44 protein-coding genes (1 of these 44 running past the window's edge) are annotated in these 57,671 nt (G+C 58.8%); 19 read left to right on the forward strand and 25 right to left on the reverse strand.

Annotated features, from left to right (window positions below; translation table 11 throughout):
* Positions 1 to 328 precede the first annotated feature (328 nt).
* Both dnaB and bamA read left to right on the forward strand, forming a co-directional pair.
* Positions 329 to 1,813 (forward strand): replicative DNA helicase, encoded by a 1,485-nt coding sequence (gene dnaB / locus M2447_RS11275; RefSeq protein WP_277558689.1) that lies wholly within the window; start codon positions 329 to 331, stop codon positions 1,811 to 1,813.
* A complete protein-coding gene (gene bamA / locus M2447_RS11280) occupies positions 1,782 to 4,184 on the forward strand; it encodes an outer membrane protein assembly factor BamA (RefSeq protein ID WP_277558690.1) in 2,403 nt (800 codons plus the stop codon). Before dnaB ends, bamA begins: the two co-directional genes overlap by 32 nt.
* Before the next feature lie 176 nt (positions 4,185 to 4,360).
* On the opposite strand, the gene M2447_RS11285 is transcribed toward bamA, so the two are convergent.
* The 5 genes from M2447_RS11285 to M2447_RS11305 all read right to left on the reverse strand — a co-directional run bounded on the left by M2447_RS11285 (position 4,361) and on the right by M2447_RS11305 (position 8,499).
* Positions 4,361 to 5,200, reverse strand: a complete 840-nt coding sequence (locus M2447_RS11285) for a histidine phosphatase family protein (protein ID WP_277558691.1) — start codon at positions 5,198 to 5,200, stop codon at positions 4,361 to 4,363.
* Positions 5,201 to 5,442: 242 nt separating this feature from the next.
* Complete coding sequence (locus tag M2447_RS11290; RefSeq protein WP_277508712.1) at positions 5,443 to 6,714, reverse strand: metallophosphoesterase; 1,272 nt, start codon at positions 6,712 to 6,714, stop codon at positions 5,443 to 5,445.
* An 89-nt stretch (positions 6,715 to 6,803) separates the two neighbouring features.
* Complete coding sequence (locus M2447_RS11295) at positions 6,804 to 7,223, reverse strand: phosphoribosyltransferase family protein (protein WP_277558693.1); 420 nt, start codon at positions 7,221 to 7,223, stop codon at positions 6,804 to 6,806.
* A 59-nt stretch (positions 7,224 to 7,282) separates the two neighbouring features.
* Positions 7,283 to 7,894 (reverse strand): hypothetical protein, encoded by a 612-nt coding sequence (locus M2447_RS11300; protein WP_277508710.1) that lies wholly within the window; start codon positions 7,892 to 7,894, stop codon positions 7,283 to 7,285.
* Positions 7,895 to 7,974: 80 nt separating this feature from the next.
* Positions 7,975 to 8,499 carry a hypothetical protein gene (locus tag M2447_RS11305; RefSeq protein ID WP_277558694.1) on the reverse strand — a complete coding sequence of 175 codons (525 nt, stop codon included), beginning with the start codon at positions 8,497 to 8,499 and terminating at the stop codon, positions 7,975 to 7,977.
* A gap of 129 nt (positions 8,500 to 8,628) precedes the next feature.
* Between M2447_RS11305 and M2447_RS11310 the strand changes: the two genes are divergently transcribed.
* The 3 genes from M2447_RS11310 to dprA all read left to right on the forward strand — a co-directional run bounded on the left by M2447_RS11310 (position 8,629) and on the right by dprA (position 13,847).
* Positions 8,629 to 11,115 (forward strand): penicillin acylase family protein, encoded by a 2,487-nt coding sequence (locus M2447_RS11310; RefSeq protein WP_277558696.1) that lies wholly within the window; start codon positions 8,629 to 8,631, stop codon positions 11,113 to 11,115.
* An 81-nt stretch (positions 11,116 to 11,196) separates the two neighbouring features.
* The gene (locus M2447_RS11315; protein ID WP_277558697.1) at positions 11,197 to 12,705 is read left to right on the forward strand and encodes an NAD(P)H-hydrate dehydratase; all 1,509 of its coding nucleotides are present in this window, start codon (positions 11,197 to 11,199) and stop codon (positions 12,703 to 12,705) included.
* Positions 12,702 to 13,847 carry a DNA-processing protein DprA gene (gene dprA / locus M2447_RS11320; protein ID WP_277558698.1) on the forward strand — a complete coding sequence of 382 codons (1,146 nt, stop codon included), beginning with the start codon at positions 12,702 to 12,704 and terminating at the stop codon, positions 13,845 to 13,847. Before M2447_RS11315 ends, dprA begins: the two co-directional genes overlap by 4 nt.
* Positions 13,848 to 13,977: 130 nt before the next feature.
* Here the strand turns inward: dprA and M2447_RS11325 are convergent, their stop codons facing one another.
* From M2447_RS11325 to M2447_RS11400, 16 genes are all read right to left on the reverse strand, one after another.
* Entirely contained in the window at positions 13,978 to 14,358 is a 381-nt protein-coding gene (locus M2447_RS11325) for a PLD nuclease N-terminal domain-containing protein (RefSeq protein WP_277508704.1), read from the reverse strand.
* A gap of 262 nt (positions 14,359 to 14,620) precedes the next feature.
* Positions 14,621 to 15,112 carry a hypothetical protein gene (locus tag M2447_RS11330; RefSeq protein ID WP_277508703.1) on the reverse strand — a complete coding sequence of 164 codons (492 nt, stop codon included), beginning with the start codon at positions 15,110 to 15,112 and terminating at the stop codon, positions 14,621 to 14,623.
* Positions 15,113 to 15,380: 268 nt separating this feature from the next.
* Positions 15,381 to 17,609, reverse strand: a complete 2,229-nt coding sequence (locus M2447_RS11335) for a sodium-translocating pyrophosphatase (protein ID WP_277508702.1) — start codon at positions 17,607 to 17,609, stop codon at positions 15,381 to 15,383.
* 172 nt (positions 17,610 to 17,781) lie between these two features.
* Positions 17,782 to 18,561 carry a hypothetical protein gene (locus tag M2447_RS11340; protein WP_277508700.1) on the reverse strand — a complete coding sequence of 260 codons (780 nt, stop codon included), beginning with the start codon at positions 18,559 to 18,561 and terminating at the stop codon, positions 17,782 to 17,784.
* A 196-nt stretch (positions 18,562 to 18,757) separates the two neighbouring features.
* A complete protein-coding gene (locus tag M2447_RS11345; RefSeq protein ID WP_277558699.1) occupies positions 18,758 to 19,570 on the reverse strand; it encodes a SprT family zinc-dependent metalloprotease in 813 nt (270 codons plus the stop codon).
* An 18-nt stretch (positions 19,571 to 19,588) separates the two neighbouring features.
* Positions 19,589 to 20,383 carry an RluA family pseudouridine synthase gene (locus tag M2447_RS11350; RefSeq protein WP_277508698.1) on the reverse strand — a complete coding sequence of 265 codons (795 nt, stop codon included), beginning with the start codon at positions 20,381 to 20,383 and terminating at the stop codon, positions 19,589 to 19,591.
* A gap of 113 nt (positions 20,384 to 20,496) precedes the next feature.
* A complete protein-coding gene (locus M2447_RS11355; RefSeq protein WP_277508697.1) occupies positions 20,497 to 21,288 on the reverse strand; it encodes an HAD family hydrolase in 792 nt (263 codons plus the stop codon).
* Between the two features lie 186 nt (positions 21,289 to 21,474).
* Entirely contained in the window at positions 21,475 to 22,773 is a 1,299-nt protein-coding gene (locus tag M2447_RS11360; RefSeq protein ID WP_277558700.1) for an NAD(P)/FAD-dependent oxidoreductase, read from the reverse strand.
* 84 nt (positions 22,774 to 22,857) lie between these two features.
* Positions 22,858 to 24,057: a KamA family radical SAM protein gene (locus M2447_RS11365; protein WP_277558701.1), complete on the reverse strand. Its 1,200-nt coding sequence runs from the start codon at positions 24,055 to 24,057 to the stop codon at positions 22,858 to 22,860.
* A 75-nt stretch (positions 24,058 to 24,132) separates the two neighbouring features.
* Complete coding sequence (locus M2447_RS11370; RefSeq protein WP_277508694.1) at positions 24,133 to 24,891, reverse strand: hypothetical protein; 759 nt, start codon at positions 24,889 to 24,891, stop codon at positions 24,133 to 24,135.
* A gap of 118 nt (positions 24,892 to 25,009) precedes the next feature.
* Complete coding sequence (locus M2447_RS11375) at positions 25,010 to 26,104, reverse strand: DegT/DnrJ/EryC1/StrS family aminotransferase (protein ID WP_277558702.1); 1,095 nt, start codon at positions 26,102 to 26,104, stop codon at positions 25,010 to 25,012.
* Positions 26,105 to 26,200: 96 nt separating this feature from the next.
* On the reverse strand, positions 26,201 to 27,580 hold the full coding sequence (locus M2447_RS11380) for a Do family serine endopeptidase (protein WP_277508692.1): 1,380 nt from the start codon (positions 27,578 to 27,580) through the stop codon (positions 26,201 to 26,203).
* Positions 27,581 to 27,675: 95 nt separating this feature from the next.
* On the reverse strand, positions 27,676 to 28,896 hold the full coding sequence (locus tag M2447_RS11385) for a DUF1570 domain-containing protein (RefSeq protein WP_161554706.1): 1,221 nt from the start codon (positions 28,894 to 28,896) through the stop codon (positions 27,676 to 27,678).
* Between the two features lie 205 nt (positions 28,897 to 29,101).
* Positions 29,102 to 30,448, reverse strand: coding sequence for a glycosyltransferase (locus M2447_RS11390; RefSeq protein ID WP_277558703.1), 1,347 nt, complete (start codon positions 30,446 to 30,448; stop codon positions 29,102 to 29,104).
* Positions 30,449 to 30,551: 103 nt separating this feature from the next.
* Positions 30,552 to 31,688 carry a tRNA guanosine(34) transglycosylase Tgt gene (gene tgt / locus M2447_RS11395; protein ID WP_277508686.1) on the reverse strand — a complete coding sequence of 379 codons (1,137 nt, stop codon included), beginning with the start codon at positions 31,686 to 31,688 and terminating at the stop codon, positions 30,552 to 30,554.
* A gap of 43 nt (positions 31,689 to 31,731) precedes the next feature.
* On the reverse strand, positions 31,732 to 32,199 hold the full coding sequence (locus tag M2447_RS11400; protein WP_277558704.1) for a hypothetical protein: 468 nt from the start codon (positions 32,197 to 32,199) through the stop codon (positions 31,732 to 31,734).
* 166 nt (positions 32,200 to 32,365) lie between these two features.
* Between M2447_RS11400 and M2447_RS11405 the strand changes: the two genes are divergently transcribed.
* Complete coding sequence (locus M2447_RS11405; protein ID WP_277508683.1) at positions 32,366 to 32,713, forward strand: histidine triad nucleotide-binding protein; 348 nt, start codon at positions 32,366 to 32,368, stop codon at positions 32,711 to 32,713.
* A 109-nt stretch (positions 32,714 to 32,822) separates the two neighbouring features.
* Here the strand turns inward: M2447_RS11405 and prmB are convergent, their stop codons facing one another.
* The 3 genes from prmB to M2447_RS11420 all read right to left on the reverse strand — a co-directional run bounded on the left by prmB (position 32,823) and on the right by M2447_RS11420 (position 37,270).
* Positions 32,823 to 33,791 (reverse strand): 50S ribosomal protein L3 N(5)-glutamine methyltransferase, encoded by a 969-nt coding sequence (gene prmB / locus M2447_RS11410; protein WP_277558705.1) that lies wholly within the window; start codon positions 33,789 to 33,791, stop codon positions 32,823 to 32,825.
* A gap of 3 nt (positions 33,792 to 33,794) precedes the next feature.
* Positions 33,795 to 34,622: a hypothetical protein gene (locus tag M2447_RS11415; RefSeq protein ID WP_277558706.1), complete on the reverse strand. Its 828-nt coding sequence runs from the start codon at positions 34,620 to 34,622 to the stop codon at positions 33,795 to 33,797.
* 113 nt (positions 34,623 to 34,735) lie between these two features.
* Positions 34,736 to 37,270, reverse strand: a complete 2,535-nt coding sequence (locus tag M2447_RS11420) for an ATP cone domain-containing protein (RefSeq protein ID WP_277508680.1) — start codon at positions 37,268 to 37,270, stop codon at positions 34,736 to 34,738.
* Between the two features lie 468 nt (positions 37,271 to 37,738).
* Between M2447_RS11420 and M2447_RS11425 the strand changes: the two genes are divergently transcribed.
* From M2447_RS11425 to M2447_RS11465, 9 genes are all read left to right on the forward strand, one after another.
* Positions 37,739 to 38,440, forward strand: a complete 702-nt coding sequence (locus M2447_RS11425) for a C4-type zinc ribbon domain-containing protein (protein WP_277508679.1) — start codon at positions 37,739 to 37,741, stop codon at positions 38,438 to 38,440.
* Positions 38,441 to 38,733: 293 nt separating this feature from the next.
* Entirely contained in the window at positions 38,734 to 40,317 is a 1,584-nt protein-coding gene (locus M2447_RS11430; protein ID WP_277558707.1) for a Gfo/Idh/MocA family oxidoreductase, read from the forward strand.
* 280 nt (positions 40,318 to 40,597) lie between these two features.
* A complete protein-coding gene (ilvD, locus tag M2447_RS11435; RefSeq protein ID WP_277558708.1) occupies positions 40,598 to 42,427 on the forward strand; it encodes a dihydroxy-acid dehydratase in 1,830 nt (609 codons plus the stop codon).
* Positions 42,428 to 42,578: 151 nt separating this feature from the next.
* A complete protein-coding gene (locus tag M2447_RS11440) occupies positions 42,579 to 43,376 on the forward strand; it encodes a four helix bundle suffix domain-containing protein (RefSeq protein ID WP_277558709.1) in 798 nt (265 codons plus the stop codon).
* Between the two features lie 264 nt (positions 43,377 to 43,640).
* Positions 43,641 to 44,945, forward strand: a complete 1,305-nt coding sequence (locus M2447_RS11445; RefSeq protein WP_277558710.1) for a DNA cytosine methyltransferase — start codon at positions 43,641 to 43,643, stop codon at positions 44,943 to 44,945.
* On the forward strand, positions 44,942 to 46,129 hold the full coding sequence (locus M2447_RS11450) for an MvaI/BcnI family restriction endonuclease (RefSeq protein ID WP_277558711.1): 1,188 nt from the start codon (positions 44,942 to 44,944) through the stop codon (positions 46,127 to 46,129). The genes M2447_RS11445 and M2447_RS11450 overlap by 4 nt, the downstream gene beginning before the upstream one ends.
* Positions 46,130 to 46,171: 42 nt before the next feature.
* On the forward strand, positions 46,172 to 46,585 hold the full coding sequence (locus M2447_RS11455) for a very short patch repair endonuclease (RefSeq protein WP_277558712.1): 414 nt from the start codon (positions 46,172 to 46,174) through the stop codon (positions 46,583 to 46,585).
* A 56-nt stretch (positions 46,586 to 46,641) separates the two neighbouring features.
* On the forward strand, positions 46,642 to 48,429 hold the full coding sequence (locus M2447_RS11460; protein WP_277558713.1) for an SWIM zinc finger family protein: 1,788 nt from the start codon (positions 46,642 to 46,644) through the stop codon (positions 48,427 to 48,429).
* Between the two features lie 239 nt (positions 48,430 to 48,668).
* Complete coding sequence (locus M2447_RS11465) at positions 48,669 to 49,316, forward strand: plasmid pRiA4b ORF-3 family protein (RefSeq protein ID WP_277558714.1); 648 nt, start codon at positions 48,669 to 48,671, stop codon at positions 49,314 to 49,316.
* A 14-nt stretch (positions 49,317 to 49,330) separates the two neighbouring features.
* On the opposite strand, the gene M2447_RS11470 is transcribed toward M2447_RS11465, so the two are convergent.
* Positions 49,331 to 49,798, reverse strand: coding sequence for a tRNA (cytidine(34)-2'-O)-methyltransferase (locus M2447_RS11470; protein ID WP_277558715.1), 468 nt, complete (start codon positions 49,796 to 49,798; stop codon positions 49,331 to 49,333).
* 513 nt (positions 49,799 to 50,311) lie between these two features.
* On the opposite strand from M2447_RS11470, the gene M2447_RS11475 reads away from it, so the two are divergent.
* The 4 genes in view from M2447_RS11475 to M2447_RS11490 are tightly spaced (at most 28 nt apart) and all read left to right on the forward strand, a layout consistent with a single transcriptional unit that may run on beyond the window.
* Positions 50,312 to 51,748 carry an FkbM family methyltransferase gene (locus M2447_RS11475; RefSeq protein ID WP_277558716.1) on the forward strand — a complete coding sequence of 479 codons (1,437 nt, stop codon included), beginning with the start codon at positions 50,312 to 50,314 and terminating at the stop codon, positions 51,746 to 51,748.
* A 9-nt stretch (positions 51,749 to 51,757) separates the two neighbouring features.
* Positions 51,758 to 55,459, forward strand: a complete 3,702-nt coding sequence (locus M2447_RS11480; protein WP_277558717.1) for a glycosyltransferase — start codon at positions 51,758 to 51,760, stop codon at positions 55,457 to 55,459.
* Positions 55,449 to 57,497: a hypothetical protein gene (locus tag M2447_RS11485; RefSeq protein WP_277558718.1), complete on the forward strand. Its 2,049-nt coding sequence runs from the start codon at positions 55,449 to 55,451 to the stop codon at positions 57,495 to 57,497. Before M2447_RS11480 ends, M2447_RS11485 begins: the two co-directional genes overlap by 11 nt.
* A gap of 28 nt (positions 57,498 to 57,525) precedes the next feature.
* Positions 57,526 to 57,671, forward strand: the 5' portion of a protein-coding gene (locus tag M2447_RS11490) for a glycosyltransferase (RefSeq protein ID WP_277558719.1). It continues 823 nt past the right edge of the window; 146 of the gene's 969 nt are visible here — the first part of the coding sequence; its start codon is at positions 57,526 to 57,528; the stop codon falls past the right edge of the window.

The following is a 57,671-nucleotide window of genomic DNA, read 5'->3' on the forward strand; positions in this document are numbered from 1 at the left end:
GGCGGTTTGAGACCGGGGCGGGAGTGGGCTACCTGATCGACGAGCGAAGCCAGGTGTATTTTGACTATGAATACAACAAGGCCTCGGACTACGAGCGGCCCTGGTCGCTGAGCCTCGGCTACCGCCGCGCCTGGTAAGAAAAGCGACAACCCGGCAACCACAAGGGCGCGTTCCAAAAACGCGCCCTTTGTTGTGCCCGGAGCCCCGCAAAAACGGCCGCGCCGATTATTGGTGTGAACAGTTTTGCGAATAATTTTTTCGCGGTTTTATGATTGCCGCATTGCGTTTCGGCGAACGTCGGTTTGGCTCAATCCTTTGCTGCTCAAACATGGCTGACGATTCCGCATCCGCATCCGACCAGAATGCCGCCCACGAGGGCGCGCCTCGTCGTGCGCGCGGCTCGCGGAAGACGGCTGCTGCGGGCGCGTCCGCGGGGCTCACCACAGGTCGCGTCCAGCCGCACAGCCTTGAGGCGGAGGAATACCTTCTTTCCTGCTGCTTGATCGACGGAAACGACACTGTTGCCCGCTGTCTCGAGGGCAAGATTACCGCCAAGTCTTTTTACGCCCCGGCAAACCAAGTCATCTTCGACCGGCTCGTCGAGATGTATAACAACGGCGTGGCCATTGAGGGCGGCACGCTTGCCGAGGAGCTCAAGACCAACCGCCAGCTTGAGGAGGTTGGCGGGTATGCGTATCTCACCCAGATCAGCGGACGCATTCCAACCGTCGCGCAGGCTCCTTATTTTATCGAAAAAGTCCGCGAGCTTTACCTGCTTCGCGAGCTCATCAAGGTGGCGGCCAATGCCATCGAGGCGTGCTACACGCACGCCGGTCCGCTTGAGTCGTTTATCGACAATGTGGAGAAGGATATTTTTGCCGTTACACAGGATCGCATTTCCGACGCGGCGCAGCAGATGTCCGGCCCCACGCGCTCGGCGATGGAACTCATCACCAAGATGGCGGGGCACAAGGGCGGGCTCACGGGTATATCCTCCGGGTTGTCCTCGCTCGACAAATTTACCTATGGCTTCCAACCGCAGGAAATGATCATCCTCGCGGCGCGCCCCTCGATGGGCAAAACCTCGCTGGCGCTCAATTTCGCCGAGGCCGCCGCGCTTCCGCCGCCGCGCAACGACAGGAAGAGCGTGGGCGTGCTCATTTTCTCGCTTGAAATGGGCTCCTCTCAACTTGCCCTGCGTCTTCTTTGCTCCCGCGCGCGCGTGGACACAAAAAAACTTCGCGACGGCCTCTACCCGCCCGGCGGCGAGGAGTTTTCCCAGCTTCATCAAACCGCCGACGAACTCAGCAAGGCGCCCATCTTCATCGACGATTCGAGCCAGCTCACCATCATGGAACTGCGCGCCAAGGCGCGCCGCCTCGCCGCCCGCCTCAAGGACACGCCGGCGCCGCTCGGGTTTATCATGGTGGATTATTTGCAGCTTCTCAGCCCCACCGATTCGCGGGTGCCGCGCGAGCAGCAGGTCGCCGAGGCGTCGCGCGGGTTAAAATCGCTTGCGAAGGAACTAAATGTTCCCGTTCTTGTATTAAGTCAGCTTAATCGTGCCGCTGAAAAAGATGAACGCGTCCCCCGACTCTCCGACCTCCGTGAATCCGGTTCCATCGAACAGGATGCCGACGTTGTGCTCATGCTCTCCCGTCCCAAGACCGCGGACAAAACCTTCCAGGTTGCCGCGCCCGAGGCGGACTTAATTATTGCCAAGCAACGAAACGGGCCGGTAGGAGAAATCAAACTACGCTTTGTCAGTAACATTACACGCTTTGAAAACCATAGTAACCAACCCGAGCCTTAAACGGATCACGCGTCTCCTCGTCCTTTTCGCCCTGCTCATCACTCCGTGGGCGGGCGCGCACGCGCAGCACATATCCGCGCCGGGGCTCGCCCCCTCCGCGCCGCAACCCTATCGCGTGGGCACCGTGACCGTCCGCTTCGTCGGCACGGCCAACATCAACGAGCAGCTCGTTCGCGCCAACATGCAAGTGCGCCCCGGCATCGAGCTCGACGAGACGATGATCGACAACGACATCCGCTCGCTCTACCGCACCGGGCTCTTTGAGTTTATCGAGGTCAAGCGCGAGGTTCTGCCCACCCGCGTCATCAACATCATCGTCGAGGTCACGCCGAAATACCGCATTCAGGAAATCCGTTTTGAGGGCAACAAAAACGTCAAGAGCCACACTCTTGAGAAGGAGACCAAGAGCCGCCAAAACATGTCCCTCGACGAACGGCAGGTGAAGGCCGACAGCGACAAAATCCGCGAATACTACCAGAAAAAAGGCTACAACCGCGTTTATGTGAGCTACGACATCGAGCGCGATCGCGCCACCGGTTACGGCACGGTCATCTTCAAAATCCGCGAGGGCAATCGCGTCAAAATCAAGGACATTCAGTTTACCGGCAACAACAGCATCAAATCCAAAACCCTTCGCGGCCAGTTGAAGGACACCAAGCGCTGGTGGATGTGGTCGTGGCTCACCGGATCGGGCCGTTTCAAGGACGAGGAGTTTGAGGACGACCTCGACAAGCTCCGCGACTACTATCGCGAGCAGGGTTTCCTTGATATCGAAATCCCGGCCAGCAAGGTCACCTATGCCTACCCCGAGGAAAACAAGCTCATTGTCACCATCGCCGTGGAGGAAGGCCGCCAGTATCGCATCGGCGACATCACATTCTCCGGCAACAAGCTCTATCCCACGCCGCTATTCCAGCTTCTTATCCAGCAACGCCCCGGCATGGTCTTCACCCCGTCGAAACTCGACCAGGACGTTGAGACAATCCAGGACTTCTACGGCAAGGACGGCTACCTTGAGACCTACGTCCGCATGGTTCGCAAACCGAACATTGCCACCGGCAACATCGACGTCGAATACCAGATCAACGAGAGCGAGCAATACTTTGTCGAATCCATTAAAATCGAGGGCAACACCAAGACCAAGGGCATCGTCATCATCCGCGAACTCAACCTCGGCCCCGGCGAGGTTTTCGACATGATACGCATGAAGCGCAGCAAAATGCGTCTCGACAACACCCGCTTCTTCGAGGACGCCAATCTTTCCCCCGAAACCACAAACATTCCCGGACGCCGCAATCTCAAGATCGCCGTCCAGGAGGGCCGCACGGGAAATCTCCAGTTCGGCGCCGGTTTCAGCTCGCTCGAAAAAGCAGTCGTTTTCGCCGAGCTCAGCCAGTCGAACTTCGACCTCTTCAACCGCAAATCCTTCTGGCAGGGCGCGGGCCAAAAATTCCGCATCCGCCTGCAGCTTGGTTCCAGCTCGTCGGAAGCCACGATCAACTTCGAGGAGCCGTGGTTCCTGCAAAAGGAACTCCACCTCGGCTTCACGCTCTATCGCACCAGCCAGAATTACGACAACTCGTATTACGATGACATTCGCCTTGGCGCCCAGGTTTCGCTCCGCAAGCGCCTCTTCGAACTCTTCGAGGGCATGATCTCCTACACCTACGAAGAAGCCGAATACAAGGACATCGATTCCGGTTACGAATCCTACTTCTACAAGCAGGACAAGGATGGCAACTGGTATCTGAGCACCAGCGACCGCATCTCCCGCGTCGGCTTCCAGCTCCTTCGCGACACCCGCAACAAGATCATCAACACCACCGATGGCGGGCGCATTGAGCTCACCTATCACATCGCCGGCGGCCCCCTTGGCGGCACGATGGATTATTACGCGCTCGAATTCCGCGGCTCGCAATTCTTCCCCATATTCCGCGCGCAGGAGCAATCCCTCGGCGTGTTTCTCCGCGCCGGCGTGGTTGAGGGCTTCGGCGACACTCCGAGCGTCCAATATGCCCAGCGCTTCTTCCTTGGCGGACCCTATTCGCTGCGCGGCTTCGAGAATCGCGACGTCGGCCCGAAGGATTCATCCGGCTCAAGCATGGGCGGAAACACCTACGGCATGTTGAGCGTTGAATACTCTTTCGACATCGTGAGTCCCGTCCGCTTTGCGTTCTTCTACGACGCCGGTTTCGTGAATGAAAAGTCCTACGATTTTAATCCGTCCAGCTACAACGACAACTTTGGTTTCGGCCTTCGCCTCTTTGTTGCCGGCGCGCCGCTCAGTCTCGACTTCGGCATTCCGCTGACAACCGACAAGTGGAACCACAACGGCAACCAGTTCAACTTCTCGTTCGGAACCCGTTTCTAATAACGCCAGCGCGTGTTGGCTTTGGGACTTTGGTCGGGCGTGCCCGCCGAGCGCGCCGGGAATTACGAGAGCCAAACACGGCGGATGTCGCTTGCGCCCGGTGACGATGTTTCGAGCATTCGAGACAGTCTGGCAACCGCCCTGCCAAAAACGACAGGGCTATTTATAAGGATGCGCTATTTGCCGTAAGGTTTGTCGTTCAGGATTTTCAGCTGAAAACTGCCGTCGGCTTGCTGTTCGAGCATCCAGATTCCGATATTGGGGGAATGGGGAATCTTTTCCGGGCGGTCCGCCTCGTTGAGGAAAACGCTCAGGAGCGCCTTGCCGTTGTTGCCGTGGCCCGAGAGCAGGATGGATTTGCCCTCGCCCTTTTTGCCCCCGAAGCGCTCCTTCACGAGCGCGACAACAGCCTCCAGCGACGCCTTCGTGTCGGCGGCGCGCTGCTCGTCGCCATTTTTCTTCGGCGAGTAGAAAAGACGCGAGCCCTCCGGATTTTGGCGAAGTGTGAAGAAAGGCTTTTCGTCGTCCGGCAGTTTGATTGCCTCGCCGCGGAGATAATTCTTGTTGGGCTCGGGGAGCCTGCCCTTAAAAAACAGCGGAATGATCGCGCCGCTGAACTCGGCGAGTTCGGGCCAAATCTCGGCGGTCTGCTTTGTTTCGCGCAGGTATTGGAGAATGGTCTGACGGCAGCGCCAGACGGGGCTGCACGCGATAAAATCGAATTGGCGGGCCTTGAGTTTTTCCGCGGCTTCGCCGACTTGTTTGGCGCCCTTGGGCGTGAATTGCTTCGAGTCGCCGACATAGGCCGGCCATTGGTCTTTTGGCATGCCGCTTTTCTCAAATTCCTTTTTCACGTTATGGCCGCATTCAATGTGCCGGATGTAGTATACTTTCAGTCCGGCGGCGTCGCAAACCGCCGCGAGCAGCAGCCATGCGGCGGCCAGGCTCGCAAATCGGAGAATCCGTTTAAGGACGCGGTTGTCGGAGGAGGGGAGGGCGGTGTTCTTTTTGTGCATCGGATTTTGTGGTGAAGGGGAGGGCGGGCGGGCAACGTCACCAAGACGCCCCAAATCGCGGTCGGTTTCAAGTCGCAGCACCCTTCATGCTTGTCGGGTTTTGCGGGTTCGCACAGCCGCGGCTGGAGCCTTTGTTGCGCGCTGCAACGCGGCATCGGCGGAAAGCGGTGCCGCGCCCGGCAAATTAAAACCGGACGCGTGTGTTGTTGTGTTGCCGCGTGCGCGCGGGCAATGCGACGCGGTCACGCAACCCTGGCCAGCGGCTTGAACTCCAGGTCGTTGAGCGACGCGCCGTCGTGCATTCGGATCACGCTTACCTTGAGCTTGCCGGCGTCGGCGTGGCCGCGGATGACGGTCGCGCGTTCCGGTTGCGGGCCGCCGCCGGTGATCTGCGTGTAGGGGAACTCCGCGGTTGGCTGCAACAACGCGTGGCGATGCGTGTGCCCGGAAATGATGATCTGCGCGCCCCACTTGACCAAGGCGCCTTGCCACGCGAGCCGTCCGCGCAGGCTGTAGCGGTCGAAGCCCTTGCCCTCGTAATCCTGCGGTCTTTCGTCGGTCCAGCGCAGCGGGATGTGGCAGAAAACCACGCGGTAGGGCGCGTCGCGCATTTCGGGGCGGCGGATGACTTCCTCCAGCCACGCGGCTTGCTCGCGAATGATCGGCTCGAAGGCGGCGCCTCCCCGGTAGCTGCGGTGGTTGTCGGGTTTGTCCTCCCCGGTGTCCAGGGCGATGGCGGCCATCGGACCCGAGCGAAACGCGTAGAAGGGGCGGTTGCCGTCGGGATATTCCACGTAGTCCGACATCCTGCCGGCCCAGAGTCCGCGCACGTCGTGGTTGCCGCGCGTGTCAAAAATCGGCGGCCCCTCGGCGAGGTCAACGCCTTGGGGACAGACATACAGCCCGGGCAGGAGCGCGCGGTCGTTGACGTTGTTGCTCATGTCGCCGTTCCAAAGCATGAAGTCGTCATCGGCCCGGCGCGCGGCGTGAAGGGCGCGAATGGTTTCGTTGCGGTCATGCGTGTCGTTCCAAACGGAAAACTGCGTTTCGCGCGCGTTGGGGGCGAGCGTCTTGGTTGTGTAGATTCGCGACCGGGTTTCCGGCACGGGTTCCCGCAGCACGGCTTTCTGGCTGCCAATGTAGGGAAGCGCGGGCCTGGTCACGACGCGCCAGTAATAACGGGTGCCCGGTTTCAGGTTGCGAACCTTGATTTTGACCACGGTGTCGTCGTGCCGGACGAAGCCGAACGAATCGCCCCTGACGGTGGAGCCCAGCTTTTCCGTCTCGCCATACTCAAGCCACACAAGGGCGTCGGCGGTAAGCGGGATGGTGACGGTAAAGCTGTCCGGCGTCGGCGCAAAAACGGCCGGCGTTCCATTGACAAGCGTGTCGGGGTCGCCGGGCGGGGTTGTTGTTTTGGTTCCGGCTCCGGTGGCGGCGGAGGCGGAAATTTTGCCGGCAGCCGCGAGCGCCCCGGTGAGTCCGATTGTTTGGATGAATTGGCGACGATGCATGACGGGTATGTTTCCTAACAGGGGGAGCACGGACTTCAAGCGCAAGTAATCATCCGTTCTCCATTATATTCATGTTCTTGCGTGAATTATTATTCAGCCGCCGGGTATGTTTTCCACGGCCACATCACACAACCGTCGATGTCGCCAATCAGTGCAAAATCAACTTTTCCCTTCATTACAAACGGCAGCACTTCGATGTTTTCCGGCAGAAGCGCCCGCGCCGCGCGCCATGATTTTCCGCTTACCCAAACATCGTCCACGAGCAGCACGCGTTTCCACGCGCCCAAGTCAGGCGCGCTTCCGAGCAACACCGGCTCCGCGTGGCGCGGTTCGTTTTTTTCATCGCGGTAGTTGAGCGCGATCACCCGCATGCCGACGCCCAGTTGGTGCGCCGCGAGCGCCGCCGGCACCACGCCGCCCGACGCGATTCCCACCACGCCGTCAATCCTTTCGGGGAACTGCCACGCGCGCAAACGCGCGGAAATCATTTCAAGTGCAAGCGGTGTCATGGGTCGGATTGTTGGAGTTTGATTATTGAAGTTGGAGTTTTCCCCCGGGGCGCGGGCAACTACGCCGCGGCCTCCGGACCGTGGCCGCCACCGCCATTGCCTCCGATCCATCCTCGCGCCAATGCGAAGTTGATTGCCGCGAGCACGACCAATCCCGGCGCGCCCCGCGAAACAGACCTCGCGAAAAACTCCGTCGCCGCGCCCAGGTTGCCAAAAATATCCACGCCCGCGGCGATCAACGCGCACGAGCACACCTTCGCCGCCACATACGCCAGAGGAGCCAGCAGCCAGAACGCCCGCCCGCGAGGGTTGCGCAGCACCAGCCACGAAAACACAACAAACACCGCCACCTCAAACGTCAGCACCGTGTTGATGCGCAGCTCGGGAAAATTGGTCAGGAAATTATTCGCGACCGGCCCAAACGCCGCCACGAGCAAACCCGGCCAGATTCCATACAGATACACCGCCACAAACGCGGCCCAAAACATCGGCAGTAAAAACGCACCCAGCGGCGCTCCGCCGCCCCAGGGCGCCATGTGCACGATGACCGGCATTGCCAGTGCCAGCGCGAGCACAAGCGCGTTTGCGCGCACCCTCACACCGCGCACGGCGTGTCCCCCCGCGATTGCCCGCGGGCGCGGGCCGGAAATAATCGGGACGCCGTTTGCCATAAGGCGCGATAGTGTGCGTTTTATGGCCCGTTCGTAAAGTCGAAGCTGCGCAATCCGGGAACGCCGTTCCCGCGCGGAGGTTATTTTTTTGCCTGCAGCTCGGCCAGGCGCGCCTTTGCCTTTTTGAGGCGCGCCTCCAGTTTTTCGACATTGTCCCGCACCTGCGCGTAATGGTCGCGCAAGGGCGCCTTGGCCGTGTCGCTGCCCGGGCCGTTCAGGCGCTCCTCGATTTTTTGCATGTTGGCGCGTTGTAGCTCGATCTCCTTGGCAACGGCGCCGGCCTCGGTCTCGTAACCGAGAAGCAACACCTCGCCGAATGTTTTGCCGTTGATGTATTCGCACAGTTTCCACGCGACCGGATCGACGCCCGACGCCTCCTTGCGCAGCATGATGCCGAGGCGGATTTCCTTCACGCATTCCTCGAACTCCCGCATTTCCGCGACGGGGATTTTTTGCCCGGCCTTTGCCGTCCATTCCTTGAACGCGTCGGGGGAGGTCGCGGAGATGGGCGTGGTGCGCGGATCGGCGGGTTCGGAGCACGCCGCGAGAAACAGGCATGCAAGGGCTATCAAGACAAAACCAAGGGAGTGACGGTATGTTTTCATGGCGGTAAAAAGCTGTGCCATTTATCCGAATTTTGCCCCGCTATGCAAGGCCGCGCTTCGGGTCTTTTCTCCGTGCGTTTTCCTCGCACTGGAGCGCGGGACTGGTTTGGATCGGCGTGATTAATTCCAATGCCTGATCCAACTGTCACAACACTTCGCGATGTCCGGAAGCGCCGTCAGCGCCAGTATGCGCGCGCTGTTTTCGCGGCGCTTGGTGTCTGCGTAATCATCGCCACTGTTTTTGCGTGGCGCTTCCACCAGCGCATGAAGGCCAGCCTGCCTCAACTCGACGGCACCGCCGTGGTCGCCGGCCTTTCCGCCGATGTCACCGTCGAGCGCGACGCGCTCGGAGTGCCGACAATCAAGGCGGTCGCACGCACTGATGCCGCGCGCGCGATGGGCTTTCTTCACGCGCAGGACCGTTTTTTCCAGATGGACCTCGCGCGCCGCCGCGCCGCGGGCGAGCTCTCGGAATTGTTCGGCGAGAAAACACTGGCCGCCGACAAATCCGCGCGCGTTCACGGCCTGCGCGCCGTCGCGCAAAAATCGCTCGCACTGCTTCCCGTTTCGCAACGCGCGCTTCTCGACGCTTACGCCGAGGGCGTGAACGCCGGGCTCGCGCAACTTCGCGAGCGGCCTTTCGAATACTTGGTGCTGCGCGCCGAGCCTCGTCCGTGGCTGCCCGAGGACAGCGTCCTGGTCATTCATGCGATGGCGTTTGACATGCAGCATCCCGAGGCGACGCATGAGCGCTCGCTCGGCATAATTCGCGATTGGTATGACAACAAAGTGCTGGCTTATTTCGCGCCGGTTATCGCGCCCAATGATTCCGCGCTCGACCACACCACCGCGCCGCTCGCCCCGATTCCCGGACCGCAATCAATCAACCTGCGCGCGGGTATTGCATTGGGCAGGGCGAACCCTCCGGGTGGGCCGCAAGCATCTCCGGCTCAGCCAGAGGCTTTGCCCTACCGGCGCCATGCGGCGACCCCGCCCGTTTATGCCGAGGGTTCGAACAGCATGGCCGTCGGACGCGCGCAGGGCGGCATGATCGAAAACGACATGCACCTTTCGCTTCGCGCGCCCAACACATGGTATCGCGTTTCGATGATGTGGAAACATGTGCTAACCGTCACCGGCATCACACTCCCCGGCGCGCCTGTTTTTGTGGCGGGAAGCAACGGCAGCATCGCATGGGGCTTCACAAATTCCTATGCGGACACAAGCGATGTGATCGTGCTCACGCCCGATGTCGCCGGCAAAAGTTTCTACTACACCGACAGGGAGATACTCCAAATCGAGACCCGCGCGGAAAACATCAATGTGCGCGGATGGAAAAACCCGGCGGTTCACTATGTTGAAACCAGCATTTGGGGCCCGGTTATCGGTGAAAACCGGAAGGGACAAAAACTCGCGCTCAAGTGGGTGTTTCACGATCCCGAGGCGGCAAATTACGGCCTCGCCGACCTTGAAGCCGCAACCACGGTTCGCGACGCCATCCGCATTGCCAAGCGCGCGGGAATTCCCGCGCAAAACATGCTCGTCGCCGACAGCTCCGGGGAGATCGGCTGGACAATTTGCGGACAGCTGCCGGATCGTTTCGGCTACGACGGGCGCATCCCCGCCACCTGGTCTTTTGGCGATCGCGGCTGGCGCGGTTTGCTTTCGCCCAAGAAGGTGCCGTCCGTCATTCGCGGCCCGGGCGAACATATTTCGACGGCGAACCAGCGGCTTTTCGGCGGCGACACGCTCGCGCTTTTCGGCGACGGCGGTTACAGCCCCGGCGAACGCGGCGCGCGCATCCAAAGCCTCCTTGCGCGTCTCGGTGAAAATGCCGCGCCGCGCGATCTGCTCGCCATCGCCCTCGACGAGGGCGCGCCGCATCTCGCCCGCTGGCACACACTCCTGCGAGACACGCTTGCCGCGACAAAAAACAAAAAACTCGCGAGCCTTCGCGCCGCCGCCGGCGAGGCCTGGGGCGACGAAACCCCGGGCGCGCGCGCCGCCGCGGATTCCGCCGCCTATGCGATTGTGCGCCGCTTCCGCGAGCATGTCATCGCCCGCGTTCTCGACCCCATTTTTTATCCGTGCGCCTATTCGTATCCAGATTTCAACTACAATCATCTCCGAATCGAGGAGCCGGTTTGGAATCTTATTCAGAAAAAACCGATGCACCTGCTCGATCCCGAATACGCCGAGTGGGACGACTTGCTGCTCGCCGCCGCCGGGGACACGCGCCGCGATCTTTCCGCCGCCGGTTTCTCAAATCCCGCCGACGCGCGCTGGGGCGCGTTTAACGTCTCGCGCATCAAGCACCCGCTTGGCGGCGGCCTCTTGGGCGCGCTGGGGCATTGTCTCAACCTGGACATGCCCGCGCAGGAGTTGCCGGGAGACCTTGGCGTGCCTCGCGTGCAGGCTCCGTCATTCGGCGCGTCCATGCGCTTCGCGGTTTCGCCGGGGAGGGAGGACGAGGGTGTTTTTCACATGCCATGCGGCCAGAGCGGGCATCCGCATTCGCCCTACTACAAGGCCGGTCATGAGGCGTGGGCCCGCGGCGAGCCAACACCGTTCCTGCCGGGGCCCGCCGAACACACGCTGGTTTTGAAGGCGAAATAGAGGCGGCGGGTTTCTTGCCGCCGCCTTGCCAAACGCGCTTGGCAGTTCGCGCTTTGCCGTGCATGGTTGCGCGCGCTCAAAATGAACACGCCCCACGACATGCTTGAACCCGGCGCCGCGCATCCCGTGCTCACGATTGACGAGGCGGGGCAATTCGAGGCCGCGTTGTTTGGCGGGGACGAGGCGCGTGAATGGCCCGCGATGCAGCGCGCCGGCCGCGCAATCGCCGGCGCCGTGACGCGCGATTATTGCGAACTGGGCGAGTTTCCCGAAAGCGCGCGCGTGCTCGTTCTCGCGGGCAAGGGGCACAACGGCGGGGATGCGCTGATTGCGGCGAGGCACATTTTGGAAAAACATCCGCGGGCGAGGGCGGCGGTGTGTTTTGTTTTTGGCGGGCAGTCGCTGCGTCCGCTGGCGTGGCGCGCATACAGGGAGCTTGCGCAAGCCGCGCCGGGGCGGGTGGAGGCATGCGACGCGGCGGCGGTGCAAAAACACGGCGCGGGGTTTGATTTGTGCCTCGATGGAATTTTCGGTCTTCAATTTCGCCCGCCGGTGGATGCGCGTGTCGCGAAACTGATCGACTCGGTGAACGCGATGCCGGTTGATTTTCGCGCGGCGGTTGACCTGCCGAGCGGCTCGTTCCGGGCTGATTTTACCTACGCCACGGGCATCGTGAAAGCGCCGGTGCTGGACAATCCAAACAGCGGGCGGGTGCGCTATCTGGATTTGGGATTCTTCAGCGGCGGCCCGTGCCGCGACACCGCAATCCTCACGCCGGCGGTGCTCGCGCCTCTTCGCGCGCTTCGTCCCGCGCACACCGACAAGCGTGATTACGGGCACCTCTTCATCGTTGGCGGTTCTCGCAAATATCCGGGAGCGGTTTTGATGAGCGTGCTGGCGGCGCTTCGCAGCGGCGCGGGGCTTGTCACCGCGTTTGTGCCCGAATCGCTCGCGCCCGCGTTTGCCGCGCAAGTGCCGGAGGTGATCTGGCACGGCATGGCCGAATCGCCCGGGGGCGGTTTGGCGCTCGAGGATTTGCCGGTGTTTCGCGGGCGGTTTTCCGAAAAGGCGTCCGGCACCGCGAGCGCGACGGCGCTTGTGATCGGCCCGGGATTGTCGCGTGATCGCGAATCGCTCGCGCTGGCGTCAGAGGTCTTGCGCATCAATGAGAGCATCCCCGTCGTGCTCGATGCCGACGCGTTGCAGCCTGATATTGTCGCGGTCGGCAAGGCGCCGCGAATTCTCACGCCGCACGCGGGAGAGCATCAACGCGTCGAGACGGCGATTCCGGACGGCGCGGTGGTTGTGCGCAAGGGGCCGCTTACGCGGATCGAGCATTCGGGGCGAACATACGTCTCCCCGTTTGGCGGCCCCGTGCTCGCGCGCGGAGGCAGCGGCGATTTGCTTGCGGGAATGATTGGCGGGTTGCTCGCGCAGGCTCCGGGGGCGTTGTTGCATGCCGCGTGTCGCGGCACGGCGTGGCATGGCATGGCGGCGGATTGCCTGGCGCGCGCGCGCGGACAGCGCGCGGTGCTGGCAACGCAGTTGCTGGATTTTCTGCCCGGTGTTTTGCGCGGGGGGTCCCAATGAGCCTAACCGAGCAACAGGCGTTTCTTGTTCTCAACGGCCTGCCGGGTGTCGGACCCGTTTCTTGCACGCGATTGCTGGCGGAGTTCGGCGGCGATCCGCGCGCGATTTTGTCGGCGGGCGCGCAACAGCTTGAGCGCGTCAAGGGCGTCGGCCCCGCGATGAGCGCGGGCATTGTCAACTGGCGGGAGAATTTCAACCTGGCGCGCGAGGAGGATCGCATGGCGAAAAGCGGCGCGGTTTTTGTGACAAAATCGGACGCGCGCTACCCAAGGCTGCTGCGCGAGATTTACGACCCGCCGATCGGCCTGTATCAAAAAGGTGAATACATAATCGACCGGCCCTGCGTTGCGATTGTCGGGACGCGGCACACCACGCTTTACGGACAGGCGACGGCGAAAAAAATGGCGTCCGAGCTGGCGCGCCTGGGCTTTTGCATTGTGAGCGGGCTGGCGCGCGGAATCGACACGGCGGCGCACGAGGGCGCGCTGCTTGTCGGAGGCAAAACGGCCGCGGTGCTTGGCACGGGAATCGACATAATTTATCCGCCGGAAAACCTGGACATCTACCGCCGCATCGAGGCGGAGGGCGCGGTCTTTTCGGAGTTCCCCTTTGGGCGGCGCGCGGACAGGCAGAGTTTTGCCATGCGCAACCGCATCGTGGCGGGGATGTGCGAGGGCGTGATCGTGGTTGAGTCCGACAAGGCGGGCGGGTCGATGATCACGGCGAAATTCGCGGGCGAGCAAGGACGGCAGGTGTTCGCCGTGCCGGGGCGCATCGACCAGCCGTCGAGCGCGGGGTGCCACCAGCTGATTCGCGACGGAGCGACACTAGTCACCTGCGTGGATGATGTGCTCTCGGAATTGAATTACCTGGAGGGACTGCGGCCGCGGACGATTCCGCCGAAGGCGGGTGACGCGGCCGGGGCGGCAAGCGCCGGCGTGGGCGTGGCGGAGCTTGCTAAGCTATCCGCGGACGAGGCGGCGGTGATGGCGTGTTTCGCCGGGGGCGCGATGCCGACGATTGATGCGATTGCCTCGCAAACCAAAAAGCCGGTTAGTGCGCTGTCCGCCACATTGATGATGCTGGAGCTAAAGCGCCTTATAGTAAAACGCGCCGACGGCTCGTTCGAGGCGCGGGGATGATTTGAGTGCCAAAAACGGCGTTTCCGTCGAAACGCCGCCCCGCCAAAATAATAAATATTTTTTAAATAGTATTATAATAAAAGGACAAGGGTGTTTGTGCGTTTTTATACAAAAGTATAAAAGGCTCGCGTCAGATGGGCAGCGGTTTGTCATCCTCGGGGGGGCCGGGTTTGTCCTTGGGCTCCCCAAATGGCGGTTTTGTGGAATATCGGGGGATGTGAACGGGCGGCTGCGGGCTGGAATACTTGTCGTGCGGCTTGGAACGCTTCTCTTTGGGGGAGTCAGACGGGGGCAGTGGCACCGGAATGTAGGAGGCTTCAAAGTCGGGGCGGTTTTTCCAGTAGAGCATTGTTCCGAAAAACGGAAGAAACAGGATCGTGATAACGAGGGGCCATTTCTTATGCATGGAGTCCGTCGCAATGCAGTGGGCGAGCGTATAAATTGTGGTTATGACATATGCCGCCTCAAACACATAGAGAAGCCACGGCTGGCGGCTTGTTTCAGCGATCATATTAAAATGTGCCTGTGCAAACATATTCTATGCGTGATTATATGGAGGTCCGTTTCAGTTTTGCACTGAGTTAGACTGTAATATCGCGCCAATAGATGCAAAATGGAAACCCGCGCGGGCTTTTTTATATATTATAAACAAAACAATCCCGCGGGTGTCCCGCGCGGGACAAGTTTCTTGTGGTAAAAGCAGGGGCGGGGTCGGCGTTCGCGTTTCGCCGGGTTATGGCACTCCGGCGAAAGATGGAGCCGGGCGCGGGGGCTTACGCGGTTCGCAGGTCGTCGTTCGCGGGCGGCGGGGCGTCAGGTGTTTCCGGCTTGTCGGACGTCTTTTCGACGGTGGTTCCAAAGGGTGACTTTGTGGGAAAAGGCGGCTTTGATTGCGCGGCGAATTCAAAGGGCGGTATTGTGGAATAGCGCGGCGGGTGGCTTGGCGCCGGGGGGCTGGAGTATTTGTCGGGCGCCTTCGGGATGGGCGGGCGTGTGTTTCCGGAGGCGAGCTCGGCATCCGTTTCGGTGAGCGCGTCCACGCGATTTTTCCAGTAAAGCACGGTTCCCAAAAAGGGAATGAGTATTATTCCGGCCATGTGGCGTTTTTTGCCCCGCATTTTTTTCGCGCCGGCGCAGTGGAAAAGCGTATAGGCGGCGGCTACAATGTAGGCCGATATAAACAGGCAAAGCAGCAATGTGACCGCGGCTTCGCTTGATGTGTGCGAGTATGTGTGGGGGTAGGGGAGGCTGGCTTGACTTGTCATGATCTCAGAACAGTGCGTTTGTATATTTTGCTTTGGCGCAACGGGTAACGTGTCCTTTGTGATAAGATGTCAGATGGCTTGGGCTGCCGAAAGATGTTCCGGCTGGTTGTGGATAGTTTGGGTTGCTATGATACAAAATGATAACGGGCAAGAGTTTTCGTGGCAGGGTCGGCGCGGATTTTCATTTTGTGAAGTTTAAAATAAAAACGCCGCATCGTTTCATGGATGCGGCGTGTGGAAATAGGAGACTGTGGTGACGGTGGTATTTTTAGAATAGCGTGAAGGCGATGTTCACGCCGGCGGTGACGATGGAGACCATGCTCATGAGCTTGATGAGGATGTTCAGGCTGGGGCCGGAGGTGTCCTTGAAGGGGTCGCCGACGGTGTCGCCAATGACGGCTGCCTTGTGCGCGACGGAGCCCTTGCCGCCGAGATTGCCTTCCTCGATGTATTTCTTGGCGTTGTCCCACGCGCCGCCGGAGTTGGCCATGAAGATGGCGAGGACAAAGCCGCCGGCGAGTCCGCCGCCGAGCAGGCCGAACACGCCGGGCACGCCGAAGAGCAGGCCGGTGGCAATGGGCACCACAACCGCGAGCAGCGAGGGGATGATCATTTCGCGTTGCGCGCCGGCGGTGGAGATTTCCACGCAGCGGGCGTAGTCGGGCACGTCCCTGCCTTCGAGGATTCCGGGTTTTTCGCGGAACTGGCGGCGCACTTCCTCGACCATGCGCGAGGCGGCGCGGCCCACGGCGTTCATTGTCAGTCCGCAGAAGAGGAACGCCATCATGGCGCCGATGAAGAGGCCGACGATGACTTTCGGATTCATGAGGTGGACCTCAAAAATGGTCATGAACTCCGGGATGTTTGCCTTTAGGATTTTGGCGGACTCAACCGCGTGCCCGGCGATCTCAATGGTCTCCACTTGCAGGTGGTCGACCGCGATTTTGAGCTCTTCGACGTAGGATGCGAGGAGGGCGAGCGCGGTGAGCGCGGCGGAGCCGATGGCGAAGCCCTTGCCGGTGGCGGCGGTGGTGTTGCCGAGCGAGTCGAGCGCGTCGGTGCGTTTGCGCACCTCGGGGCCGAGGCCGGACATCTCGGCGTTGCCGCCGGCGTTGTCGGCGATGGGGCCGTAGGCGTCGGTCGCGAGCGTGATGCCGAGCGTGGAGAGCATGCCGACGGCGGCGATGCCGATGCCGTAGAGGCCCATCGACATGGACTCGGGCGTGAATTTCCACGATCCGGACGCGAAGCAGTAGGCGAGGATGGTGCCGACGACGACGGTGATGACGGGGATGGCCGTGGAGAGCATGCCGACGCCGAGGCCGGAGATGATGACGGTGGCGGGGCCGGTGGTGGCGTTTTGCGCGATGTGCTTGGTGGGTTTGTATTCCTGCGAGGTGTAGTATTCGGTCGTCTTGCCGATGAGGATGCCGGCGACCAGGCCGGTGACAATCGCGCCCCAGATGCCCCAGTGGTTGGGGATTTCGAGGAGGTAGAGCACAACCCAGGAGAGGATGACAATGAGAAGGGAGCTGAAGTTGACGCCGCGGCTGAGCGCGTCGAGGAGGTTGCGCTGCGAGGCGCCTTCCTTGGTGCGCACGACAAAGATGCCGATGATGGAAAGGATGGTGCCGACGGCGGCGATGATCATGGGGGCGATGACGGCCTTGTAGGCGGTGCCATCGGCCACGGCGGCGGGATTGCCCGCGAAGGCGGCTGCGCCGAGCGCGGCGGTGGCGAGGATGGAGCCGGCGTAGGATTCGTAGAGGTCGGCGCCCATGCCGGCGACGTCGCCGACGTTGTCACCGACGTTGTCGGCGATGGTGGCGGGGTTGCGCGGGTCGTCCTCGGGGATGCCGGCCTCGACTTTGCCGACGAGGTCGGCGCCGACGTCGGCGGCCTTGGTGAAGATGCCGCCGCCGACGCGCGCGAAGAGCGCCTGGAGCGACGCGCCCATGCCGAAGGTCAGCATGGTGGTGGTGATGATGGTGAGCTTGTGGCCCTGGTCGGGATCGTCGATGAAGTGGTTGAGCACGAGGAACCACACGGCGATGTCGAGAAGCGCGAGGCCGACGACGACCAGGCCCATGACGGCGCCGGAGCGAAAGGCGAGGCGCAGTCCGGAGTTAAGCGACTGGCTGGCGGCGTGCGCGACGCGCGAGGAGGCGTAGGTGGCGGTCTTCATGCCGAAGAAACCGGCGAGGCCCGAGAAGAGGCCTCCGGTGATGAAGGCGAAGGGCACCCAGCCGTTTTGCAGGCCGAAGCCGTAGGCGAGGATCGCAAAGGTGATGGTGAGGACGACAAAGAAAAAGCCCACGACTTTGTATTGCTGTTTCAAATACGCCATCGCGCCGGCGCGCACGTGGGAGGCGATCTCCGCCATTCGCGAAGTGCCCTCCGGCGCGCTTTTCATGCGCATGTAAAACCACGCGGCGAAGCCGAGTGCGAGAATTGAGGCCAGTGGCGTGAGCCAGAATATGGGGGACTGCGTTGTCATTGTCGTTTTAAAAAATGAGGCGTGGTTTGCGGGCGGGATGGCGGCTTGTGGAAGTGGTGAGTTTGCAAATGTGGATATAATTATGGCGCGAGGGCTTGGTTTTCGCACCTGCGCGCATCCGCGCGGGCGGCGCGCAGGTCCGCCATGCGCTCATTGCGAGTGTGGCGCGGGGTTACCCGCCGAAGACATTTTGCGCCGCGCGCCACCAGTCGAGGTGGGTGGTTTCGAGCTCGTCGATCGAGGGGAGCGGGTAATGCTTGATGTCGTTTTGCTGGCCCACGTAGTAGCCGTTGCGAATGGTGCGGTAGAGGACGGCGTCGCTGACGTTGCGAATGAAAACCTTGGTGGGTTTTGCCGGCTTGAAGGTGAACTCGCGCAGGCAGTCGCGCAGGTGGTCAATGTTCGGATAAGGCAGGTTGCCAAGACCGGTGGCCTCGGGGTTCCTGGCGAGGTTGCCGAGTTTGAGTTCCGCAAAAATGAGCTTGGGCACGCTGACGGGCTGCGCGGGGTCGGTGAGGTGCGCGCCGAAACGAGCCGGCCCGTAAATGCTGACAACGCGGGGCTGCGCCGGGCAATATTCCTGGTAAAGGTGAAAGCGGTCCTCGGTTTCGGGCGGAATGTCGTTTTTCGCTTTTAGCGAAAGCACCATGCCGCTTGCCGTGGCGAGGTGCAGGTCGCCGATGGCACTGAGGGGAATGTGCTCAAGGACACGATAGATGGCGAGGTAAGTGGATTTGCGCGGGGCGCCGTCGGGGTGGGGGACGCAGCGCTTGGCGATGTCCCGCATGGGGAGCGCGTCGGTGCGCCATTCGGGGTCGATTTCGAAAAACTGCGCCTGGCCGCTGGAATTGCGATTCGGCCCGACGGCGATGTAGTTGCCGAATTCGGCGGGGGGAAGGTGCGATGCAACAAGGGATTCCGGGGCGAGCGTGAAATACAGGTATGTTTTCATAAGGATAAGAAAGTTGTTTCAGGAAAAACTAGAACCCTGTGTCGCATAAAGTAATACAGACCGCCCAGTGCGGCTGCGTGCATTTTGGCGCGAACTGCGCGGGTTTTGTGGTTTGAGGGATTCAGGCAGAGTGTTCGGGGCGAGGCACAAGCGCAACGGCGATGTGGATGGCGGGTCGTGTTTTGGCGATATGGCCTTACAGTCCGAGCAGGCCGCCGTTTTGTTTGATCCAGCGCTCGGCGTCCCTCCACCACGGGCAGACCTCGGCGACCCGCGCCCAGAAGCGCGCGGAGTGATTCATTTCGCGCAGGTGCATCAGTTCGTGGTAAATAATGTAGTCGCGCACAAAGACCGGGGCCTGCACGAGACGCCAGTTGAGAGAGATAATGCCGTCGGCCGTGCACGAACCCCAGCGGGTGCGTTGATTGCGCACGGTGACGCGGGTGACGGGCACGCGCGTCTCGGCGGCGAGCTCCCATGTGCGCGCGGGGAGCTCGACTTTTGCAATGCGCAAAAAATGAGCCTCAAGCGTGGGGCGCAGGTCGGACGCGAGACTTGCAACGCGAAAGATGCCGGGTGCGCCTATATTGTCTGCTCCAATCGCGACGGCGGGGCGCTCCGCAGTGGACTCGTGCGCGACGCGAACGGCGGTCATTTCGCCGCGCCAGAGAATCCGCGTGCCGACGCCCCAGGTTGTTGCCGCGCGGGGCTTCTTCTCCTGGCGCGCCCGGGCGCGGGCAAGCCAGTCCGCGTGGTCTGCCGCGAAACGCCGCGCCTCGCGCTCGCTGCCGCGCGATGGAATCGTGACAACCGCGGAGCCGTCGCGCCTGAGCGTGAGCCGGTAGTGGCGCGCGCGGGGGCTGCGCACATAGACGATTTCGGACGACGCGGCCGTGTCGCCAGCCGGAGGGAAAAAAGAAGATGGCGCGGGCCCGTTGGGCGGCGATTTGTGCACGCCGGACGCGGGCGTGAACAGGCCGAACAAATCGAGTTGAATTTCAGGAGGCATCTTCGGGTGCGGTGTTCGTCAGCGTTTTTCGCGTCCGGGAAACTTGCGCAGATATTTGAGCGCGACGTTGAAGTCGTTGGGCGTTTCGCAATGAATCGTAACGGGCTCGCGGGTGAGCGGGTGCGTGATCGTGAGTTCGCTTGCGTGCAGGGCGAGGCGCGCGATGAGGGGTTTTTCATCGGCGCGGCCCTTGTAGCCGCGCTTCAAGTTTGAGAGAAGAAGCATCTCCGTGGTGTCGCCATAAAAAGGGTCGTTCAGGCAGGGCGCGCCGACGGCGGCGAGATGCACGCGGATTTGATGCGTGCGACCTGTGACGGGGCGGCACTCGTAGAGCACATAACGCCCGAAACGCTCCAGCGCGGTGAACTCGGTGAGGCTGGGCTTGCCGCCGCGCTTGCGAAACACGCGCATGCGACCCGGATTCGAATTGTCATGGTCGAGTCCGGTTTCGACGGTGAAGGTTTCCGGCAGGATGCCCCCGGCGGTGCGCGGCACGATGGGCGAGGGGAACTTCATCGCGCGTTCGGGAGGCAAAAGGACGGTGAGCGCGAGGTATTTTTTGCGAACGGTTTTGGACTGAAACTGTCCGCTCACAAAATCGAGCGCGGGTTTTGTTTTTGTGCAAAGCACGATGCCGCTCGTGTCGGCGTCGAGCCGGTGGACGTTTGCGACGGTGTGGCCAAATTTATCATGAATGAGCCCCATCAAATTCTCGCGCGTCTTGTCCCAGCGATCAGGCGCGATGAGCAGGCCCGATGGCTTGTCAAAAGCGATCAGCGCGTCGTCTTCGTAAATGATGGGAGGCAGCGGCACGGTGCGAAAATTGAGAACTGGAAAATAAGAATCAGAAAGTAATGACTGCAATCAAGACATTGCGACCGGTGTGTCCCCCGACAGCGCATCGCGGGCGGGGGCGCACGGGCGAGTCATCCGCCCAGGCAGAGTTTCCGGATCATATCAACGACACCGTAATTATTATTATCCAGGTCGGTGACGAAGTTCGCCGCCTTTATTATTTCCGGGTGGGCGTTTTTCATGGCGTAGCTGTGCTTGGCCTCGCGCATCATTTCGAGGTCGTTGAGGTAGTCGCCGAACACGAGGGTTTCGTCGGGCGAGATGCCGAGTTGCTCTTGGACTCGTCTCAGGGCGGAGCCCTTGTTGGCGTCGGGCGCGGTCATGTCGAGCCAGCGCTTTCCGGCGGCAGCGACCTTGTAGTCGCGCTCGAATTGTTTGAAGTGCGGATAGGAGTTCGTCTCGGAATCGACGAGGTCGAACATGCTGAATTTCAATAGTGTGTCCCCGACTTGGGTGAGGTCGTCCACGCGTTGCAGCCTTGCGCAATAATGATTCACCACGGACAGGAAATACTCGTCGTCGTTTTCGACATAGGTTGAATTTTTTCCGCAAAGAACCGGATAGGTGTCGGGAATGGTGCGGCCAATTTTTATGAAATTATGCACGACGGCGGGATTAAATGAGACGGTGAAAAGCTCGCGGTTTTCATACGCGGCATAGGCGCCGTTTTCGGCGATGAACAGCGTCCGGTCTTTTATGCGCTCGAACTGCCTGACGAGGGCATGATACTGACGCCCGCTGGCGATGGCGAAAACTATGCCTTTCCGCGTGAGTTTTTCGACCGTTTCCCAGAAGTCCGGGCTCAGGTTTTTGTTATCGTCGACGAGCGTGCCGTCGATGTCGGTGACTACGAGTTTGATCATGATTATTATTTAATACAGGAACACAGAGGACACGGAGTTCCGAGCGAAGCGAGAAGCTTGACACCGCGGAGTTTTGGGAGACCCGTCCGGCTGTTTGTTTGTTTTCATGCGCATGTGCGGTTTTGTTTTTCCAAGTAAAATGAGGCAAGGGTGATTCGCGTGTGGTTATTGGAAATCTTGATGGCCTCACTGTCCTCTGTGGTCCTCCGCGCCCTCTGTGTTCCTTTTCCGTGCCATCGCCAGCCCGGCGAGGCGGCCCGTGGTCCAGGCGGCCTGAAAATTATAACCGCCGGTGATGCCGTCAATGTCGAGCACTTCGCCGGCAAAATACAGCCCCGGACAAACGCGGCTTTGCATTGTCTTGAAATCGACTTCGCCGAGGCGCACGCCGCCGCAGGTCACAAATTCGTCCTTGTTGGTGCTTTTTCCCGTGACGGTGAATTCGCACGCGGTGCATTGCGCTGCGAGGGCGGCGAGTTGTGTTTTTGAGAGATTGGCCCAGGTCGTCGCAGAGGGAATGTTTGCCGCGGCGGCGAGCCGCTCCCACAGGCGCGAGGAGAGCGCGAAAGGATTCCATGTGGTGATTTGCCGGCGCGCGTGCGAGGCTCGGGTCGCCGCAAGCGTGGCGCGCGCCTGCTCCGTGGTGATGGGGCCGAGCCAGTTGACCGTGAGCGGAAAATGATAATTGCGCGCGTGGAGTTCGCGCGCGCCCCAAGCGGAGATTTTCAGAATGGCGGGGCCGCTGAGTCCCCAGTGCGTGATTATCATGGGGCCGGTTTCGCGGAGCTTCGGCGTCGAGCCGGGGATTGCGGTGGCGGCGCGGGGAACGGCAAAGCCGGCGAGATCGCGCAGGCGCGGATCGTCGATGTTGAATGTGAAAAGCGAGGGAACGGGCGGCTCGATGGCGTGCCCGAGTTTTTCGGCAATGGTGAGCGCGGCGCCGGATTTGGCTCCGCCTCCGGTGGCGATGAGGAGGCGGTCACAGGGGAGGGTTTCGCCCGTGGAGAGGGCGAGATTGAATGAACGCGGTGCGGCGGAGGCGACGGCGTTTGCCAGGCCGCACTTGGTTCGCACTTTTACCCCTGCTCGGGCGGCGGCGTGTTGCAGGCAGTCGATAATGGCTTGCGAGGAATCGGCAGCGGGAAACATGCGCGAGTCGGGTTGCGTGATGAGCGGAACTCCGCGTGATTCAAACCACTCGATTGTGTCGCGCGGCTGCCAGCGGTGAAACGCGCCGAGAAGTTCGCGCGCGCCGCGCGGGTAGCCCTTGACGAGCTCGCGCGGATCAAAGCAGGCGCGGGTGACGTTGCAGCGGCCGCCGCCGGAAATGCGCACCTTGGCGAGCGGTTGCGGGGCGGCCTCGATGAGGGTGATCTCGGCGCGGATGTCGCTTTGCGCGCACGCCTCCGCGCAGGTGATCGCGGCAAAGTAGCCGGCCGCGCCGCCGCCCGCGATTACGATGCGTTGTGGTGTTTCCGAAGCCATTGATGGGGTAAAATCCAAATTCCAATTTTCAAAATCCAACGAAATTCCAAAATTCAGTGATCAATTTTCAAAGTGACCGGCGGTTCACGCGGTTTGGTTTTTGGAATTTGGAATTTGAGAGTTGGAATTTGGAATTTGCCGAGCCTGCGGCGCGGCCGTTAGCGGATAGCGGTAGGTTCGGCCTTCGTAGTTTTTGAAGACCACTTCCTCGTCGGTGATTTTTTCGATGTAGTCGGGATTGACCGGCACCTTGCCGCCGCCGCCGGGCGCGTCGATCACGTATTGCGGAATCGCATAGCCGGTCGTGTGTCCGCGCAGGGCGCGGATGATTTCGATGCCCTTGCGCACATCGACCTTGAAGTGCGAGCCGCCCGTGATCAGGTCCATTTGATACAGGTAATACGGGCGCACGCGCATCCGGAGCAGGCGGTGCACGAGCGCCTTCATTGTTTCGGCGTCGTCGTTGACGCCGCGCAGCAGCACGCTTTGGTTGCCAAGCGGGACGCCCGCAAGGCTGAGTCGCTCGCACGCGTCGCGCAACTCGGCCGTGGCCTCCTTGGGATGGTTCACGTGAATGCTCATCCAGACGGGGCCGTATTTTTTGAAAATGTCGCAGAGCGCGGGCGTGATGCGTTGCGGCAGAAACACCGGGATGCGCGAGCCGATGCGGATGAGCTCGACGTGCTTGATCGCGCGCAGGCGGCTGAGCAGGTGCTCGAGTTTTTTGTCGGAGAGCAGGAGCGGGTCGCCGCCGGAGAGCAGCACGTCGCGCACCTCGGGGTGCGACTCGATGTAGCGCAGACCCTGCTCGTATTCGGGGTGAAAATTGTAATCCTGCGCGTTGCTCACGAGGCGGCTGCGCGTGCAATAGCGGCAATACGAGGCGCAGCGGTCGGTGATGAGAAAAAGCACTCGGTCGGGATAGCGGTGCACGAGGCCGGGCACGGGCGAGTGCTCGTCCTCGCCGAGCGAGTCGGGCGTTTCGCCGGCGCTGACAACCGACTCGCCCTCGCGCGGGATGACTTGCAGGCGCACGGGGCAGGCGGGGTTGTTGCGGTCGATAAGGTTCAGGAAATACGGGGTGATCGCGAGCGAGAGCTTGTGCCCGGCGAAGGCGATGCCGCGGCGCTCGTCCTGCGTGAGCACCATGTATTTCTCAAGTTGGTCGAGCGTGGTGATGCGATTCTTGAGTTGCCAAACCCAGTCGTTCCAATCGGACGCCGGGACGTGTTGCCAGAGTCCTTGCCCCTCAAACCAGGCTGTGCGATCTTCAGTGTGGGCCATGATGTTTTAGAGAAAAACTGAAAGCTAGGTTTTCCGCCGGCTATGTCAACGGATGGTGACTCATGGACAATTGTTTTACAGGAGCGCCATCAGCGCCGGGTGCCGGGTGAGGGCGAACGCATGGCGCGCCGCGGCGAACGCCTCGATTAACTCGCGCGGCGATCCGGCGCGTGGAAACACCATCGACAACTCGCCTCCGCTAAAAACAACCTCCGCGGGCACCCCGTCGACGCGCAGCGTGCACGTGGCGCAGTCCGACGGATACGTTACGGTGAGCGGCGCGGGGCTTGTCCGATTCTCCCCGGTGTCGAGTGACTCCACGGCGTCAATCACGTCCTCGACGCGCGCGCCCTTGGTCAGCGCAAACACGATTGAGTCGAACATGCCCGCGAACAATTCCTCGAACGCGGGTTCGGCGTTTTCGTGCGAGAAATCGAGCGTGTGCAGCGTGCGCGTGAGCGTCCACTCGGAGGGGGCGTTTTCGTTGAGCGCGTAGTTCCATTCGAGCGTGAAGTGGCGCGAGGTGAGCACGGCGGCGGGGCTGGCGACATCGAGCGAGATATCCTTGCGTTTGTAGGCGAACGCGGCGCGTGCCTTCTGGAAAAACGCCTCGGCCTCGCTGGCGAGTTCGTCCGCGCAAAGCTTGCCGAGAAACGCCACTGCCGCCGCGCTCGCGAAATCGGGCACGCTGTGGTGCTTTTTGCTGAAGCCGCCGAGGTTTTTGACAAGCCCGTGCGCGCATCCGGCGAGGCGGACGTGCTGGATGAACGCGGTCGCGCCGGCCGGTTCGGCGTTTTCGCTGTCATTGGGAGATTCGGATTTCCGGCGCGGCATGGTTTTGGGTGTGCACACGCAAACGGACGTCGCGGGCGGGCGAAAGTCAATTTTTGCGTGCGTGCGTTTTTCCAGTGACTTCGCGGCGTCGGCTTTTCGCCCGCCGGGAAGCCGTCCGTCAGAATGTGTTCACCGATTCGATGACGTGGCCCACCTGCTCGTCGGTCAGCTCGGGGAAGATCGGCAGGCTCACGCAGGTCGCGCATGCTTTTTCAGCCACGGGCAGCGAGCCCGCCTTGTAACCGAGCCCCGCGTAACACGCCTGCTGGTGCAGCGCCACCGGGTAAATCAAATCCGTGCCCACCTCGCGGTTCGCGAGATGTTCGCGCAGCGCGTCGCGGCGCGGATGGCGGATCGTGAACTGGTGATACACACTCGCGCCGTAATCAACCACTTGGGGCATGATCACATCGGCGAGCTTGATTTCGGCCATGTAGCGTTTCGCGATGGCCTGGCGCCGCGCGTTCCACGCGGCGAGACGCGGCAGTTTCACATTGAGCACCGCGCCCTGGAAACCGTCCATGCGATAGTTAAAACCGACCATGTCGTGATGATAGCGTCGCGACGAACCGTGCACGCGCAGGATGCGCGCCTTTTCAAAAACATCGTCGCGCCCCGACACAAACAGGCCGCCCTCGCCGCACCCGCCGAGATTTTTTGTCGGGTAAAAACTAAACGTGCCCGCGTCGCCGATCGTTCCCACGGGCGCGCCCTTGTAGCGCGCGCCCACGGCCTGCGCGCAGTCCTCGATCACGAACAGGTTGTGCTTGCGCGCGATCGCCATGATTTCATCCATGCGCGCCGGCTGCCCGAACAAATGCACCACGACCATGCCTTTTGTTTTCGGGGTGATGGCCGCCTCGATCTTTTCCGGGTCCATGTTGAGCGTGCCCTCCTCGATATCGACAAACCTCGGCGTCGCGCCCGTGTAGCTGATGCACCACGCGGACGAGATGAACGTGAATGTCGGCACGAGCACCTCGTCGCCCGGCCCGAAGCCTCCGCAAATCGCGGCCACATGAAGCGGCGACGTGCCGCTGTTCATGCCGAGGGCGCGCGAATGGCCGAACGTCGCGGAAAAGTTTTTTTCAAAATCCTCGACGTCCTTGCCGAGGCAAAACCGCGTCGCGTCATACGTGGCTGCCAGCGCTGCCAGCGCGTCTTCGCGAATCGCCTTGTGTTGAATGGAGAGGTCGAGGAACGGAACTTTCATGGAAGAATATGCGCCAAGAAGAATCCGCATCTCGGGAAACGGCAAGTCTCGGGTTTCCGTTGGCGGAAGCCGCCTGCTTGTTCGCGCCCCGCCCGCTCACTTCACCACGAGCACCATCGTGCGCACCGCGCCTTTTGAATAGACGACAAACAGGTTTCGTCCGCGCACGAGCGAGTTGCGCGCGGTTTCGACACTGGACGCCCTTGCGCGGTTGATTTCCAGGATCACCGCGCCTTCGGCAAACCAGTCCTTGTAGGGCGAGTCACCGTCCACTTTCACGACATACAGGCCGTCCACGCTGCTTGAGATGCGCAGCGAGCGGCGCTGGCTCGCGGTCAGGCGCGTGACTTGCACGCCGGGCAGCAGTTCGTTGTAGGCGAGCGCGTCGCCCGATTTGCCAAGGCGCACGATCGCGGTTTCGGCCTTGCCGTCGCGGAAAATCTTCACGGTCACCTCGGTGTCGGGCGGGAGTTGCGCGACGTGCGTGCGCAGGTCGGCGGCGTTTGTCACGGGACGGTTGTTGATTGCCGTGATCACGTCGTAGCGGCGCAAGCCCGCGTTGTCCGCCGGGCCGTCGGGCGTCACGTCGTTGAGGATTACGCCCCGCGTGTCCCGCGGCAGGTCGAGCGCCTCGGCGAGGTCGGGCGTGAGGGGTTCGCCGCTTGCGCCGAAATAACCGCGCGTGACTTTGCCGCTTGTCACGAGATTGTTCATGATGTTGCGGGCGAGGTTTGCCGGAATCGCAAACCCGATGCCCACATTGCCGCGCGTGGGCGAAATGATCGCGCTGTTGATACCCACGAGGCGTCCCTTCGCGTCGATGAGCGCGCCGCCGCTGTTGCCCTGGTTGATCGAGGCGTCCGTCTGGATGAAGTCCTCGTAACCCTCGACCTCGGCCAGGATGCCGACGCGCCGGCCCGTGGCGGAGACGATGCCCATCGTCACGGTTTGCCCGATGCCGAGCGGATTGCCGATTGCGAACACGATGTCGCCGACGCGCAACTTGTCGCTGTCGGCAAGCGTGGCGAGGGGAAGGTTTTTCGCGTCGATCTTGATGACGGCCACGTCGGTTTTCGGGTCGGTGCCGATGACGCGCGCCTTGAACTCGCGATCGTCGGACAGGATCACCGTCAACTCGTCCGCGTCCTCGACGACATGATTGTTGGTCAGGATGTAACCGTCGGCGGACACGATCACGCCCGAGCCGAGACCCTCGACCTTGTATTCGCGATTCGCCCCCGGCGCGAACCACGGGAACGGCAGCCGCTGCCGCACAAAGCGCGCCGAGGCGATGGACACGACGGATTTTTTCGCGGGTTCCACGGCGTCGGCGTAACTTGCAAGCGCGGGCGATTTGCCGTCGCCGACCGCCGCGTCGTCGATTTTGAGCTGCGGCAGCGGATTGGCCTGTGGCGCGGCAAAAAGCGATGCGGCAAAAACGAAGGCAAGGGTGAGCGTGGAAATGGCGTGTTTCATGTTTTGAAAAATAAAATGTGAGATGCGCGAAATCACGCGAGGTTTCAATGAAGTGTGTTGAATTGTTCCCCTCGAAACAGCCGCGTGCCCCGCTTTTATATTTTGGGAGGCAGGGGTGCCGGCACCGGTTTGCCGGTTTCCCTTGCGATTTCGCGAAGCACTTCACGCGCGGCGCGTTTGGCCTTATAGTCCGTCCTCGGATCGACGGACATTACCTTGATCACCGCCTCGGCGTCGGCGTATCTTTTCAGGCGCCAGTAAATGATGGCGAGCGCGTGGTAAGTCTTGGACCTGTGGCGCATGGATGAGAGCGCTTCGAGAACCTTGTTTATTTTCTCCACGCGGATTTCCGGGCTTTGCGATTCGATCATCGCAAGCAACTCGTATGCCTCCATGCAATCCGGCGCGAGTTCGAGCGCGCGATCCACCAGTTTTCTCAGCTCGGTGCTCACGAACCCGGGCATTATGCGTTTCAATGATGAATTTTCGACCTCGCGGGAACTGCGCAAAAACCACACATAAGCCAGCGGATTTGTGGAATTATTTTCCACCGCTTTGCGCCAGTATTCGTGGGCCGCGGCGGGATTGTTTCCGGCGGCCCTGACTTCGGCGAGCAATTCGTAGATGCGGGGATTTTTCGGATTGCGCTCGGATAGTTGCAGAAGTTGAAACTCGGCGTCGTGCGCCCTATCGGTGCGCCCCTTGACGGTAATCAGCTCCATTTCATGCTCAAGCGAATCGGCGGGTTTGGATGTTATTTGTTTTAGAATCGACCCGACCGGCACCTTGCGATTCACGACAGTATAACGCCCGCCGCTCGCGTAGGACTTGAGGGTCCGGCTCAATTTTTTTTGGTTCAGCCCAAATGCTTGTTGAAGCGCGTCGGCTGTCGAAACGCCCGGCGTTTCACAGAGGTTTGTGAACACATCAAGTCGGTCGGCTTTCATGAGACCGGTGTTCTGGCCGCATATTATATAATGCATGAACACCCACGATTGCGCATAAAACATCCGGGCATGTTTTGTCTCATTGTAATAGGGGCTATTGGTATCAACAGTGAAAACGGTCTCAAAGGGCAGCCATTTCGACTCTCTGAGGGCGCGGAGGTGCCACGAGGGTGCTGTGCCAAGCGACACGGTTTCCCTCCTTGATGAGAAAGTGGAAAAAACCTCGGCAAGCCCCTCGTTAATATAAAGCGGAGGACGCAACCCCATGGCCGCGACAAGCGAGTGGACGTATTCATGGTAAACTGTTCTCAATCCCTCAAAAATCGTCGCGTTCTGCAAAATGATGCGGGAGCTGACCGGACTTTCCATAAAAATCCCCGCCACATTCTCGCGAGACTTGCCTTTATACAATGGAAGATGGGCGGAGAACTGTTCAGGCGAGTCAAAGACGATAATATAGGGACGCTTGTAATAGGTGCGCGCTTGTGGAAACAATGCGAAAAAGGTCGCTCGAAACTGTTCCAGCCTAATCAACAGTATTTTGGATTCGCGTTCCGGTGCGCAACTGAGCAGGTCAAAATGCTCGCTGCTCCAACGAAGCCATTCCCCGGATCCATGCGCTGTGTTTGTTGCAATGCCCGCAAACAGCAGAACGACTGCAAGAATCAGGATTTTCAACTTGGCGATGAGTGAAGGCATGAGGCGGGGAAAGACTGGGCAAAACAAAGCAATTTTCACACGCGGGCGGCAACACCAAAGCTTGGTGCGACGTTCGGGACTCGAACAAATCGGCATACACTTGCGCGTGTTGCCGGGCGGAGTGGTCGGCGGAAAACCGGCGCAGGCTGTCGCGGTCGATGCGCGCTTGGACGAGCGCGTTTGTCTCCGCGAGATGCGCGAGCGCACGCGCGAGGTCCGCGGCGTCGCCGGTGCGGAAAAACCAGCCGTTTACCGGGGGCGTTGTTGTGATGAGATCACGCGCGCCGCCCGAGTCCGCAGAAATCGAGGGGACATCGGCGTCGAACGCCTCGATTCGGGCGATCGAAAAAGGTTCGTTGTCCGATGGGACAAGGAGCACGTCGGTTTCGCGGAGAAGCGGGGCGGAGGAGGGTTGCTGGCCAAGCCACGTCACGCGGGTTTCGAGATTGAGCGCGCGCGTGCGTTCGCGCAGTTCGCGTTCGTAGCGGATGGAATCCTCCGAGCCGTCGTTCGCGCCGATGTGCGTGAAGTGCCATTGCGCGCGAATATACGCGGGCAGTTGCGCGAGCGCGGCGAGCACGAGCTCCCAGCGCTTCCAGCGCACAATTGCGCCAATGCCGCCGGCGCGGATGATTTCGCCCCGGGAGCGCGGGAATCCTGCCCGCTTTGTATTTTCGAATAATTTGGGCGGTTCGTTTTGCGGGCAGGATGCCCGCGTTCCCGGGACAATGCATGGCGGCAGGCAGTCGTCCCAGGTTTGCGGCGGCAGGCCGTAGTAACGGGACATTTCCGGACTCAGGAAAAACAGGCGTTTGCCGGGTGTGAGCGCGCGCGCGGCGTGGCGGTAAAACCAGCGATGGCGTCCGTAATGATGCACGGTGGCGACCGCGCGCCGCTCGCCCCAGCGCGCGAGCTGGAGCGCGACAAGCAGGCCGGCGCGCGAGCATCCGTGAAAAACGCGGCGCGGATCGGCGCGGAGCCATTCGCGCGCGGCGCGGGCGATTGCGCGGGCGCGCATAATCGTGCGCGGCGAAATCATCTCGCTTTCGATGCGCGGAAACCCGGCGACGGGGAGCGAGAGGCGGTGGATGCGCGCGCCGTCGTTCATGCCGAGCGTCATTTCGAAATGCGGCGCGGCGGCGGTCGAGAGCGCGCGGAGAAACGAGCAGATGCCGCCGCGGTCGTCGTCGTAGCCGAGATAGAAAAGGACGCGGGGAATCATGCTTTCGTAGGGGCGCGCCTCGCGCGCGCCCTCGTGTGCGAGGGACGGTTTGCGTGCGTTTGCATAAAGCGGGCGGACGCGAGGGCGCGCGCAAGGCGCGCCCCTACTTGGCTCCGGCTTCGTAGCGTGTTATCCATGCGCGGTGCCATGTCGCGTAGTCGCCGGCCTCGATGCGCGCGCGGGCTTGCGCCATGAGGTCGAGGAAGAAGTGCAGGTTGTGCATCGAGAGGAGCGTGCCGGCCAGCATCTCGTTTGACGTGGTGAGATGGCGCAGGTAGGCGCGCGAAAAATTGGTCGTGTAGTTTTGCACTTCGTCGCTGATGGGGCGCGGGTCGGCGCGGTATTTTTCGTTGCGCAGGTTGATCGGGCCGTCGGGCGTGAAGACGAGTCCGTTGCGGGCGACGCGCGTGGGCATCACGCAATCAAACATGTCCACGCCCATCGCGATCATCTTGAGCATTTGCGGCGGGGTGCCGAGGCCCATCGTGTAGCGGGGCTTGTGCGCGGGGAGGTATTTTACCGAGGCGGAAACTTGCTGGAGCATTTCCGGCTCGGGCTCGCCGACGCTCACGCCGCCGATGGCGTAGCCGGGAAAATCGAGCGAGGCGAGCGCCTCGGCGGCCTCGCGGCGGATGTCGTCGTAGGTGGAGCCTTGCGCGATGGCGAAGACGTGATGGCCGGCGGCGAGGAAACCGTTGTCGGTGGCGATCTGCTTGCATTGTTTCGCCCACTCGAAGGTGCGCGCGACGGAATGCGCGCACACGTCGCGCTCGCAAGGGAAGGGCGGGCACTCGTCCAAAACCATGGCGATGTCGCTGCCGAGGTTTTGCTGGATCGTCATGACCTCGCGCGGGCCGAGAAAAAGTTTCGCGCCGTCGAGGTGCGATTGAAACGCGACGCCGTCGGGCCGGATGTCGCGGAGTTTTGCGAGTGAGAAAACCTGAAAGCCGCCGCTGTCGGTGAGGATTGGGCCGTCCCAGCCCATGAATTTGTGCAGGCCGCCCATGTCGCGGATGAGTTCGCTGGTGGGGCGGATGTTGAGATGATACGTGTTGCCGAGAATAATCTGCGCGCCGATTTCGCGAAGCTGCGCGGGCGTGACGGCTTTCACTGTGCCCTGCGTGCCGACGGGCATGAAGATGGGCGTTTGAATGACGCCGTGGCGCGTGGTCAGCCGCGCGCGGCGGGCCGCGGTGGCCGTATCGGTTTTGAGAAGTTCGAAATGTGGAACCGTTGGCATCGAGGGAAAGGCTGAAAGACTGAAGGACTGAAAGGCTGAAAAATTACTTGCGGCTGATGTCGAGGCCGTCGGGCGTCCAGCCGGACATTTGGACGTCGAAGTGGTGTTTCACCGACGGGCACCAGTAGGAGATCGCCCACTCGGCGGGCTCGGTGGTGAGCGAGGGGATGCGGATGCCGCGCAGGTCGAAATAACTCCACGGGTTGCTTTCGTCGTAGTCGCGCTTGGCCCATTTTTTCATCGGGGGAAAAAGGATTTCGCCGATGGCGCTTTGGACTTCCGGCCAGCGCGAGACGAGTTCGTTAAAAAAGGCGCGTTGCGTTTCACCCGGTCCGGAGTCGTCGGCTTCGATTAGAATTTCGACCTCTCCTTCAACTGGCGGGAACTGGGTTTGCCCCGCCCAGAGTCCGGCGGCGGGAAAATGAACCAGGGGGCCGAAAAGCGAATCGGTGAGCGTGGGCAGGAGTTGTTTTTGCTTTGGGCGGAAAAGATTTTTGATGAAGTCGAACATGATATTCGGTGCGGAGTTGTCCCAACAACGGTCACCGATGGCAAGCACCACGATTTTCGCGGCAAGGAATTTCCGGGGTGTTTGCAAAAATGTTCGCGCGCAATCGCCGCCATTGGCGCTTGAACAATTCCGCCGTTGATTTTGTCATCAACCCAACTTCCCCGCCATGAGCAAAACCTTATTCCAGCGCATCATCGACCGCGAGATTCCGTCGAAAATCGAATACGAGGACGACCAGTGCATCGTCCTCCACGACATCGAGCCGCAGGCTCCCGTGCATTTGCTTATCGTGCCCAAGCGTGTGATCGCGCGCGCCGCGGAATCCGTTCCCGATTCGCCGGACGAGCAACTCATCGGGCATCTCATAACGACTGCCGGTGTCGTCGCCAAAAAACTCGGGCTCGAACGCGGTTTCCGTCTTGTCATCAACAACGGTCCCGACGCCTGCGAAACGGTTCCGCATCTCCACATGCACATGCTCGCCCGGCGCCAGATGGCTTGGCCTCCGGGTTGATTTTTCGACGCGGGCAGGGCGTGGGTTGGGGGTTTGAACGGGGCGACATGTTTCGACGGGAATCGATGTGTTTCGACTTGGGGGGACGAATGGGCGGATTTGCCCTGGCTCAAAAATTTGGCGCCTTCGAGTCCAGCAGGTGTTTTGCCTGCACGAGGCACACGCAGTCGCTTCCGTCCTCGGTGTGCAGCCAGTGCAGGCAGAGCGCACCGAACGCGCGTTCCATCGCGCGGCGCAGGCCGCCCACTTCGATCACGACGATTCCGTGCGGCGCGAGCCGGTCCCTTGCCTGCGCGAGCAGCTTGCGAATGATGTCGAGCCCGTCGCGTCCGCCGTCGAGCGCGAGGCGGGGCTCCTTTTGAAACTCCACCGGCAGGTCATCGCAAATGCGCGACGGCTCGTAGGGCGGATTGCTCAGGATCACATCGTATTTCTCCGCCGGCGATTTTGGCGCGGGCACCGCGTCAAACACATCGCTGCGGTATAATTTCACGCGCCTGGAAAGCCGGTGTTCGCGCACGTTGATTTTTGCAACATCGAGCGCGTCCGCCGACAGGTCGATCGCATCGACCCGCGCCTTTGAAAAATGATGCGCCAGCTCAATCGCCAGGCATCCCGAGCCCGTGCACACATCGACGACGCGTTTCGTGTTCTTGCCGTTTTGCGGCAGCCAGCAATCCAGCTGCGCGGGGATGAGTTCCAGAAAATACGATCGCGGAATCAGCACGCGCTCATCCACATAATAACGGTTTCCGCCCAGGAACGCCTCGCGCGTGATATACGCCGCCGGCACGCGCTCGATCACCCGCCGCCGGAGCATCGCGCGCAAGGCGGTTCGTTGCGCGGGCGCGATGCGTTTGTCCAAAACCGAGGCGTCGCTGTCGAGCGGCCAGTCGAGTGTGCGCAGCAAAAGATACAGTGCCTCGTCGTGCGCGTTGGTTGCGATCTGCCCGAGCGCCAGCCCCGCGCGCGCATACGCGTCCTCCGCAAACGCGAGCCAGTCGCGCAGCGTCGCCAGTTGCGAGGTCACCGGCAGCGAGGCGGGAGGCGTCTGTGCGTTGCGCGACGATTGTTTCATGCATTATTCTTTCTCATCGCGGCCGGGCGTTTTTGGGGCGCGCACGTGCTCATGGTTGCGGATGTGCTCGGAGCAGTAGCAATACTCGCCCTCGCATTTCGAGCAGTAGCGAAAATCCTCCTGCGGGTGCGTCTGGCTCGTCTTGCCGCAAACATGACAACGATTGCGCATCATCGGCGTGTCGCTTTGCTGCGCGATCCGGTCGGCCTGTGTTGCCATGCGCCGCCGTCCCGAGCGAATCCGTCGCGCCAGGTCTCCCGAGAAAAAGATCAGAAAGTTTCCCACCGACGCCACGACCATCAGTTTCGCCGATAGCCCGCCCGTGAAAAACGTGAACGCGTAGCCAATCCACGTGATCAGCGCGAGCCACTTGATTTTCACCGGCAGGATGAAAAACACCATGATCTCGAACTCGGGATTCAGATACGCAAACGCGAGAAACAGCGAGCCGCTGATAAAAATGTTGGTCGCGATGGCGTTTGGCGTGATGAACGCGAGGCCCACCGTGAGCACGTAGCCGCAGAGCAAAAACAAGTTGAAGCGCACCTCGCCCCAATAATGCTCCAGCGCCGAGCCGAACAAATAAATCATGTAAAGCGCAAACGCGGCCCAGAACGGGCTGAACGTGGGCGGAAAAAACGCGAACGTGATCAGCCTCCACCATTCGCCGCGGAGCACGGCCGCCGGCATGAGCACGCAATCCTCCCAAGCGAAAATGCCGAGAAACCTGATCGCAACCAGCATTAACAACTGCCCCGCCACGATGATGAGCGTGAGGTGTGGAATTGCGAAAGGTTCGAGCCGTCGCTCGATGCGGTTAAGCCAGGACATGAGGCAGCTGTTTTGATGCGTGTTGCGCGGTCTGCCAAGCAATCATGTTGATGCCAAAAAAAAGCCGGACTCAATTTGAGTCCGGCCTTTTGGGCGTAGTGTGATGTTACGTTTTACGTGTGCACGATTTCGCAGGCGCCGCCGGCGCAGGCGATGTGCTCGGCGAGTTTGGTCTCGTCGGTTTCCTCGCGCATCTTGGTGTAGTCAACTTTGTTCGGACGAAGCATGTTCCAGCGGATGATGTCGCTCTCGGTGGCGACTTCCTCGCGGGGGGCTTGCGCATAGATTTTGTCGCCGGCGTCCTGGAGGAGCGAGATGCCGGTGAAGGATTCGCGGTGCTCCCAGATGAATTCCTCGACGTCGTTCCACTCGGTCGGGCTGACGGTGCAGGTGTTGGAGACGTTGTGGTGCAGGTTCGGCGAGCGCGACTCGGGGTCGCCGCCGGGGATGACCCAGGACTGCTGCACGAGCTCGACGAGTTGCAGGAATTGCAGCGCGTTGATGTCCTTGCGCAGGATCGCTTGCGGCGCGGCCTCTACGGGGAAGGAGATGACGTCGTCGGTGTCGGGGTTGTAGACGGACGCCTCGGTCATCTGCGGGTTGTATTGCTTGAAGAACGAGTAGATGGGTTCCTTGCGGTTGGCCTGCACGCGGCGGAAGTAGTGGCGCGCGTGGTGCGGGTGGATGCCGGAGGCGGCGTCGAGGATGAGCGAGGCGGTGCCCTCGGGTTTGCAGGTGGTGAGCTTGGCGGCGGGGCGGATGCCGAGGAGCGACGCGACGAGGCGGTTGGTGGCGCGGCAGAGGCGCGCGCCGCGGGTGAGGATTTCGGCGTCGAAGAGGATGTTGGGGTTGTCCATGAAGCCGCAGATGGAAACGCCGAGGAGCGAGTCGTGCTCGTTGATGAGGCGGGTGACGGGCCCGAGGTAGGGCATGTCGGTGTAGGCGGCTTGAAGGGTGCCGATGGCGGTGGCGGCGATGCAGCCGTCGAAGAAGTTTTCAACGGTGGTGGCGGCGCGTCCGTTGATGGTTGTCAGATTGCACATCTGGAAACCGGAGAGGCGCGTGGTGCCGGGGAGGTCGCCCTTGTAGCCCCAGGCGAAGAGTTTCGAGACTTCCTCGCCGGAGAGTTCCCAATCGACGATGGGCAGGAGGTTGATTTCGGCGCAGGGGTTGCAGCCGGCCTCGGGGTTGTCGGAGAAGAAGAAGCCGGGCTCGCCGAATTCCTTTTGCGCCTTGAAGAGTTTTTTGAAGTGGGCGCGGTTGTCCTCGGTGCGGGCGAGGACGGCGGAGTTGTTAGAGGCGGAGCGGTGCGGGTGTTTGTCGAACCAGTTGCCGGTCTTGGCGTTCATCATTTCCTCGTCGTCGGGCGAGAAGAGGCAGATGGTCGCGGAGCGGCGGATGCCGCCGGCGAGCACGGCCTTGGCGAGGAACATGTTGATATCGTAAACTTCGATGGGGCGCAGGGCGCGGCCCGCGGCTTGCGAGAGGATTTCCTCGACTTGCGTGAGGGCGCGCTTGAGCGGGAGGTGACCGGGGGCCTTGCCGCCGGAGGTTTTGAGGGGGAGGCCGCGCGAGCGGATGAGCGAGTAGTTGAACTCGATTTTTTTGCCCTCGTAGAAGGACTGGAAGAGGGCGTGCACGGCGTCGGACCAGCCCTCGATGGTGTCGGGGATGTGGTAGTGCCAGACGGGCAGGTCGTATTCGTTGGCGCGGGCGGGCAGCGAGGGGAGCATGGCGACGTGGTGCTTTTGCACCGAGAAGCCGACGCCGCAGCCGGAGAGGAGGAGGTAGAGGTATTCGCGGAAGAACTCGACGCGGTCAACATTCGCGAAGGAGCAGTTGAACATGCGCGAGTGGTTTTTGAGGATGGCCTCGCCGCCGAATTGCATGGAGCGCATCGAGGGGAGGACTTGCTTGGCGGCGACCTTGTCGAACGCGAGCTGGATGATGTCGTAGAGGCGTTTGTTGCCGAGGGTGGCGAGGAGTTGCGGGGCGGCGTCCCCGGCGAGCGCGGCGATATCCTCGGGGAGTTTTTCGGGGATGCGCGCGTCGATTTTGCCGGCGAAATGGGTGAGGTGCATGTCGCGCACGCGGTCGGTGGCCTCGGTGAAGGTTTCGCGGCGCTTGAGGTCGGGGCGGTAACGGGCGTATTTCGCCATGGCGATGTAGTCGCCGAGTCCGTTTTCCTCGTATTTGGCGAGGCGGTTGGCGGCGTGCTGCATGCGGTAGAGCACGTAGGAGCGGGCGACTTCCCAGTTGCCGGAGGCGGCGATGGCCTTTTCAACGGCGTCCTGGATTTGCTCGATGGTGGGGTGTTTGCCTTCGCGGTAGTAGAGTTCGAGCATCTGCGAGACGCTTTCGCCAAGGCGGGCGGCCTCGGCAAAGATGTCGGGGCTCACGCCGTATTGGGCGAGGAAGTCGTCGCGGGACGGATTGTCGGTGTTGCCGGTGCGCACCTCGTGGAAGGCGAGCGCGATGGCGCGGGTGACCTTGTTTTGGTCGTAGCGGGCCTTGGAGCCGTCGCGCTTGAGAACCATGCGGGCATCCGCAGGGATACTGCGGTTGAGCAATTGGGCTCCTTTGGTGATGGTCGCCGCGGGTTCGCTTGGAAGGATGTTGGAGATGGAAAAAGGGAGGGAAGACTTCATGACAGAAAAACCAATGTAGTGGATGAGTTTGAAAGGTTGGGCGAGTTTTAAATGTAGTTTTTTTTGAAAATTTTTTGGTTCATAACTAATTAACTATCAATGAATTAAAATGTTACTCACAGAGTGCTCACATTTAAGCAAAACTGAAGCTATGCAGAAGAAAAATTATAGGGTCGGGGTTTTTTTCGGGGGTAAATTTGGGGTGAATATGGCGCAAAAATCGGGGTCTTTTTTTGCGATTTTTTGGGTCGTTTTTTGGGCAAAGTCGCTATGGGAAAATGAATATGTATTCGATTTTTAAATACGATTATTTGCAATGACGAGGGGCGGGGGAAATGTAAAAATAATGCGATTTTTTGCATGAGTGTCAATTTTCCGGCCATGTTTTGCGCGGGTTTCGGTGATTTTTTTTGTGCGCGTGTGATTGGTGATTGAGCGTTGCGGCCAAGGCTCTCTAACGTGGCGGTCATGCGCCATCCTGCCATCGATAATCTCCTCATACTCCAGAATCGTGACACCAAGCGAATCCAGCTGGAGACAGAAATCAAGTCGGTGCCTGATTTAGTTCGCGCCGTGGAGGAAAAAATCCTCGCGGACAAGAAGGCAATCGAGGATGCGAGGACGGAGTTGATGGATCTCGAAACCCAAAAAAAACTAATCGAGACGGAGATCGGCACGATGCAGGGCACGCTCGGAAAATACAAAACGCAACAATCGCTGGTGCGCAAAAACGACGAATACCAGGCGCTCGGCCAGCAGATCGCATCGACCGAGGCCGCCATCGGCGGGCTCGAGGAAAAGGAGCTGGGCGTGATGTTCGAGATTGACGGGGCGAAGGTGAAATTCGCCGATGCCGAAAAAGTGCTCAAGGATAACATCGCCGGGCACGAATCGCGAATCGCGACATTGCGCGAGCGCGAGAAAAACCTGGCCGTGGAGCTGGCCGCCGCGCAGGCCGAGGTGGCGAAGGCGCGCGAGCCGCTGGACGCGTTGAGCCTGCGTTTATACGACCGGATCGCGGAGCGCACGCAGCCGGTGGTCGCCGCCGTGCACGGCGGAAATTGCGATGGCTGCCACCTGAAGGTTTCCGGCGAGTCGGAATCAAACGCGCGCAAAGGCGAGGTTCTCGCGACGTGCGATCAGTGCGGGCGAATCATCTGGTGGGATTGAGCCGGCGCGGTTCGGAGCCGCGCAAAAAGCGCGCGCATCCACTCCCGTTTCTAAAATAACGCCGGCGTTTGTTGCGGCGAACCGCCCCGCATGGCACCTCCGCCCGGTGCCGGGAAAGACCTTCAAAAAGGCTCGACAGGCGAACTCCTTGGCGGGAAGTTTCTCGTGTCCTAGTTTCGCCGGTTCCCTTGCCAAAACAAACCCTTTCCTGTCCCGCAATAAAGTCCCCGCCCCGATTTTGTGCCCCTTGTTTTTCCGCAGTTTCATTTGATTTTTTTATCGATTCTGAATCCATGAGCACGCCCTCCCAAAACACCGCCCTCCCCAAAACCGTCATTGACCGTCGCACTTTTGCCAAAACCGCCGCGCTTGCCGGAGCCGGGCTTGCGATGGGCTCCACGCTCGCCAGCGTGGCCGATCCCGCCCCGGCCATTGCCGACGCCTCCGGGGGCAGGCGCCGTCGCTACGCCATCGTTGGTTGCGGCGGGCGTCACCGCATGTATCTCAAAGCCATCCTTAACCAATACAAGGACGTCGCGGAGATCGTCGCCGTATGCGACGTGAACAAGGGCCGAGCCGAGAGCGCGGCGAAAAGCGCCAAAAAAGCAGGTGTGCCGATCAAGGCGTATTATCCCGAATCCAATCCCCCGAAACCCGATTTCGACCGGCTGATCCCCGAATTCGAGCAGATGATCAGGGAAACCAGGCCCGACATCATCATCGTCACCACCACCGACTGCGCGCACGATCGCTACATCGTCAAGGCGATGGAAATGGGCTGCGACACCATCACCGAAAAACCCATGACCATAACCGCCGGGAAATGCCAGCGCATCCTCGACGCGAAAAAACGCACCGGCAAAAAAGTCCGCGTCACCTTCAACTACCGCTACTCCCCGCCCCGCACCCAAGTGAAGGATATCCTCATGTCCGGCGCGATCGGCGACATCCTCTCGGTCGATTTCACCTGGCTGCTCAACACCCGACACGGAGCCGATTATTTCCGCCGCTGGCACAGCAACAAAATCAACTCCGGCGGCCTCATGATCCACAAGGCCACGCACCACTTCGACCTCGTCAACTGGTGGCTCAGCGCCTCGCCCGTCGAAGTCACCGCCGTCGGCAAGCGCGAATTCTACACGCCCGCGATGATCAAGCGCTTCGGCCTCAAGGGTCCCGGCGAACGCTGCATGACCTGCCCCGAGGGCGACAAATGCGGCTTTCACATCGACCTCCCCGGCACCCCCGGCATCCGCACCATGTATCTCGACAACGAAAAATACGACGGCTACATGCGCGACCGCTGCGCCTTCCGCCCCGACATCGACATCGAGGACACCATGAACGTGATCGTGAAATACGACACCGGCGCCACGCTCAGCTACAGCCTCAACGCCTTCAACGCCTGGGAAGGCTACCAAATCGCCTTCAACGGCACCAAGGGCCGCCTCGAGCACTCCATCGTCGAGCAAATCTACATGAACGCCGCCGACGGCGACGACAAGCAAGGCGCGATCAAAGCCGGCGGCACGGTGGTGCGCGTCATCCCGCTCCGCGACCCCGCCACCGAGCACACCCCTTGGAAAGGCACGGGCAGCCACGGTGGTGGCGACATCGTCATGCTCAACGACGTTTTCCTCCCGAATCCCCCCGCCGACAAATACCAGCGCAACTCCGACGAGCGCGGCGGCGCCGAGTCAATTCTCATCGGCGCGGCGGCCAACATGAGTTTCGAGACCGGCCGGCCGGTGAAAATCGCGGACATCGTCAAGGGCTTGAAAAAGCCCGACTATCCGCCGATGCCCACCAACAAAGACCCGGTCGAAATGCCCCGCCGCCTCCCGGCGCGCAAGCCGTCCTTAAAAAAGAAAGCCTGACTGCGATAGCGCGCCATGTCGTCTCGCGTGGCGTGGACAAATCGCACTCCGTGCCGGCGGCATGCAAGAGTCTCCTGTTGCGCACCGCGCTTGGCTGTTTGCAACAAACACCAACCCCGTCAGGGCTGGCGCAACCCTCCCGAAAATTTGAAATTTTGGAAAACGGGATTTATTTGATGTTGGCCGAGCTCCGCCTCACAAGATAAGGATTTCAGAAATCAGAGAACCAAGGGAAATCTGAAATCCCAATTCCGCATTCCGAAATCCGCACTTCGCATTTATGAAACACGCACTCCGCTCCGACATCACCACCCAGGGCCGCCGCATGGCCGGCGCGCGCGCACTCTGGCGCGCCAACGGCATGACCGACGCCCAAATGGGCAAACCCCTCATCGCCATCGTCAACTCCTTCACGCAATTCGTCCCCGGCCACACCCACCTCCACGACGTCGGCCAGTTCGTGAAACGCGAAATCGAGGCCCAAGGCTGTTTCGCCGCCGAGTTCAACACCATCGCCATCGACGACGGCATCGCCATGGGCCACGACGGCATGCTCTACTCGCTCCCCTCGCGCGACCTCATCGCCGACTCCGTCGAATACATGGTCAACGCCCACAAGGCCGACGCCATGATCTGCATCTCCAATTGCGACAAAATCACCCCCGGCATGTTGATGGCCGCCATGCGCCTCAACATCCCCGCCATCTTCGTCTCCGGCGGCCCCATGGAAGCCGGCGCGCTCGGCGAACGCCACCTCGACCTCATCAACGTCATGATCGAGTCCGCCGACGACGCCATCCCCGACGCCCAAATCGAAAAACTCGAGCACGCCGCCTGCCCCACCTGCGGCTCCTGCTCCGGCATGTTCACCGCCAACTCCATGAACTGCCTCAACGAAGCCATCGGCCTCGCCCTCCCAGGCAACGGCACCATCGTCGCCACCCATAAAAACCGCCTCCAACTCTTCAAGGACGCCGCCCGCCTCATCGTCGAAAACGCCCGCAAATACTACCGCGACGGCGACGACACCGTCCTCCCCCGCTCCATCGCCACCCGCCAGTCCTTCCTCAACGCCATGTCGCTCGACATCGCCATGGGCGGCTCCACGAACACGATTCTCCACCTCCTCGCCATCGCCAACGAAGCCCAAGTCAACTTCACGATGGACGACATCGACGCCCTCTCCCGCCGCGTCCCCTGCCTCTGCAAAGTCGCCCCCAACACCGAAAAATACCACATTCAGGACGTGAACCGCGCCGGCGGCATCCTCGGCATCATGGCCGAGCTCGCCTCCGCCAACCTCATCGACACCGCCCAACCCCGCGCCGACGGCCTCACCCTCGCCCAAGCCATCGCCAAATACAACATCGCCACCGCGACACCCGACCCCGAAGCCGCGCGCATCTACACCTCCGCGCCCGCCAACCGCTTCAACCTCAAAATGGGCTCCCAGGACAGCGCCTACAAAACTCTCGACACCGACCGCGCCGCCGGCTGCATCCGCGACATCGCGCACGCCTACACCAAGGACGGCGGCCTCGCCATCCTCAAAGGCAACATCGCCGAAAAAGGCTGCGTCGTGAAAACCGCCGGCGTCGATGAAAGCATCTTCAAGTTCACCGGCGCCGCGCACGTCTTCCATTCGCAAGACGACGCCTGCCGCGCCATCCTCCTCGACCAGATCAAAGCCGGCGACATCGTCGTTATCATTTACGAAGGCCCCAAAGGCGGCCCCGGCATGCAGGAAATGCTCTACCCCACGAGCTACATAAAATCCAAGCACCTCGGCAAGCAATGCGCCCTCATCACCGACGGCCGCTTTAGCGGAGGCACCTCCGGACTCTCCATCGGCCACGTCTCGCCCGAGGCGGCCAGCGGCGGCGCCATCGCGCTCGTCCGCGACGGTGACACCATCGAAATCGACATCCCCGCGCGCAAAATCCACCTCGCCGTAACTGATGCCGAACTTGCCAAGCGCCGCGCCGAGGAAGAAGCCCGCGGCAAACTCGCCTACAAGCCGATCCGCGACCGCATCGTGAGCAAGGCGCTCCGCGCCTACGCCCGCGACGTAGCCAGCGCCGACCTCGGCGGCGTGCGGATCATAGAGTAGGGGCGTCGCTCGCGACGCCCTCCGCCCCACCTTTCGCTCATCAGCCAGATCGGCCCGATCCGACAACTCGGTTCGATCAGCCCCATCTGTCCGATCCGCCCACTCCCCCAACTGTAAACTGAAAACTGTAAACCATAAACTCCGCCCCACCATGCCCGCCCAAACCCCTGCCCCGATCATCCGCCCGCACGGCGGCTACCGCACGCTGCGCGCGCACCAAGTCGCGACGCTCATTTACGACAACACCTACTGGTTCTGCGAACGCCACATCCGCCGTGACGACGCCCGCCTCCGCGACCAAATGGTGCACGCCGCCCGCAGCGGACGCCAAAACATCGCTGAAGGCTCGCGTCGCGCCGGCACCTCCAACACCACCGAAATCCGACTCATCGATGTCGCCCGCGCCAGCCTTGAGGAACTCCTCAACGACTACGAAGACTACCTCCGCCAGCACCGCCTCCCCGAGTGGAACAAAGACCACCCCGAGGCCCTCCGCATCCGCCGCGTCCACAACACCGCCACGCTCCCCACCGACGACGACTTTCGCCACCGCTACCGCGAATCCCAGGACGCCCTCAATGCCCTCTATTCCCGCTGGCTCGAAAACGACGACCCCGCGATCCGCGCCAACGCCCTCATCTGCCTGATCCACCAAGCCAACTACCTCCTCGACCAACTCCTGAAAGAACTCGGCGAAAACTTCGTCGAGCAAGGCGGCTTCACCGAACACCTGGCGACCCTCCGAGCCGACCACCGCGCCAACGCAATGCCGACTGCCAAGTCTGCCTCCGCCGACGCCCCCAACTGCCCCCAATGCGGCCAGCCCATGCGCCAGCGCACGGCAAGCAAAGGCCGCAACGTCGGCAAACCCTTCTGGGGCTGCACCGCCTACCCCACCTGCAAAGGCACCCTCGAAATTCCTTCCACTCCGTCCCCAAAATCCACCTGATAAGTCCGCTCAGTCTGTTCAGTCCTCCACGCCCTTCTACTCCGCTCCCGCCACCGTCCAGCAACCACCGCGCTTTCTGTAATCTGCTTCGCATACATATTCGCACCATGCAAAATTCAGCGGAAAAAACAGTCCCCTTGACCCGTCGAAATTGCGCAAGCAATGTGATTGCCCTACTCATCACAACAACCACTCAACAACTGCTTCATCAGAGCAACCAACCTATTTTCCCGGATTTAATCCAAGGTTTTTGATCACCAAAAAATGGCCAATCCTGCTTCCTATTCGGCACCAAAAAAACACTCCCAGCTAACCTGCATTGATTTGTTCGCCGGCTGTGGGGGACTCTCCCTCGGCTTGGAACAAGCGGGGTTTCGTCCGTTGCTTTTTAGCGAAATAAACATATCCGCAGCCGAAACCTATATTATTAACCGCCCCGGCTTGAACCTCGTGCCTGTTGGCGATATTTATAACCTGACCGATCCGGACCTCGAACTATTAAAAATATACTGGCGCACCAAGGGGATTGACGATGTGGACTTGGTCGCGGGTGGGCCTCCTTGCCAAGGATACTCCGGAATCGGCCATCGCCGCACATTCAAACTCGACAAGAAGGAAATCCCCTCGAACCACCTCTATGAGGAAATGGTCAGGGTTATCCGCGTCATTCGTCCGCGAATATTCCTGTTCGAAAACGTCAAGGGCTTGCTTAGCGCCAAATGGGACAAGTCGGGAAAGAACGGGGAGATCTTCAAGGACGTGCTGAGGTCATTCAAAACCTTGGGCGAGTATCATATTCGCTGGGATCTTTTGCATGCCAAGGATTACGGGGTTCCGCAGAACCGGCCTCGCGTGCTCATGGTGGGAATTCGCAACGACGTGCTTTATCCAACATGCCAAGGCATGCTATTTGAGGAGCCCGAGCTGCGCTACGATCTTCCGAGTGCAGTGAGAGAAGGGTTTCTTCCGGCTCCGAACGGCACTCCGCCGACATTGCCCGAGCTGCTTGGCGACCTTGAGGATCCGAATTATGGCAAGACGCTGGTCACCCGCCTCTATCCATCCGCGCCCAAAACAGAGATACAAAAAGAACTCCGCACTTGCAATGGGCGCGTGCTTGGCCGCCGCGAGGAAGTTTCCGAGCAAGAATACAGCGACCATGCGGGTTATATTCGTGAAAAATATGCCCATATGATCGCCAACAACGGCGAAATTCCTGATGAGTATAAAACCAAGAAATTCGCCCAGCGCGTTTTCCCAAAAAAATGGGATTCAGACGGCCCCAACATAACGGCGACATCATTGCCCGAGGACTATGTGCATTATTCCCAGCCGCGCACCCCAACTGTCCGCGAATGGGCGCGAATCCAGACATTTCCCGATTGGTATCAATTTGCCGGGCCGCGCACAACGGGCGGCCGACGGCGAGCGGGAGACCCCGGCAAGGGAATATGGGAGAGGGATGTTCCAAAATATACACAAATAGGAAACGCGGTCCCCGTAATGCTCGCGCGGAAGGTTGGCCAGCACCTTGCGCGAATAACAAGAGAAGGCATTCGCGCAAAATGAAACTGCCATCCGCCATGCATGTCCGTCCGCTTGACAGAGCGGAATCGAAAAACCTCCAATTATTAAATGCGGCGGGCATAGAAAGCGTGCCCCTTTTCCTGACACCGACTGGATTCAAAAAATCGATTTGCGATGCCACTTCGGCGATGCGCGAGCTTTTCAAGAAACATGACATTCACGATTATGAGCGCCAGGCGCAGGGACAGCATAACAAAGTTTCCCAAAATATCATGTTTCTGTCTGAAAACGGCACGCGATTTTTCAAGATGTCGCTTTACCGGCCAAATACCAAAAAAGGCGATCCTCGATTCTGGGTGAATGGATGGAAGCAGGAGGTGGCGGGCGATCATGTGCTGGCGTTTTTCCACGATGCGGATTGCCTCTGCGTTGTTAACCTTTCCACAACTGACTTGTCCGCGCCATTCCTTCGCGACTATCTCAACCGTCATGCGGCAAAGGCTAGGCGCATATCCGAAGAACTGCTCGAAAAGCTTCGTGTCCTCGCAAAATCTCCCATCCCGGCATCTGGTATTGGCGACACGTTCATTGGGCGGGATGTGGAAACCGCCCTCGGCATTCCCATCAATTCCAGCCGCAATCCGGACTACAAAGGCATAGAACTAAAATCCAAGCGTCTCGCATCAAAAACCCGCATGGGGTTGTTTGCCCAGATTCCCGACTGGAACTTGAGCGCAGTCAAAAGCACCTCCGAGTTTCTTGACAAATTCGGATACATGAAAGGCCCTGACTTCAGGCTATATTGCACCGTCTCATCCAAATCACCCAACTCACAGGGTCTTTTTCTGTCGGTCAATGACCTGGATCGAATGCTGTGGGAAAAACACCGTGGCGCGTTGCGGGACGAAAGCGTCGTTGCATGGAAACTTTCCACGCTCGAGTCACGGTTGGAAGAAAAGCACAGTGAAACTTTTTGGATCAAGGCGGATAGCATCAGGAAAAATGGCCGCGAGTTTTTCCTATTGAAATCGGTGACGCACACTTCCTCGCCCAATTTGCCGCAGTTCTCCCGTCTGTTGGCCACCGGCGACATCACGGTTGATCACATGATCAAACGCATTCCGTCGGGACGGCTTACAGAAAAAGGCCCTCAGTTCAAAGTTCGTCCAGAGAAGCGCAATGAGCTCTTTTTGGGCAAGCCCATGGAATATGATTTGTTGGCGTAATATTTGGGACACGAGAAAGCACTCACAGAGAAGAAACAACCAATGGCTGATTTTTTGAGCAAAACCGGGCGCTCCAAACTCATGTCCACTATTCGCAGCTCCGGCAACAAGGACACCGAGTTGCGGCTCATCACGATTTTCCGCGCGCACCGCATCACCGGCTGGCGGCGCAATTTCAAACTCCCCGGCAAACCCGACTTCGTTTTTCCCGCGCATCGCCTCGCTGTTTTTGTTGATGGTTGCTACTGGCACGGTTGCCCCGTCCACTACCGCCGCCCAAAATCAAATCGCAAGTTCTGGGATGCCAAGATCGCCCGCAATCGCCAGCGCGACCGCGAGGTGAACCGACTCCTCAAGGCCAGGGGCTGGCGCGTGTTTCGTGTTTGGGAGCACGCCCTCACGCGCAAAAACGAAACTCGCACCGTCGCCCGCATCGCGAGGGCAATCGATGGTTGATCGCCCGTCAATTCGCCCCATTTTCATTTTCGATCCGCAACCCGCTTCCCCGTCCCATGCCGCCCGCCTCGCTCACCGATCTGCTGACCATTGACGGCATTAAAAAACTCGCCTCGCCACGGTCCTTTATGCGCGGCGTAATCTACCACGCAAGCGGCTTGGTCGCCTCGCTCACCCAGCATGACAACACCCTCACCGCCATCGTTCGCGGCACTGAAAACTATACCGTCTGTTTCTCGGTAAGCATATCCAACGACACATCCGCGCCCGCGCTCGACTACCACTGCACTTGTCCCCACGCCAGCGGCGAAGGTGTGTTCTGCAAGCACTGCGTCGCCGTCGCGCTCGCCTGGCTCAAATCGGGAAAAGGGAACCTCTTGAACGAAGCTCCCGCCGTCGCCGGAACCCCCGCCGGCAACAAATCGACCGTAATCAAACTCGATGACTTGCGCCCCTGGCTCCTCTCCCTGCCAAAGGAAAAACTCGCCGGCACACTCCTCGAAACCGCCGCGCGAGACTGCCGCCTTCACGAACAACTCCTGCGCCACGCCGCCCTCGCCACCGGCAAACAACCTGACTTCAACGCCTGCCGCGCCGTCATCCGGCACGCCACCACAATCCACGATCCCACCAGCGAGCTTCAGGAATTCGCCGATATTCTCGAAAGATTTTCCAGCGACGGCTACCACAACGCCGTCCTTGAGCTCTCCGAATACGCCCTCGAACGCATCAACACCCGCATCGCCGACAGCGATGGCGATGCGGGCTTTGTTTGCCGCCGACTCCTTGACATCCACCACGAAGCCACCCGCCGCGCAAACACCCCGCCCGCGCAACTTGCGCGTCTCATCCACGCGTGGACGTTTGTCGACAACTACTATTATTTCTCGGGAGTCATCGAACGCTATGCCGACCTCCTTGGCGAAGCCGGCCTCGCCGCCCTTCGCGCAAGCCTCAACGCGGAATTGTCCACGTTCACGTCCGTCGACGTCACCCACACCGCAGTAGAAGCCCTGCGCACCATCGCCCGCCTTACGAACGACACCGAGGCTCTTGTCGCCCTCGAAACCCGCGACCTCGCGCATCCAAGTGCCTACCTCCGCGCAGCCGAAATTTACCACGAAGCCAATCAGCACGACAAAGCCCTCGAATGGGCCCGGCGCGGCATCGCCCGATTCCCGGAAAACACCACGGGCACCGAACCACTCGTCGATTTTATCATCGCCGAATATCACCGCCGCCGGCAACACGACAAGGCGCTCGCGCTCGCGTGGAAGTGTTACGAAGCAAGCCCATCTCGCGGTTTTTACCAGCGACTCAAGGAAAGCGTCCACGCCGCCGGGGAAAACTGGCGGCAATGGAGCGAGCGAGCGCTCGCCACGCTGCGCGCCACCCTCGACACCGCCATCGCCAACCAAACAATCAATCAAAAATATCCCCCGTGGACACCCAGGCTGTCACCGTTTGCCAACATCTTCTTCGTCTCCCTGCCGCTAACGGACTACAGCACGCTCGTCCGTGTCCTCCTATGGGAAAACAACACCGACGCCGCATGGGCCGCCGCCAATGAAAAAGGCTGCGACGAAACCCTCTGGTTTGAACTTGCCGGCAAGCGCGCCGACAAACACCCCGCCGACGCGATCCCCATTTATATGCGGCGCATCAAACGCCTCATTGAGCAACACAGCGACAGCGCCCGCGAAGAAGCCGCCCTCACCCTGCGCAAAATCAAGGAGCTTCACGCCAGCTCCGGCCAGGACGCCAACTGGGAAAACACGCGGCAAACGCTGCGCCAAACCTTCCGCAAAAACGACGACTTCATCAAACTCCTCGACACCCTCTGACGCCATGCATGGCCCCTTTTCGCCCGAAAGCAGCGATCCAACAACCTCAGACATACGCAGATATTAAAACCATCGAACCGCAAAATTAATTTCCTTTCGGGATCTGCGTATATCTGTGTCCATCTGCGGTTAAAAAGCCTTCGGTTGCGGCAAAGCCGCTCCACGCCCTCCATGGATAAAAAATCAGAAAAACCTTAATCCGAAACAACCCCTTAAAATCTCAACAACCTCCCCGTCTCATGGTCGTCATCAACAAAACCGCCGCGCAAACCGCCCGGCTTAAAATCACGCTCAAACACCTCTCGCCCGCCATCTGGCGGCGCGTCCTTGTTCCCCACGACATCAACCTCCCGAAACTTCACGACGTCATCCAAATCGCGATGGGCTGGACCAACAGCCACCTGCACGCCTTCGAGACCAGAACCAAAGCCAAAATTATACCCAAAATCAAAGTCAGCCCCAAAATAACCATCTATCAAATACCATACGAGGAAGAGGACAGCTTCGGCATGTTCGGCGCCGGCCCGGAAATACTCGACGAACGCAAATACCGCCTCGACGACATGATGCCGGAGGCAAAATCCAAATGCGTCTACACCTACGATTTCGGCGACAACTGGGAGCACGAAATCGTGCTCGAAAAACTTGAGCCCGTCGAGGCACGCCTCACCCGCGCCGAAGTCCTAGACGGCAAAAACGCCTGCCCGCCCGATGACTGCGGCAGCGTTCCCGGCTACTGCGATCTTGTGGAAATCCTCGCCGACCCGAAGCACCCCGAGCACGCCAACATGCGCGAATGGATGGGCCACGAAAAAGACGAGACGTTCGATCCGGCGTTCCACGACATCGCCGCTGCCAACAAAACACTCAAAAAACTGAAGCTCTAAAAACCCGCCGCGCGCTACCCCAGCAGCTGCGTCTGCCGCAGCGCCTCGTAGCACGCAATGCCCGCCGCCGTGCTCAAGTTGAGCGAGCGCAACGCGGGGTTCGCGTGGGGAATCGTCACTCGCGCCTCCTCGCCGAGCTCCGAGTGCAGCCATTCGGGCGCGCCTCCACCCTCGTTTCCAAAAACCAGCCCGTCGCCGTCCGCAAATCCCGCGTCCCAAAACGAGCGTTTCGTTTTTGTGGTGAACAACCACAAGCGCCCGCCGGGTGCTGCGGGACTCGCACGAAAGGCGGGCCAGTCGTTGTGATGATGCACGTCGAGCGAATACCAATAATCCATGCCCGCGCGCCGCAGTTGCGCATCGGTGATCTTGAAACCGAGCGGATGGATCAGGTGCAGTCTCGACTTCGTAAGCGCGCACATGCGCCCGATGTTGCCCGTGTTCTGGGGGATTTCCGGCTGGAAGAGGACAATATGCAGCATGACAGCCACGGAACCCATCAGTCGGCGGCACGTTGTGCAAAAAAAATCGCCCGGTGGTGAGACCGGGCGAATAAACCCTAAGGAGCTAGGCTCTACTTAAGATTTTTGGCGGGAGGGACACTCAAGATGTGGCAACACCCACCCGATGCAAGAAATTTTACCCTTTTTTGAAAAACTTGATGTGCCAAGTGTCCGTAAGTTGTTGGCGTATTGGGCAACAGGCTCGCTGCTTGCGAGTTACAGGATGCAAGCCCCGTCGAACCGTGAGCTTCCCACTGAGATGATGCCGCGCCCAAGCCGCCCTCGTCCCAATGTGCAGCGGAAAGGAATGCGTGCGCGGGCACTTGCATTGTCATAATACTTTTGTTTGCATTTTAGCCATTATTTACAAAAGAACACAACTTAGTGGAAACCAATATATTATAAAATGCGATCTTGCGGGCGTTCATATCCGGGGCCAAGGGTTGCCAAACAAACGCCCCCGCAATCTCTCTTTCATCTTAATTTTTACCCATGTCATTCATTTCCTATGCTCAGAATCTTGAGGACGTAATTCTTCATCGCGCGCTAAAAGACGTCAAAAACGGGTTCTATGTGGATGTCGGAGCCAACGATCCCGTCATCGATTCGGTTACCAAGGCCTTTTACGACCTCGGCTGGACGGGAGTGAACATCGAGCCGAATCAGGATTATTACCGCAAACTCGTCAACGAACGCCCCCGCGACATCACGCTGAGCTGCGCCGCCGGCAAAACCGTCGGGGAAATCGAGTTTAACAACATCCCGAACACCGGCCTCTCGACCGCGGTGTCGCAAATTGCCGAAAAGCACGGGCAAAGCGGCTGGTCTGTCACCAAAACCACCGTCCCCGTCTATCCACTCAAAGACATTCTCGCCCCCTATGCGAATCGCGACATTCATTTTCTAAAAATCGATGTCGAGGGCATGGAGACGGAAATAATAGAGGGCATGGATTTTCAAAAATACCGCCCTTGGATACTGGTTATTGAGGCGATTGCACCCGGCACGCAGGATCCCGCCCATGGGCAATGGGAACACTATATAGTCGATGCAAACTACGCATATGTATATTTCGACGGCGTAAACCGGTATTATCTTGCAACAGAACAATCAGCCCTGAAAAAACATCTCATATATCCCCCGGGCATATTCGATGACTTCGCAGTTTATACAAAACTACAAGCTGAGCAAGCAACGCAGCGGGAGCTTGATGAAAAACAAAATGAGCTTGACCAATGTCAACGTGAGTTTGCCGAAACGCAGCGCGCAGCGGAGGCTGCGATGAAACAAATGCAAAAGGAAATTCAAATGCTCGCGGAAAAATTTGAAGAATTGCGCATCCAGTCGAAACACCATGCGGAGGAACTAGAAGGGCAAATCAGCGAAAAAGATAAAAGCATTGGCATATTAAAAAGCACAAATGCAAAATTACAAAAAGATAATGCCGATCTGCAAAGACACGCCACATCAACAAGTGAACAAATGCAGGCCGTGATCAATGCGCGGCAGTCGGAAATCGAGCGCTTGCGAAAACTTCTGTATTCCTCGACAACCGGGACGCACCTCTACCGGGCGATGCGTGTCCTCATAGGAGACCGCCATTATAAACAATCTCCGGCCAAAAACGCCCGGCCTAAAAAACATTACGCAAACATCCGCGTTCCCTGGCACACGCACCTCTATCGCGCGGGTCTCGGCATTTTTGTAAAGGGAGAAAAACCCTGGCACACGCATTTGTATCGGGCATTCGCGTCCCTGTGTGGCGCAAAAAAATATTCTCCTCACCCGCTCCCATGCATCCCTTCAATGCCAGCCGCGCAACAATCGCAGCGATCAATTCTGGATGCAGCATCTGCCGTGACGGAGCCGCTAACTGAAGAGAGAATTTTACAATATTTCAGGAAGAAACGTTCCGAATCGGGTATTTGACAAAAATTCATGAGAACACTTTTTAATATATTTCCGTGCCAAACCAACAACGGACGGAACCGGGGCTTGGGTAATTACTCAATGGCCTTGGCGCAAACCTATGCAAAACTCCACTCGGATGACCGCGTCCATTTGCTAGGCGCATGCAATTATCCCGAAAGCGTGCCGGATATAAAGACCGCAGTTTCCGGTGACATTCCCGAACACCGCCTGAAACTCATCGATCTGCCGGAAATGAGCGGATTCTCAACCCCAGTTGAATCTGCTGATGCCAGACTGCAAGCCGCCTCAATTAACTGGGCCTGTGCGCGCATCAATCCCGAGGTCGTGCATACTTCCAGCTTCTTTGAACCGGAAGTCTGTCTCCCCTCCCCCGCCAACATGGCGCCATGGCTGCACTCTGTTACCGTCTATGACCTGATTCCCCTGAAATTTGAAAACATTTATTTGAGGGACGCACGAGCCAAGCGCTGGTATCTGAACAGAATAGAAACACTGAAGCATCACGATATCTTTCTCGCTATATCGGAAAGCACTCGAAGAGATACCATCGAACTGCTGGCCCTCGACCCCGACCGGGTGTTTAACATATCGGCAGCCTGTCACCCACGGTTCAAAACAGGCGTCAAAAAGGAAACAGAAAAAGAGCTGATTGCTAAAAAATATAAAATAAACCGCCCCTATTTCATGTATACAGGCGGTTCGGATTGGCGAAAAAATATCGAGGGTGCCATAAAATCGTTTTCGCTTGTCCCCGGAGAATTGAGACGCGGGTTTTGCTTTGCAATAGTATGCGCCTTGCCTTCCGCCGAGTTGGACAAGCTCCGCCGGCAAGCTGCCCAGCTCGGGTTGAATCCGGATGATATTGTGTTCACGGGCTATGTGCCTGATGATGATCTGCCGTTGCTCTACAGATACTGCCATGCTTTTGTGTTTCCGTCCCTTTATGAAGGGTTCGGTCTCCCAGTCCTCGAAGCCATGTCGTGCGGAGCCCCAACCATAGCCGCAAACAATTCCAGTCTGCCCGAAATCATCAACCGCCGGGATGCTCTTTTTGATGCCAACACGCCGGAGCCCCTGGCGGACCTGCTTGTCACCTTGATGCGTGATGAGAATTATAGACAGTCCCTTATCAAAACCGGACTCAAGCAAGCGGAAAGTTTTAGCTGGGAGAATACCGCAAAAAAAGCTCGCATAATATGGGAGGCCGCCCTCGCAATCAAAAATACAAACAAGCGCACCGCATTATTCCATAGGCACCCGCTGAAAAGACTCGCTTTTGTTTCACCCATTCCCCCGCAGCGCACGGGCATTGCTGTGTTTTCCGCGGAGCTGCTCAATGTTCTCAGTGCCTTTTATCAAATTGATGTTTTCACGGACAAATCATTCGAACCCGACGAGCGGTTGTCCGCACTATTTGAGATACATTCGTATGCTGAATTGGACAAAATGGCTAAAGATTATGATGCCATACTCTATCATGTGGGCAACAGCGCTTATCACATTGAAATATTAAGCCTTTTGCAAAAACATCCCGGAATCGCGGTTCTTCACGATTTTTATATTTCCGGACTGCTTGACTACATGGAGCATAATAAAATTTATCCTGAATGTTTGACGCGCGAGCTGCTCAGGCACGGCGGCCATAAGGCAATGACCATGTATAAAAACTCCGAGACGGCACTTCAGGCGATTACCGAATGCCCGGCCAACAGCCTCGTATTCGAAAGTGCCCTGGGTGTGATTGTGCATTCGGGTTACGCGCAAGCACTTATTGATCGACACTATCCTGAAGGGGTTGCCGCGCCACACGCTGTCATCCCGTTGTTAAAGAGAGTGTCTCTTGTCGCTGAGAATGAGAACACCGAAACTGAGAGAGCGAATGATTTCACCATTTGCAGCTTCGGGCACATAACCGCGACCAAGAGCCCCATGTTGTTAATCGAGGCCTTCGAAAAATTAGCCGCATGCATGCCAGGCAAAAAGATAATGTTATGTTTTGTTGGAGAATTGTTGGATGACGCACATGGTGCGCAATTGAGAAAACGGTTGGCCAACAGTAAATTTAAGAATCGTATTAAGATAACTGGCTATGCAAACGATGCCGATTATGCGCACTGGATGCATTCGGCTAATGTTGCAGTGCAGTTGCGTTCCTCCTCAAGGGGTGAAACCTCGGGCGCGTTGCTCGATTGCATGGCCAATTCCGTGCCGGTCGTTGCCAATAATTTTGCATCATTCAGTGGCTACCCGCCTGACGCCATTTGTTTTGTCGAAGGCGAACTGACATCTGATGCCGTGGCCGAAACGCTGAAAAAACTAATTGAGAATCCAGGGGCGGCAAAAGCATTTGCCAATGCCGCGAGGAAATGGATTGCGCACAACCACGCCCCTGAGCAAGTCGCCCAACTCTATTATAGAGCGATTGAGTCGTTCACTGCAAATTCCAAATCAAATAGTCACATAAAGTTATTAAATTCCATACGGCCTAGTGCTGCAGACTTGGAAAAAGGCGAGCGCTGGATCACGCAACTTTGTGAAACGGAGGTCACCCTGAGACCCCCCCGGTTCTATTATGACATTACTCTTTTTTCCAAACAATGGAACGAGGGTTATATGACCGGTATCCAAAGGGTGGTGCATTCCATTTTTGTGGAGCTCGGCAACCGCCAGATCGACATTTGGCCGGTGGCGTTGAACTCGGCAGGCACCGATTATTATGCTCTTTATAAAAACAGTGATACAAACAAATGGGAGTCAACTCAACAAACCGTTCATCTCCAGCACGGTGACACGCTCCTCATCGCGGAACTTAGGCATGACCTGCTCTCAACATCACCGATATGGGAAAAACTCAGGAAAGCCCAAATCGATATCCATGCTATTCTTTATGATCTTCTGCCGGTATTGCATCCCGAGTTCTATCCGCCGGAGGGAAAAGAATTGCATCAAAAGTATCTTAAATTCCTCTCACAAACCGCAAATCGGGTGAGCGCGATATCGCGCACCGTGGCAACAGATTACTCGCGCTGGGTTGCCGAGGAGGGGCAAACTATAACACCCCTGAAATTTCAAAAGGTTGATGTGATACCCCTAGGCGCAGCCCCAAAGCCACCAGCCCAAACCGGTTATAAGACTCCGCCCTGGCCGAGCGGCGGTCCGGTGTTCCTTATGGTTGGCACACTTGAACCACGAAAGAATCACGCTCTTGCGTTGGACGCATTTGACGCGCTCTGGAGCCAAAACATAAATGCACGACTATGCATTGTTGGTCGCAGGGGTTGGCTTGCCGATAAGATTTATGAAAGAATTAAAGATCATCCGAAAATTAATACGGACTTACTATTTTTTGATAGTGCGGACGATGAGACGCTATTAAGGTGTTATCAAAATGCGGCTTGCCTGATTGCCGCATCCATAAACGAGGGGTATGGGCTGCCCCTTGTCGAGGCGGCTCATTATGGGCTACCTATAATAGCATCCGATATCGAGGTTTTCAGGGAAAGCATTGTTGACGCTGACGTTTTTTTTGATCCCACTTCACCGCAATCCTTGGCAAGCGCAATTATGGAAGCGTTAACCCTTCCGCATGAGGCCCGAACCCTTAAAAAACGGTCGCTTCCCACATGGAAAGACACGCTGGATAAGTTATTGAAAGACACGCTTGCGATGTCGGCCAAGGAACACGCGAAAGGATTTTATGACAAATAACACAACTCCCGCATCCCATGCGACCCACTATCTGGGATTGGCCGCACTTCTAGTGGTGGCATACCACTTGTTTCTTTCCTCCATCGGGCAAGGCATACCATATGTAATGGCAGATGAATGGCTATACAATGAAAGCACGCGTCTTTTGCCGATCGCTGAGGCAAAGTTTCCCTCTTATGTTTATTTTATTCTCTACAAAATTATAATTTTGTTTGAGAAGGATTTTCTTGCGGTGGTAAAATATATAAATATTTTTATTTATGTCGCAGCCCTTCCATTCATACACTCAATTTGCAGACTGGTGGCATCTGAAAAAACATCAATAGGCGTTGCAACATTGGCGCTACTGCTGCCATTTGGTTCCTACACGACCTACTTTATGCCGGAAAGTTTGTATTTTCTGTTTTTTTGGATTTTAACATGGCTCCTGTTTTATCCGGAAAAACTCAATTTGTTCGCCAGGGCCGCCATAATCGGTGTTTGGGTTGGTTGCGGGATGATGGTGAAATTTCATGCTTGTTTTTTAATTCCGGCCATATGTGTGTTTCTTCTGATCAAGGGGTTCACTTCCCCAGGGGGGGCGCTTAAAAGCAAACTGCTCCCGACGCTGACATTTTCAGGGTTCACTCTAATGACGCGATTTGCGCTGGGGTATCTCATTGCGGGGCAAAACGGACTTAGTCTGACAGGGAAATTTTATGGCGGACTGAAAATGAGTCCTGAAATGCTGCAAGCCAATATTGGCAATATCGGTCTATCCGTTTCAGGAAATCTCATTGCGGTGCTTCTTCTATACGGACTACCGATCATCGTCATATTATACACAGTGGCGTCACGACACCCTGCCTCGGATGATCGCTATCAAAAACTGATGCTCTGGGGTGTTTTCTGCATGGCCACACTAATACCGGTCACGGGCCTTTACACGGCTATCGCGGCGGAACAAGGCCCTTACGAAATCGCGACTAGGTTGCATCTTCGTTACTATAACTTTGCCTTTCCGATTTTTCTTATTTTGCTTGCCGGAGCTGAGCGCCGCCTGCCCGGGGTAAAGAGAGGCGCAAAACTTTTAATTCCCTCCTTGCTGATAGTCATATTGCCGCCGATTTCATATAAAATTATAAAAAAATACTTCGCGCTTGGTGTGGTTGACTGCCCCGAACTATTTTCACTGATGGGCCAACCCGGCATTTTTGGTATTTTGATCGTTGCCGCCACATCTATTGGAGCGCTGTTTTTCATTAAAAAGAAGCTGGCCGCCCGGATTACCCTCTGGGGTTACATCCCCCTGCTTTCCGCTATTTCCATGGTGTTCTTCTTTTCATATTTTAAAAAGGAAAAAGTCGACACGGACTACACAATTGGAGGACGGTTCACCAAGGAGTTTTTGCAACACGACATTGACAAGCTCACTATCATCGGAGACGCATGGAGCGGTCTTTTCGCAGCCTTATTTTTCACGGACTCGAACAAGGTTGTCCTGATGCACAAGGACGATATTGGTGATCCTAATGACTTGTTCAAACGATGGCCGGATCGCTGGTTTTTGATAATCAGCAATACCATCGAAACACCAACGCAATACCAGCGTGTTGTGTGCCCGAGTTTCATACTTGCCCACGCCAACGATAAAATTATTGTGGATTTCACCCGTTACGACAAGGGATTTGCTGTGGAATCCACGGCAGGTCTTTCCGGGCAGGAGGTGTTTGGCAGATGGTCTGACTCCGAGCTTGTCAAAATACGATTTAAGCATCCTCTCCCAAAATCATTTTCATTGGTCTTAACAGCGGAAGCCTTTGGTCCGAACAAGGACGAGGAATTCGTAATTAGAGCCGGAAACACGAGCCACAAGTTCAAACTGGAACAGGGAAGGGCCAAAGTAGGCCCTCTCGCGTTCGTTTGCCCGATTCCTTGGCATGACATCGAAATCATCGTGCCAAATCCAAAATCCCCCGCGGAGTTGAACATGGGAAATGATTCAAGAAAACTCGGCATTGCAATTTCAAGGCTGGAGATACTTTCCCTGGAACAATGATTCTTTATATTCAAAACCTCACGCACACATGCTAAACAAGAACAAAATTGCCATTATAATTCCATGTTACAAAGTTAGGGCGCGCATTCTTACGGTTATCGCAACGATTCCGACCTGGGTTGACAGCATTTTTGCCATTGACGATTGCTGTCCCGAAAAGACGGGGGACTTTCT

This window comes from Ereboglobus sp. PH5-10 (genome assembly GCF_029504735.1).
Classification (GTDB): Bacteria; Verrucomicrobiota; Verrucomicrobiia; order Opitutales; family Opitutaceae; genus Ereboglobus.

Bases quoted from the DNA above. Each gene is read 5' to 3' on its own strand.
- M2447_RS11455 (WP_277558712.1), top strand. From the start codon at position 46,172: ATGGCTGATTTTTTGAGCAAAACCGGGCGCTCCAAACTCATGTCCACT.
- M2447_RS11415 (WP_277558706.1), bottom strand. From the start codon at position 34,622: ATGTCCTGGCTTAACCGCATCGAGCGACGGCTCGAACCTTTCGCAATT.
- M2447_RS11315 (WP_277558697.1), top strand. From the start codon at position 11,197: ATGAACACGCCCCACGACATGCTTGAACCCGGCGCCGCGCATCCCGTG.
- M2447_RS11485 (WP_277558718.1), top strand. From the start codon at position 55,449: ATGACAAATAACACAACTCCCGCATCCCATGCGACCCACTATCTGGGA.
- M2447_RS11400 (WP_277558704.1), bottom strand. From the start codon at position 32,199: ATGTTCGACTTCATCAAAAATCTTTTCCGCCCAAAGCAAAAACAACTC.
- M2447_RS11325 (WP_277508704.1), bottom strand. From the start codon at position 14,358: ATGATCGCTGAAACAAGCCGCCAGCCGTGGCTTCTCTATGTGTTTGAG.
- M2447_RS11285 (WP_277558691.1), bottom strand. From the start codon at position 5,200: ATGCACAAAAAGAACACCGCCCTCCCCTCCTCCGACAACCGCGTCCTT.
- M2447_RS11440 (WP_277558709.1), top strand. From the start codon at position 42,579: ATGCCCGCCCAAACCCCTGCCCCGATCATCCGCCCGCACGGCGGCTAC.
- M2447_RS11460 (WP_277558713.1), top strand. From the start codon at position 46,642: ATGCCGCCCGCCTCGCTCACCGATCTGCTGACCATTGACGGCATTAAA.
- M2447_RS11475 (WP_277558716.1), top strand. From the start codon at position 50,312: ATGTCATTCATTTCCTATGCTCAGAATCTTGAGGACGTAATTCTTCAT.
- M2447_RS11385 (WP_161554706.1), bottom strand. From the start codon at position 28,896: ATGGAAAGTCCGGTCAGCTCCCGCATCATTTTGCAGAACGCGACGATT.
- M2447_RS11300 (WP_277508710.1), bottom strand. From the start codon at position 7,894: ATGGCAAACGGCGTCCCGATTATTTCCGGCCCGCGCCCGCGGGCAATC.
- M2447_RS11365 (WP_277558701.1), bottom strand. From the start codon at position 24,057: ATGGCCCACACTGAAGATCGCACAGCCTGGTTTGAGGGGCAAGGACTC.
- M2447_RS11305 (WP_277558694.1), bottom strand. From the start codon at position 8,499: ATGAAAACATACCGTCACTCCCTTGGTTTTGTCTTGATAGCCCTTGCA.
- M2447_RS11425 (WP_277508679.1), top strand. From the start codon at position 37,739: ATGCGCCATCCTGCCATCGATAATCTCCTCATACTCCAGAATCGTGAC.
- dprA (WP_277558698.1), top strand. From the start codon at position 12,702: ATGAGCCTAACCGAGCAACAGGCGTTTCTTGTTCTCAACGGCCTGCCG.
- M2447_RS11450 (WP_277558711.1), top strand. From the start codon at position 44,942: ATGAAACTGCCATCCGCCATGCATGTCCGTCCGCTTGACAGAGCGGAA.
- M2447_RS11420 (WP_277508680.1), bottom strand. From the start codon at position 37,270: ATGAAGTCTTCCCTCCCTTTTTCCATCTCCAACATCCTTCCAAGCGAA.
- M2447_RS11430 (WP_277558707.1), top strand. From the start codon at position 38,734: ATGAGCACGCCCTCCCAAAACACCGCCCTCCCCAAAACCGTCATTGAC.
- M2447_RS11355 (WP_277508697.1), bottom strand. From the start codon at position 21,288: ATGATCAAACTCGTAGTCACCGACATCGACGGCACGCTCGTCGACGAT.
- M2447_RS11310 (WP_277558696.1), top strand. From the start codon at position 8,629: ATGCCTGATCCAACTGTCACAACACTTCGCGATGTCCGGAAGCGCCGT.
- M2447_RS11340 (WP_277508700.1), bottom strand. From the start codon at position 18,561: ATGAAAACATACCTGTATTTCACGCTCGCCCCGGAATCCCTTGTTGCA.
- dnaB (WP_277558689.1), top strand. From the start codon at position 329: ATGGCTGACGATTCCGCATCCGCATCCGACCAGAATGCCGCCCACGAG.
- tgt (WP_277508686.1), bottom strand. From the start codon at position 31,688: ATGCCAACGGTTCCACATTTCGAACTTCTCAAAACCGATACGGCCACC.
- M2447_RS11345 (WP_277558699.1), bottom strand. From the start codon at position 19,570: ATGCCTCCTGAAATTCAACTCGATTTGTTCGGCCTGTTCACGCCCGCG.
- M2447_RS11330 (WP_277508703.1), bottom strand. From the start codon at position 15,112: ATGACAAGTCAAGCCAGCCTCCCCTACCCCCACACATACTCGCACACA.
- M2447_RS11405 (WP_277508683.1), top strand. From the start codon at position 32,366: ATGAGCAAAACCTTATTCCAGCGCATCATCGACCGCGAGATTCCGTCG.
- M2447_RS11465 (WP_277558714.1), top strand. From the start codon at position 48,669: ATGGTCGTCATCAACAAAACCGCCGCGCAAACCGCCCGGCTTAAAATC.
- prmB (WP_277558705.1), bottom strand. From the start codon at position 33,791: ATGAAACAATCGTCGCGCAACGCACAGACGCCTCCCGCCTCGCTGCCG.
- ilvD (WP_277558708.1), top strand. From the start codon at position 40,598: ATGAAACACGCACTCCGCTCCGACATCACCACCCAGGGCCGCCGCATG.
- M2447_RS11370 (WP_277508694.1), bottom strand. From the start codon at position 24,891: ATGCCGCGCCGGAAATCCGAATCTCCCAATGACAGCGAAAACGCCGAA.
- M2447_RS11445 (WP_277558710.1), top strand. From the start codon at position 43,641: ATGGCCAATCCTGCTTCCTATTCGGCACCAAAAAAACACTCCCAGCTA.
- M2447_RS11375 (WP_277558702.1), bottom strand. From the start codon at position 26,104: ATGAAAGTTCCGTTCCTCGACCTCTCCATTCAACACAAGGCGATTCGC.
- M2447_RS11360 (WP_277558700.1), bottom strand. From the start codon at position 22,773: ATGGCTTCGGAAACACCACAACGCATCGTAATCGCGGGCGGCGGCGCG.
- M2447_RS11380 (WP_277508692.1), bottom strand. From the start codon at position 27,580: ATGAAACACGCCATTTCCACGCTCACCCTTGCCTTCGTTTTTGCCGCA.
- M2447_RS11470 (WP_277558715.1), bottom strand. From the start codon at position 49,798: ATGCTGCATATTGTCCTCTTCCAGCCGGAAATCCCCCAGAACACGGGC.
- M2447_RS11290 (WP_277508712.1), bottom strand. From the start codon at position 6,714: ATGCATCGTCGCCAATTCATCCAAACAATCGGACTCACCGGGGCGCTC.
- M2447_RS11295 (WP_277558693.1), bottom strand. From the start codon at position 7,223: ATGACACCGCTTGCACTTGAAATGATTTCCGCGCGTTTGCGCGCGTGG.
- M2447_RS11480 (WP_277558717.1), top strand. From the start codon at position 51,758: ATGAGAACACTTTTTAATATATTTCCGTGCCAAACCAACAACGGACGG.
- M2447_RS11335 (WP_277508702.1), bottom strand. From the start codon at position 17,609: ATGACAACGCAGTCCCCCATATTCTGGCTCACGCCACTGGCCTCAATT.
- M2447_RS11390 (WP_277558703.1), bottom strand. From the start codon at position 30,448: ATGATTCCCCGCGTCCTTTTCTATCTCGGCTACGACGACGACCGCGGC.